General features: G+C 45.4%; 41 protein-coding genes (1 of these 41 running past the window's edge). 18 read left to right on the top strand and 23 right to left on the bottom strand.

The window, feature by feature from the left end; genetic code table 11:
- Nucleotides 1-374, top strand: the 3' portion of a protein-coding gene (locus tag HQQ92_RS07040; protein ID WP_028760950.1) for a GntR family transcriptional regulator. 298 nt of this gene lie to the left of the window's left edge; the window shows 374 of its 672 coding nt (coding positions 299-672); the start codon falls outside the window, past its left edge; its stop codon occupies nt 372-374.
- 91 nt (nt 375-465) lie between these two features.
- Nucleotides 466-1,533: a ketoacyl-ACP synthase III gene (locus HQQ92_RS07035; RefSeq protein ID WP_028760951.1), complete on the top strand. Its 1,068-nt coding sequence runs from the start codon at nt 466-468 to the stop codon at nt 1,531-1,533.
- 87 nt (nt 1,534-1,620) lie between these two features.
- On the opposite strand, the gene HQQ92_RS07030 is transcribed toward HQQ92_RS07035, so the two are convergent.
- The 12 genes from HQQ92_RS07030 to HQQ92_RS06975 all read right to left on the bottom strand — a co-directional run bounded on the left by HQQ92_RS07030 (nt 1,621) and on the right by HQQ92_RS06975 (nt 18,310).
- Nucleotides 1,621-2,214 (bottom strand): lecithin retinol acyltransferase family protein, encoded by a 594-nt coding sequence (locus tag HQQ92_RS07030; RefSeq protein ID WP_173244179.1) that lies wholly within the window; start codon nt 2,212-2,214, stop codon nt 1,621-1,623.
- 214 nt (nt 2,215-2,428) lie between these two features.
- Nucleotides 2,429-3,115 carry an exonuclease domain-containing protein gene (locus HQQ92_RS07025; protein ID WP_173244176.1) on the bottom strand — a complete coding sequence of 229 codons (687 nt, stop codon included), beginning with the start codon at nt 3,113-3,115 and terminating at the stop codon, nt 2,429-2,431.
- Nucleotide 3,116: 1 nt separating this feature from the next.
- Nucleotides 3,117-4,964, bottom strand: coding sequence for a DUF294 nucleotidyltransferase-like domain-containing protein (locus HQQ92_RS07020; RefSeq protein WP_173244173.1), 1,848 nt, complete (start codon nt 4,962-4,964; stop codon nt 3,117-3,119).
- 201 nt (nt 4,965-5,165) lie between these two features.
- The gene (locus tag HQQ92_RS07015) at nt 5,166-6,902 is read right to left on the bottom strand and encodes a sodium:solute symporter family protein (protein WP_173244170.1); all 1,737 of its coding nucleotides are present in this window, start codon (nt 6,900-6,902) and stop codon (nt 5,166-5,168) included.
- Nucleotides 6,903-6,913: 11 nt separating this feature from the next.
- A complete protein-coding gene (locus HQQ92_RS07010; protein WP_006082142.1) occupies nt 6,914-7,180 on the bottom strand; it encodes a DUF4212 domain-containing protein in 267 nt (88 codons plus the stop codon).
- 632 nt (nt 7,181-7,812) lie between these two features.
- Nucleotides 7,813-8,433, bottom strand: a complete 621-nt coding sequence (locus HQQ92_RS07005; protein WP_173244167.1) for a thiol:disulfide interchange protein DsbA/DsbL — start codon at nt 8,431-8,433, stop codon at nt 7,813-7,815.
- A gap of 121 nt (nt 8,434-8,554) precedes the next feature.
- Entirely contained in the window at nt 8,555-9,418 is an 864-nt protein-coding gene (locus HQQ92_RS07000; protein ID WP_173244164.1) for an NAD(P)-binding domain-containing protein, read from the bottom strand.
- A 56-nt stretch (nt 9,419-9,474) separates the two neighbouring features.
- On the bottom strand, nt 9,475-10,680 hold the full coding sequence (locus tag HQQ92_RS06995; RefSeq protein ID WP_173244162.1) for an HD-GYP domain-containing protein: 1,206 nt from the start codon (nt 10,678-10,680) through the stop codon (nt 9,475-9,477).
- A 222-nt stretch (nt 10,681-10,902) separates the two neighbouring features.
- On the bottom strand, nt 10,903-11,388 hold the full coding sequence (locus tag HQQ92_RS06990; protein WP_028760959.1) for a DUF2919 domain-containing protein: 486 nt from the start codon (nt 11,386-11,388) through the stop codon (nt 10,903-10,905).
- 247 nt (nt 11,389-11,635) lie between these two features.
- Complete coding sequence (ligA, locus tag HQQ92_RS06985) at nt 11,636-13,693, bottom strand: NAD-dependent DNA ligase LigA (RefSeq protein WP_028760960.1); 2,058 nt, start codon at nt 13,691-13,693, stop codon at nt 11,636-11,638.
- A gap of 103 nt (nt 13,694-13,796) precedes the next feature.
- Entirely contained in the window at nt 13,797-14,870 is a 1,074-nt protein-coding gene (zipA, locus tag HQQ92_RS06980) for a cell division protein ZipA (protein ID WP_028760961.1), read from the bottom strand.
- Between the two features lie 23 nt (nt 14,871-14,893).
- Nucleotides 14,894-18,310, bottom strand: a complete 3,417-nt coding sequence (locus HQQ92_RS06975) for a chromosome segregation protein SMC (protein ID WP_028760962.1) — start codon at nt 18,308-18,310, stop codon at nt 14,894-14,896.
- 197 nt (nt 18,311-18,507) lie between these two features.
- Between HQQ92_RS06975 and cysZ the strand changes: the two genes are divergently transcribed.
- Both cysZ and HQQ92_RS06965 read left to right on the top strand, forming a co-directional pair.
- Nucleotides 18,508-19,287 carry a sulfate transporter CysZ gene (gene cysZ / locus HQQ92_RS06970; protein ID WP_028760963.1) on the top strand — a complete coding sequence of 260 codons (780 nt, stop codon included), beginning with the start codon at nt 18,508-18,510 and terminating at the stop codon, nt 19,285-19,287.
- Nucleotides 19,288-19,430: 143 nt separating this feature from the next.
- A complete protein-coding gene (locus tag HQQ92_RS06965; protein WP_049821764.1) occupies nt 19,431-21,872 on the top strand; it encodes a carbohydrate binding family 9 domain-containing protein in 2,442 nt (813 codons plus the stop codon).
- A 99-nt stretch (nt 21,873-21,971) separates the two neighbouring features.
- Here the strand turns inward: HQQ92_RS06965 and HQQ92_RS06960 are convergent, their stop codons facing one another.
- Together HQQ92_RS06960 and HQQ92_RS06955 are read right to left on the bottom strand one after the other, a co-directional pair.
- Nucleotides 21,972-23,093, bottom strand: a complete 1,122-nt coding sequence (locus HQQ92_RS06960; protein WP_028760965.1) for a beta-ketoacyl-ACP synthase III — start codon at nt 23,091-23,093, stop codon at nt 21,972-21,974.
- Nucleotides 23,090-24,292 (bottom strand): RDD family protein, encoded by a 1,203-nt coding sequence (locus HQQ92_RS06955; RefSeq protein ID WP_173244158.1) that lies wholly within the window; start codon nt 24,290-24,292, stop codon nt 23,090-23,092. Before HQQ92_RS06955 ends, HQQ92_RS06960 begins: the two co-directional genes overlap by 4 nt.
- Nucleotides 24,293-24,542: 250 nt before the next feature.
- Here HQQ92_RS06955 and cysK point away from each other — a divergent pair, with 250 nt between their 5' ends.
- The 4 genes from cysK to HQQ92_RS06935 all read left to right on the top strand — a co-directional run bounded on the left by cysK (nt 24,543) and on the right by HQQ92_RS06935 (nt 31,346).
- Nucleotides 24,543-25,511 (top strand): cysteine synthase A, encoded by a 969-nt coding sequence (gene cysK, locus HQQ92_RS06950; protein WP_113940761.1) that lies wholly within the window; start codon nt 24,543-24,545, stop codon nt 25,509-25,511.
- A 202-nt stretch (nt 25,512-25,713) separates the two neighbouring features.
- A complete protein-coding gene (locus HQQ92_RS06945) occupies nt 25,714-26,787 on the top strand; it encodes a methyltransferase (protein ID WP_173244155.1) in 1,074 nt (357 codons plus the stop codon).
- A 152-nt stretch (nt 26,788-26,939) separates the two neighbouring features.
- Nucleotides 26,940-27,938 (top strand): TDT family transporter, encoded by a 999-nt coding sequence (locus HQQ92_RS06940; RefSeq protein WP_173244152.1) that lies wholly within the window; start codon nt 26,940-26,942, stop codon nt 27,936-27,938.
- A 693-nt stretch (nt 27,939-28,631) separates the two neighbouring features.
- Nucleotides 28,632-31,346: a TonB-dependent siderophore receptor gene (locus HQQ92_RS06935; RefSeq protein ID WP_173244149.1), complete on the top strand. Its 2,715-nt coding sequence runs from the start codon at nt 28,632-28,634 to the stop codon at nt 31,344-31,346.
- 154 nt (nt 31,347-31,500) lie between these two features.
- Here HQQ92_RS06935 and focA read toward each other — a convergent pair whose 3' ends face one another.
- A complete protein-coding gene (focA, locus tag HQQ92_RS06930) occupies nt 31,501-32,496 on the bottom strand; it encodes a formate transporter FocA (protein WP_173244146.1) in 996 nt (331 codons plus the stop codon).
- A 1,216-nt stretch (nt 32,497-33,712) separates the two neighbouring features.
- On the opposite strand from focA, the gene pflB reads away from it, so the two are divergent.
- Nucleotides 33,713-35,995 (top strand): formate C-acetyltransferase, encoded by a 2,283-nt coding sequence (gene pflB / locus HQQ92_RS06925; protein ID WP_173244143.1) that lies wholly within the window; start codon nt 33,713-33,715, stop codon nt 35,993-35,995.
- Nucleotides 35,996-36,058: 63 nt separating this feature from the next.
- A complete protein-coding gene (pflA, locus tag HQQ92_RS06920; RefSeq protein ID WP_105252135.1) occupies nt 36,059-36,799 on the top strand; it encodes a pyruvate formate lyase 1-activating protein in 741 nt (246 codons plus the stop codon).
- A gap of 44 nt (nt 36,800-36,843) precedes the next feature.
- On the opposite strand, the gene yfbV is transcribed toward pflA, so the two are convergent.
- Complete coding sequence (yfbV, locus tag HQQ92_RS06915) at nt 36,844-37,287, bottom strand: terminus macrodomain insulation protein YfbV (protein ID WP_081729091.1); 444 nt, start codon at nt 37,285-37,287, stop codon at nt 36,844-36,846.
- A 141-nt stretch (nt 37,288-37,428) separates the two neighbouring features.
- Here yfbV and ackA point away from each other — a divergent pair, with 141 nt between their 5' ends.
- From ackA to HQQ92_RS06900, 3 genes are all read left to right on the top strand, one after another.
- Nucleotides 37,429-38,628, top strand: coding sequence for an acetate kinase (gene ackA / locus HQQ92_RS06910; protein WP_173244140.1), 1,200 nt, complete (start codon nt 37,429-37,431; stop codon nt 38,626-38,628).
- 111 nt (nt 38,629-38,739) lie between these two features.
- Entirely contained in the window at nt 38,740-40,893 is a 2,154-nt protein-coding gene (gene pta, locus HQQ92_RS06905; RefSeq protein ID WP_028760976.1) for a phosphate acetyltransferase, read from the top strand.
- Nucleotides 40,894-41,370: 477 nt separating this feature from the next.
- The gene (locus HQQ92_RS06900; RefSeq protein WP_173244137.1) at nt 41,371-41,805 is read left to right on the top strand and encodes a hypothetical protein; all 435 of its coding nucleotides are present in this window, start codon (nt 41,371-41,373) and stop codon (nt 41,803-41,805) included.
- A gap of 800 nt (nt 41,806-42,605) precedes the next feature.
- On the opposite strand, the gene HQQ92_RS06895 is transcribed toward HQQ92_RS06900, so the two are convergent.
- Both HQQ92_RS06895 and HQQ92_RS06890 read right to left on the bottom strand, forming a co-directional pair.
- Entirely contained in the window at nt 42,606-43,523 is a 918-nt protein-coding gene (locus HQQ92_RS06895; protein ID WP_131523541.1) for a class I SAM-dependent methyltransferase, read from the bottom strand.
- A 6-nt stretch (nt 43,524-43,529) separates the two neighbouring features.
- Nucleotides 43,530-44,639 carry an AI-2E family transporter gene (locus HQQ92_RS06890; protein WP_173244134.1) on the bottom strand — a complete coding sequence of 370 codons (1,110 nt, stop codon included), beginning with the start codon at nt 44,637-44,639 and terminating at the stop codon, nt 43,530-43,532.
- Nucleotides 44,640-44,737: 98 nt separating this feature from the next.
- On the opposite strand from HQQ92_RS06890, the gene folX reads away from it, so the two are divergent.
- From folX to gltS, 3 genes are all read left to right on the top strand, one after another.
- Nucleotides 44,738-45,100: a dihydroneopterin triphosphate 2'-epimerase gene (folX, locus tag HQQ92_RS06885; protein WP_173244131.1), complete on the top strand. Its 363-nt coding sequence runs from the start codon at nt 44,738-44,740 to the stop codon at nt 45,098-45,100.
- Between the two features lie 87 nt (nt 45,101-45,187).
- Nucleotides 45,188-46,081, top strand: coding sequence for a TIGR01777 family oxidoreductase (locus tag HQQ92_RS06880; protein ID WP_028760980.1), 894 nt, complete (start codon nt 45,188-45,190; stop codon nt 46,079-46,081).
- Between the two features lie 533 nt (nt 46,082-46,614).
- Nucleotides 46,615-47,838 (top strand): sodium/glutamate symporter, encoded by a 1,224-nt coding sequence (gene gltS, locus HQQ92_RS06875; protein ID WP_113940752.1) that lies wholly within the window; start codon nt 46,615-46,617, stop codon nt 47,836-47,838.
- A 74-nt stretch (nt 47,839-47,912) separates the two neighbouring features.
- Here the strand turns inward: gltS and lepB are convergent, their stop codons facing one another.
- The 3 genes from lepB to HQQ92_RS06860 all read right to left on the bottom strand — a co-directional run bounded on the left by lepB (nt 47,913) and on the right by HQQ92_RS06860 (nt 52,083).
- Nucleotides 47,913-48,575 carry a signal peptidase I gene (gene lepB, locus HQQ92_RS06870; protein WP_173244128.1) on the bottom strand — a complete coding sequence of 221 codons (663 nt, stop codon included), beginning with the start codon at nt 48,573-48,575 and terminating at the stop codon, nt 47,913-47,915.
- A gap of 281 nt (nt 48,576-48,856) precedes the next feature.
- Nucleotides 48,857-51,352 (bottom strand): ABC transporter permease, encoded by a 2,496-nt coding sequence (locus tag HQQ92_RS06865; protein WP_173244125.1) that lies wholly within the window; start codon nt 51,350-51,352, stop codon nt 48,857-48,859.
- Between the two features lie 2 nt (nt 51,353-51,354).
- Entirely contained in the window at nt 51,355-52,083 is a 729-nt protein-coding gene (locus HQQ92_RS06860; RefSeq protein WP_028760984.1) for an ABC transporter ATP-binding protein, read from the bottom strand.
- 52 nt (nt 52,084-52,135) lie between these two features.
- Here HQQ92_RS06860 and HQQ92_RS06855 point away from each other — a divergent pair, with 52 nt between their 5' ends.
- Complete coding sequence (locus HQQ92_RS06855; protein WP_028760985.1) at nt 52,136-52,735, top strand: arylesterase; 600 nt, start codon at nt 52,136-52,138, stop codon at nt 52,733-52,735.
- Between the two features lie 145 nt (nt 52,736-52,880).
- On the top strand, nt 52,881-53,948 hold the full coding sequence (locus HQQ92_RS06850) for a DUF3083 family protein (RefSeq protein WP_028760986.1): 1,068 nt from the start codon (nt 52,881-52,883) through the stop codon (nt 53,946-53,948).
- Nucleotides 53,949-54,035: 87 nt separating this feature from the next.
- Here the strand turns inward: HQQ92_RS06850 and sohB are convergent, their stop codons facing one another.
- Nucleotides 54,036-55,052, bottom strand: coding sequence for a protease SohB (gene sohB, locus HQQ92_RS06845; RefSeq protein WP_105252126.1), 1,017 nt, complete (start codon nt 55,050-55,052; stop codon nt 54,036-54,038).
- A gap of 111 nt (nt 55,053-55,163) precedes the next feature.
- Nucleotides 55,164-57,647, bottom strand: a complete 2,484-nt coding sequence (locus HQQ92_RS06840; protein ID WP_028760988.1) for a VolA/Pla-1 family phospholipase — start codon at nt 57,645-57,647, stop codon at nt 55,164-55,166.
- Nucleotides 57,648-57,671: the final 24 nt, after the last annotated feature.

Below are 57,671 nucleotides of genomic sequence, written 5' to 3'. Positions count from 1 at the left end.
CGATCCCACGACTTCAAGAGGCTGATTTAGAAAAAGCAGAACGTGTACTCGAACAATTGGAGTCGGCCTTCAAACATGAAGATGCCGTCGCCAGTTGGAGCGAGTTGAATACGCAATTTCACACTTGCTTATATCAGGCGGCTAATCGCCCACACACCCTTGAGGTTGTTCACGGCCTCAATACTAATTGTGATAGATACATTCGTTTGCAGTTATTGCTCGCGGGGGGAATTCCTGCCGCAGAGCATGAGCACAGGGCTTTGCTCAACCACTGCAAACTGAGAGAAACAGAAAAAGCGACGGCGCTACTGCGTCATCATATTCTGCATGCCGCAATGACAATTCGAGATCTCGTCGCCAAACAGGTGGTCTAGATCACGGACGGCCATTAGAGTTGCCGATAAGCTTTGTTGTCGATTCAAGGCAGCGCTCAGGTTCTGCCTTTTTTATTTGAGAGAAACCACCATGCAGTACGCCACTATCACTGGTTGGGGCAAATGTGTTCCACCAGCCACGCTGACCAACGATGATCTTGCGACCTTTATCGAGACATCCGACGAATGGATTAAATCTCGCACAGGGATCAGCCAGCGCCATATCAGTCATGTAAATACCTCTGAACTTGCTTCAGTTGCAGCACAACGTGCGCTCGCAGCAGCAGGTATTGATGGCAGTGAAATCGACATGATCATTCTTGCCAGTGCCAGCCCAGACACTTTGATCCCAAATATTGCATCCACTGTACAAGCTAATATTGGCGCCAGTTGTGCAGCATTCGATATCAATGCTGCCTGCAGTGGCTTCTTATATGGCTTAGGTTTAGCCAGCTCACAAATCAAGAGTGGCCAGAGCAAGAAAGTATTAGTCATTGGTGCTGAACGTTTATCTTTCTATTTAGATTGGTCGCGCCGCGAAACTGCAGTGCTATTTGGTGATGGTGCGGGTGCCGTTGTGGTTGAAGCGACAGATGTTGCCGGTGGCGTGCTCGGTTATGAGCTAAATAACGATCCTGAAGGTCGTGATATTCTGAAAGCAGGCTTTGGCACGGCGATGGACAGATTCTCAGCCGACTCATTGGACTTTTTCATTGAATTCGATGGCCAAGAAATCTTCAAGCGTGCGATTAACGGAATGAATAAATTGAGCACTAAAGTGCTTGAAAAATGTGGTGTTGATAAGGATGAAGTGGATCTCGTGATCCCGCATCAAGCCAACGAACGTATTATTGATACCTTAGTTAGCCGAATGAAAATCCCGAAAGAAAAAGCCTTCGTGAACATCGCTAATTATGGCAATACCTCGGCGGCGACGATTCCAATTGCCATTTGTGATGCGTTAGAACAAGGCATTATCAAGCCGAATCAAACCATACTCTCTTGTGCCTTTGGCGCAGGCTTAACCTCTGCCGCACTCTTGCTGCAATGGGGAAATCGCGTCACACCTATCAATATCAGTGATGCCGAGTTACCGCCTTGTGATAAAACAGGCATAGAGTTAGTTAAACGCGCTGTAGATTATTTTTGTAAGCCGTAAACGGTTTCTGCAAAACGATAACATAGTGTTTCACTAAAACAAAAAGCCATCTTAATCGATGGCTTTTTTAGTATATGACTACAGAGCTTATTCATTCAGCTTGCTAATGATCATCTCATCCCAATAGATAGCTTGATTAAAATGTTCGGCGAGTTTTTGATTTAACTCGTTAAAGCCTTTAATCACGCCTTCGCTGCCACTAATACAAGACCAGACAAATCGATGGCAATTATTGTCGAATAAATCATATTCCCGATACTGATAAATCGCCTGTTCAGCACGGGGCAACACAGACTCGGCAATAAGAGGCTGATGTTGGTGATTACAGGCAAGATAGATTTGGCTACCGGTCCGTCCCGCTAAAAAACGCTTTACCGATACAGCCCGCACCAACCCTGAGCCATGTAACTCTACGAGGCAATTATCACCAAGCCAAATGCCAGTATGCTCAATCACACCAAAAACATAACAACAGACGATACTCCCAGGAATTGGCGATACTTGTTTTAATCCCTTTTGCCATTGACTCGGCGGTGCCACCATAGCGCGATTGGCAACGGGGGACTTAGGAGCCTTACCGAGTAATCTGTCACGCTCAAGCTGTTGACGCTGCTCGCGCTCATCGGCCAGCAAAACAGCACCGATTACGGCACCACCCACCCAAAGTAAAGGTAACGGCATCATATTCTCCTACACACTCAACTTAGTAGAGTGAAGTACAAGTTGGTTGGATTGCCAAGTTAACGGCAGGTTGAATTTGAACAGAGAATTAAATGTCAACTGAGTTTAGCTTGTCAGTGATTAACCTAAGATGAAATCAAAGTGAAATCAAAGTGAAACCAATCCATCTCAAATGAATTCACTCACCACAAAGAGTGATTTTAGTTAACACTGACTAAGTCGATTTTTGCAGTAAATCAGCCACGGTAAGCTTTGCCGCACCGCCCATAGCAGCCATTTGCGCGAGTAATAATTCTCCACAAGCTAAGGCATCGGTCAGCGCGCTATGGGCCGTATAAATGGGTAAACCATAACGCTCGCGACAAGCGCCAAGGCGCAAACTCCCCTCTTTAATCACTGAGTGCTCCCGTAGTAAACGGTGTTTTTCAATCATTAAAGTATCAATTGTAGGTAAAACAAGGGCTTGATGATAAATCGTCAATAAATCCTGCTGTAAAAAACGACAATCTAAAGGAGCATGATGTGCCACCAGCACACGGCCATAGGTTTGATTGATAAACCAGCCCATAGCTTCCTCAATGGTGACAGCTTGTACCAAATGATTATCAAGAATGCCGTGGATCGTCGCGCTTTGGCCTACGCTGCCGCGAATTTGCACTAACTTTTGCTCGGCGCGTACCAACGGGATCTCACCGCGCTCAATCGGCACCAATCCAATGCTGAGAATTTGATCTTGCTGCGGATTGAGCCCTGTCATCTCCAAATCCATCGCCGTTAACGGCGCTTCGGATAACGGCATTGCCAGCAGAGGCAACAGCGACTGATAATAGCCTTTAAATAAATGATGTTGGCAACGCAGCGCCCGCCAATTGAGCTGAGTTTTCAGCAACAATGTATTCATATCAAAAGCTTCGCATAAATTTCATCTTCATCCCCGCCTGCGCCTCATGTACGACTTTAAAAGCGTCACGTAACTGATGACGAACCAGCGAAGATAAATGCCCTGGCAGCAAATAATTACTCACCTCTACCCCTTGATTATGTTGATAACCTTGGTTCGATAACCGCATATGGGCGATAAACTCGTGGGCATCAGCCAAATTGAGCGCATCTTGTCGATTGAGAATATTCGCATCCATCAAGGCACGAATACGTTTTGCAGTATTCACTTCTTTAATGCCCGCAGACAAGGCATAAACACGGGCAATATCGTTGATCAATGCATTGCCCTTATGTTTCAAATCTATGCCTTTAACTTCGCTACCATCCCGCTCGAGTACAAATTTGCGGAAAAATCCAAGCGGCGGTGACTCCAGCAGCGAATTGCCAGTCATACCCGCGAGGAAAATATCGTTATCGCGGGTTTGAGCTAAGACTTTATCCTGTAAGGCATCAAAAAGGGTTTGTGGACCGTAAACCGATCGCATATCGAAGAAGATGCTGGCGTGCATTAACGCCTTAGGCTCAGGCGTTATGACCCATTTTTCAAATACCTGTTGCCACTGTTTGAGTGACATCCGCCATTGGGGATTTTGCGCCATAATATTGCCGGGACAAAATTCATAACCGCATTGGTCAAGCCCTGCGCACACGGCATGGGTTAAGGCATCAAAATAACCTTTAGCAAAATCATCCATCTCTTCTGCGACTAACAAGCCATTATCTTGATCTGAACACGCAGCCTGATCTTGTCGTCCCTGCGAGCCAAATGCCAACCAGCAAAAGGCCATGGGCGGTTCACCGAGTAATTGCTGATTGAGCACAATTAATCGCCGCGTCAGCGCATCGGTGACAGAGGTTAACACTCGGCCAATTTCTTCAGCTCTGGCATCGGCACTAATAAGATTTTGCAGCAATAGGGGAATTTGCTTACTGACGCCAATTAAACTGGCAAGATCCTGCTGCCGTTCAATCTCACCAATCAACAGTAGCGGTTGTGAGCCCTGCCCGCGCAAGATGTCAGTACTGGTCACCATACCGATAGCTTTATCTTGATCGATAATAGGTAAGTGATGAATGTTATGCTCGCTCATCAGCAGCATAGCTTCAAAAATCAATGCATTGGAGGAAATCGAGATAGGTGAAACCGTCATGGCTTGATGCACAGCAACGCCGCCATCAAGCCCTGCTGCTAACACGCGATTACGCAAATCCTTATCGGTTAAGATGCCAACCAATTTATGATTATCCGTCACCAATAAGGACGATACTCGGCGATTTCGCATCAAGAGTGCCGCCTGAGTCACGCTAGCTTTGGCATCAATAACGATGGGAGTGGAAGACATTAACGTGCTGATCCGACTTGTGGTCGTCAGATCCTTTGCCTTAAAGCGGGCCTCATGGCGTAAACGCTTTGCGAAGGCGCGGGTAAAAAACTTATCGAAGTGACGACTCTCACTCCTAAGACTATCAAATAAGGCTTGGGGCAGATGATAAACTAGACCATCTTCAAGAATAGCGACTTTATTAACGACTTTTTCCCCTGATAACAAAGTAGAAAAGCCAAAAAACTCACCCTCGCCCACTCTATCCACCAACACGCCGTCAGGATCGCGCACCTCAAAGGCGCCGCTACGCACCATATACAACTTAGGCGAATTCGCGTCGAAATTAACATAACCAGAGGCTTTGCTGTAATACCCAACAGTAACAGCCTTAGCGCAGCGCACGACTACATCCTCAGGCAGAGCATCAAAGGGCACAAGTCCCTGTAGAAATTGCACTACGGGTTGTAACTCACTGGCATTCATAGGCAACACCTTCTTTAGGCGAATTTTTACTGAGATGTCATCACTATAGCCTGCATTGTCGCTACGCTACATTCGACTAAAGTCAGCCGCAAGCATAATAAAGTGACTCCCCACAGAGTCATAAAGGCAGGCCAAAAGAGGCAATAAAAAAAGAGCGCCGAAGCGCTCTCTTGTGTTGATACTCACCATTACGCAGTAAGATTAGTGGCTGCTTGCTTCACCCGAACCTTTAGGGAAACGAATCGACTCGACCATCTCTTGTACATGATGTGGCGTTGCGGCCGTTACTCGGCTCACTATCGCTGCCACACCGAAGTTCACCAGCATGCCTACCATACCAATACCTTCTGGTGAAATACCCAGGAACCAGTTAGCAGCTATGTTAGCTGTTGGATCAACAAACTTGAAGTAGACGATGTATGCTGTAGTAAACGTTAAGCCCGTTAACATACCGGCAATCGCGCCTTCTTTATTCATCGTCTTAGAGAAAATCCCCATAGTGATAGCAGGGAACAGTGAGGAAGCCGCTAACCCGAAGGCGAATGCCACCACTGCCGCCACAAAACCAGGAGGGTTCACCCCAAAGTAACCCGCAATCACGATGCCAATACCTGCCGCCAAGCGAGCATATAGCAGCTCTTTTTTATCGGAAAGGTTAGGCATTAAATTCTTTTTCAATAGGTCGTGTGAAACCGACGTTGAAATCACCAATAGCAAGCCTGCAGATGTTGATAACGCAGCTGCTAAACCACCCGCCGCCACGAGGGCGATAACCCAAGCTGGTAAATTAGCGATTTCTGGCGTAGCGAGTACGATAATATCGTTATCAATCTTCATTTCATTTTTGCTAGCGGGATCTTCAATCTTACCTGACGAATAGTAAATTTTACCGTCGCCATTTTTGTCATCCCACTTAATCAAACCGGTTTTTTCCCAGTTCTTAATCCAATCTGGTGCAGACTCATAAGCCACACCTTTAGAATCGGGACCGTTAATAGTTTCAATCATGTTCACGCGGGAGAACGCTGCTAACGCAGGCACTGTGGTGTACATAATCGCAATAAAAACAAGCGACCATCCTGCAGTGATACGTGCATCCTTCACTTTAGGTACAGTGAAGAAACGCACGATAACATGGGGTAAACCCGCCGTACCCACCATCAAGGCACCCGTAATACAGAACACATCTATCATGCTCTTAGAACCGTCGGTGTAAGGTGCAAAGCCGAGCTCAACCGAAACGTTATTGAGTTTTTCTAACAAATACACACCGCTATTATTGCCAGCGGCATCCAGTAACTCAGCACCAAAACCAATTTGCGGAACTAAGTGGCCTGTCATCATCACTGAAAGGAAAATAGCCGGAACCATAAAGGCGAAAATCAGTACGCAGTATTGGGCAACCTGAGTGTAGGTAATCCCTTTCATACCACCGAGTACCGCGTAGAAGAACACGACCGCCATACCGATATATACGCCCGTATCCACATCCACTTCAAGGAAACGCGAGAACACAACACCCACGCCACGCATTTGCCCTGCAATATACGTAAAGCAAATAAAGATAGCGCAGATAACCGCGACTGTACGTGCAGCCTGTGAGTAATAACGCTCACCGACGAAATCTGGCACAGTAAACTTACCAAATTTACGTAAATACGGTGCCATACAAAGGGCAAGCAATACGTAGCCGCCCGTCCAGCCCATCAAGTACACGCTACCATCGTAACCGACGAAAGACACAATACCCGCTAACGAAATAAATGACGCCGCTGACATCCAATCTGCCGCAGTTGCCATACCGTTCACAACAGGGTGAACACCGCCGCCAGCAACATAGAACTCTTTGGTTGAACCCGCACGGGTCCAGATTGCAATCCCAATGTAGAGCGCAAATGAGAGCCCTACGATAATATATGTGAGTGTTTGAACATCCATCTCAAAGCTCCTTAGTCTTCTTGTACGTTATATTTTTTATCTAAGGCGTTGGCTTTTGCCGCGTAGACAAAGATAAGCGCAACGAATACATACATAGATCCCTGTTGTGCAAACCAGAAACCTAATTTGAATCCCATGAAATGGACTTCATTGAGTACATCAACCAATAAAATGCCGCATCCAAAAGAAACTGCCGCCCAAATGGCTAATAAGCTCAGTACGAGACGAATATTCTCGCGCCAATAACCCTTTGCCTTGTCGTTGTTTTCAAAACCCATAGTGACTCCCCTGTGCTGTTTTAATTTTAAGTCATGTTTAATCTAGCAACAGCTGGTGTGAGCACAATCACGACTTTCGTCTAACCCGTGATTCAAAACACTGTCCGAAAATAGCGAATAGAAACAAATTCAAGGAGTTAACAATGATATTACATTTTGATGCGGTTTTAACTTTTTTAACAGGTTAGACCAATGTCGAACAAGAATGAGTGGGATGTGAATGGAGAAAGAGGACTTGCAACCCATAAATAGAAATAACTTATTGTCTGAACTAGGGAAATTAGAAATTTAAATGACCTTTAATACGGCTCTAGACTGGCTAAAAATCAGATGATTTAAGATTTTTAGCCTAGATTATTGAGAGTTTTAATCATGAGTTTCTCAATCAATTAGAGACGTTAAATCTTTCATCAAACCTAGGTCAGCCCAATTGCTTACCGTTTCATTTCATCATGTTATTTCGTCAAAATGTTAGGGTTTGACTCACAGTCACCTTGCAGGTTTACAACAAAAAATAACCCAGCCTATGCTGGGTTACTCAATCTACCTTGAGGAAACGTGACTAAGCGTTACTCGCAACAAGCAACTTTCATCGCATGATACATCGCGCGCCGTCCGTCTATAAAATGCCGTTACTTCGCAGCTAAAAACTTCACTAACGCCGCCAATTCTTCTGCGGTATGTGCGGTTGAGGTCAGCATATAACGGCCATTAACCAGTAATGACGGTACCCCCTTGATCCCAGCAAGCTCAGCTTGAGAGTCATAATTCATTAGGGTGAATTTAGCATCGACGGAATTCATCGCGGCATCTACATCATCCACCCTAGCGCCTTGGGCAATGAAAAAGGCTTTTACTTGCTCAAGGGTGGTAAATTGCTCACCTTTCTCATGAATTTGCTTAAAAATGGCACCATGGGTTTGCTTAGTCATCTTTAATTTTTGCGCCATATAATAGGCAAACTGGCTCAATTCCCAAGCGGGACGACCTGCACCAACGGGGGTACGCTCAAAGGCCACATCTTTGCCAAGCAGCTTTACTGTCGACTCAATGAGCGGTTCTTGCTTATAACAATGTGTACAGTTATAAGAAAAAAACTCCCGCAGCACTGGCTTTTGCGTTTCGGTAATGCCCGCCACAGTGACATAATCCTTGCCTTCCTCGAAACTTGCAGCCTGCAGGGCAAAGCTGGCACTCAGCATTAATCCGCACGCAAATACTGCTATAGGTCGAACTCGATTAAACACGCTCATTATATTGTCTCTTTTTATTCGCCATTTGTTTAAATAAGGATTACACATTTGCTCAAGCAAACTTGGAACCCAAAGATAACCTAAAAGTTCGACTTTTACCTTTAACAGTAATGAACCTTTCTCAACATGCCGCTAGCATATCCAGCGGCGAAACATACTGATATCGAAAGCCTAAATCTGTGACAATCGCGTCAGCTTGGATGACTTTACTCGGCATAGATTGTTGATTAAATTCTGGCGCGACTAAACCTAGAGATTCGGCAGCAGCTTGATAAAACTCAGCTTTAGTCGGATGTGAAGGTGCGCAAAGATTATAAATCGGCGCCACTGATAATCCAGAATGAGTTGCCGCGAGAATGGCGCTAACGGCGCGCACACAGTCGCTAAGATGGACTAAATTTACCGCGACATTCGCTCCACTCACATCGGTTTTTCCAGCAAGAAAACGCCCAGGATGACGTTTAGGACCGACGAGTCCAGCAAAACGAACGATACAGGTATGGGGCAATGCTTGAAATAAAGCTTCAGCATCTAACAGCACTTGGCTATCGCTTGATTCTGTCATCGCATCGGCTTCTGTCATCAATTTATCTTGGGTCGGATATACGCCCGTAGTGCTGATAAACACAATCCGCTGATATTGCCAGCCTTGAGTTAATGCGATGAGTTGTTGTAATTCTTCAAGATAAGCGGCATTACCACGCTTTAGCCGTGGAGGAATATTGACCACCAGATAATCAGTCTGAAATAAACCGCTTAACGCCTGAGCATCGGGGGCAGATGATGCTTCGTGGCCCAATTGCAGCGGATAGGCTTCAATCCCGACTTCAGTTAATACCGATAATTCTTCGGCACTGCGCTTACAGCCAGTGACTCGATAGCCTTCATGGACAAGTTGCTTTGCCAAAGCAAAACCAAACCAACCACAACCGACCAAAGCAACACTGGATTTTACTGCGCTGTTTTCTGCTTTTACATTCGCCATATTAGCCCTAAGGGAATCACATCAGCGGATAGAATACGGAACTTAGCGCATAAGATTCAAGCTTGTAGCGAACTAAAATAAAAACTAATCCCTTTATCGACTTGTAAGGTACGAATAGCACCCTCGGACAACTCTTCCGCCTTGATGGCTTTTTGTACTGTCACGCCTTCATTACTTAAAAAACGCAGCGATGGCTCACTACCATCCTCTTTGCAGGCCCACACTTGGGGTTGACTCACATCTTTAGTCGTCATCATGACTTTTGCGATACAGCCATCGGAGAGTTTCACTATGGTTCCTGGTGGATAAATACCGAGAATTTTAACCAAAATAGCGATTAAAGATTCGGCATGTTTAGTGGCCCGATTCTTAAACAAATAACCTAAAGCGACTTGAGGGGAGGATATTTGTTGACCACTGAGCTGTTGATCGTAGTCATTTGCCAAACTCACGATCTGCGTAATTATAGGAATTTTATGATCAGTTAACCCATCAGGGAAACCTGAACCGTCAATAAACTCATGGTGGTGTAGCACAATGTGGAGTACTTCTTTAGGGAATAATCCGGAACGATTGAGCATGTCATAGGCGAAATTAGGGTGCATTTGCAGATAATTTGACTCATGAGGTGTTAAGGCTCCGCGCTTACGGCGAATAACATCAGGTACCTTAAGTTTTCCAATATCATGTAACAAACTACCAAGAGCAATATCACGCAGTTCCCTTGGGCTTAAATCCAGTGCATGACCCATCATCATTGCTAATACTGCCACAGAGACCCCGTGCTGGGTCACACTGACATCGTTATCATCCATTCCAACCAAAGTGAGGAAAGGTTTTTCAACTTCCTGTAGATGGCTGAGCAAGTCTTCTACCAGTGCCGCCGATAATCGATAGGCACCTTCGGGATCACTGGCTATCTTGCCAAATACATTTCGGCAGTTATTTACATTCTCAAGGAAACGCTTTTGGCTTAAACGTATCGCCTTACGGGTATCGGCCTTAAGATCTCGCTCAGGTGGAACTTCAATTTCATCTTCAACATCCTCATCTTCCCTAACAGTCTCCGAGCCGGGATTCAATTCAGATAACAAAAAAACATAGGGAACGCCTAAGCCACGGATCATTTCGATTTGAGCGGCACTGCTAATATCAACACGGTTAAATAAAAAAGGGTGGTTCGTCCATGACAAAGGCAACTTGACTCTCATGCCAAGTTGAATTTCTGACAGTAACAACTTTTTTTGAGGTACTTTTGCCACGCAATATGACTCCTTTCAAATGTAATGTGGATATAAACAGATGGCCTCATCTGCGTATCCAACAGGGCACATTTAAGCTAAGTACATATAACTATAGATGATTCAAAGCATTCAATGGAGAAATAAGGTAAAAATCCTTATCAAACTGAGGGATAGAACACATCGTCATGTGCCCCACCGCTCAGATCTAAATAAAGTTATTATATAACAATACGATAAAAACTAAGGCTGAAGTTCTTTAGCTTCTTCTTTTGGCCAATCACGGAGGTAATAACTGAGTCGCTTCGATTTAATAAGATAAATGCTCGACCAAAACAACATTAAAGCATCTAAAGCAAGACTCCAATGAAACAGAAATTGGCCATGGATCAACCGCTGACCCAACAAGACGCCATCAATAATCAACAGCAACCACAACCCCCATTTTAAATGCACAAAAAACGGTCTTAACCATTGAGGCGAACGGCGACGTTCAGCAATCACCACAAGATAAATCAAAACCGCGCCAAGTCCCGCCCCGAGTGCTAGCAAAAAATCTGACTTTTCAGGGTAAAAAATCCGCACTAACTCAGAACGATCACCCATCTGAGTCAGCGAGGCGATAAAAATACACCAACCACGCGCGAGATAAGCCAAAAGCGCATATAAAAAGATGGGCGGTTTAATGTGGCCTTTATCATCGAGCCAAGTGATGTGACTAAAATTCAAATAGGTTTCCAATCAGCAAAATCTAAAACAGCATATCAAGGAGATGGTGCCAATCGCGGTTAATTCAATAGCCAAAGCAGATAATCTTTCCGCACCTTGATTATTTTCAGACAAAAAAAATAGCGCCTTGGGCCAGGCACTATTTAATATCGGCTATTCGGCGGTATTCACCCCTCGATACAAGGCTGCAGCCGCTACAGCCAGCATTGAATCAACATCAAGCCAACGCTCTCTCAAATGACGCCAATCAAGCGTTCGCGGCGAGAAGGGCTAACAGCTCGTCTTCATCCATCACTTTAACACCAAGCTCCTGCGCTTTAGCCAGTTTTGAACCTGCCGCCTCACCTGCCACTAAACAATCGGTATTTTTGGAGACACTGCCTGCCACTTTCGCCCCCAGCGCCTGCAACTGCGCTTTAGCATCATTGCGATTGAGCTGATTTAAGGTGCCAGTCAATACCCAAGTTTGGCCTTTAAGCGGCTGTGCATCTGCACTAGGTGCTTCAATGGCAGGCCAATGAACACCTGCAGCAACTAAAGCATCAATAACTTCAAGGTTATGGGGCTGGGCAAAAAAATGGGCCACATGCTGGGCAACGACAGCACCAACATCTTCCACTTCGGTTAACTGCTCCACAGTTGCCACACGCAGCGTATCTAGACTGGCAAAGTGCGCCGCCAGGTTTGCTGCCGTCGCCTCGCCCACTTCGCGAATACCTAAGCCATATAAGAAACGCGCGAGAGTGGTCGTTTTGGCCGCTTCAATCGCGGCAGCTAAATTGGTTGCCGACTTCATCCCCATGCGGTCAAGCATAGTCATCATAGAAGCGGTGAGCTTAAACAGATCCGCAGGACTTTGAACTAACTCTTTATCAATCAATTGCTCAACGACTTTGTCGCCCATACCATCGATATCTAAAGCCTTGCGGGATGCAAAATGCTTAATCGCTTCTTTACGCTGCGCTTCGCAGAATAAACCACCGCTACAGCGAGCCACAGCCTCACCTTCTAGGCGCTCGACTAAACTGCCACACACAGGGCAATTATGCGGAAATACAATGTCTGTCGCCGTTTCAGGGCGTCTTTCGGGCACTATGGCAACAATTTGTGGGATCACATCGCCAGCGCGGCGGATGATCACAGTGTCACCGACCTTAATGCCTAAACGGGCAATTTCATCGGCATTGTGCAGCGTTGCATTTGATACCGTCACGCCACCAACAAACACTGGCTTTAAGCGCGCCACTGGCGTCACGGCACCTGTGCGGCCCACTTGAAAATCAACGCCTTCAAGTTGGGTCATTTCTTCCTGTGCGGGGAACTTATAGGCAATCGCCCAGCGGGGAGATTTAGCCACAAAGCCTAAACGTTGCTGCTGGGCAATGTCGTTAACTTTCATCACGACGCCATCAATTTCAAAGGCTAAATCGCCGCGACGGCTGAGAATGTCTTTGTAGTAATCATAGACTTGGCTTAGTTCAGCGCAGACTTTAATTTCACTACTTACGGGTAAACCCCACGACTTAAGCTGTTGCAACTGTTCAAAATGGGTTTTAGCTAACGGATGGGAGTCGGGCTCAACAACACCAAGCGCATAGGCATAAAAAGCCAATGAACGGGCAGCAGTAATTTTACTGTCGAGTTGTCGCAAGCTACCGGCTGCTGCGTTACGCGGATTAACAAAAAGTTTTTCATCTTTGGCGCGCGCCCTGTCATTCAAAGCTTCAAAAGCGGCTTTTGGCATAAAAGCCTCACCGCGCACTTCAACGACCTCGGGAAAATCATTACCACGTAATTTAAGCGGGATCGATTTAATAGTTTTCACATTTTCAGTGATGTCTTCACCCACTGAACCATCGCCACGCGTCGCCGCACGCTCGAGCACACCATGGCGATACAAAATACTCACGGCAAGGCCATCGAGTTTAGGCTCACAACAAAAGCTCACCTCACCCACTTTATCGGTGACACGCTTATGGAAAGCACTGAAATCCGCCTCATCGAAGGCGTTATCTAGGCTCAACATAGGCTTAAGGTGCGTGATTTGATCAAATTTGGCGAGCGCTAATCCGCCCACCCTTTGAGTCGGTGAATCAGCGACAATCAAATGGGGATACAAGGCTTCTAACTTGAGTAAACGCTGCATCAACCTGTCGTACTCAGAATCGGTAATGCTCGGTGCATCGTCTACATAGTAACGAATGTTGTGCTCGTTCAGCGATTGGCTGAGCGCCTGCATCACCTGCGATGCGTTTTCTGGGGTGACGTCTTTAGACAGAAGTGTATCGAGTTGAATGTCTTGCATATTCTTTATCCAGAATTCTTTAGATCACAAAAAGTAGATCACAAAAAATGAGGCCGCAATCGCGGCCTCATCAATCTATTAACCGCCAAGTTGCGGCGTCGGCTTAAGCGTTAGCGCGAATGCGGTGTAAATAATCTTGCTTCGTGAACTCACCCCAAGGTTGGCGTTGTCCGTCAAGCACGACCGCATCGATATCATCCGCGAGTTGACGCGCCGAGTTAAGCATAATCGAGAAATTCATTAGGGCGTCACCGTAGCAAGGCAAAGTCATGAAAAACACCACACCTTGGGTACTGAACTGCTCCATATTATCCGGATCAAACACGCCAGGCTTTAGCATATTCGCTATCGAAAACAATACTTTACCATTGCCAGCATTATCCACATGGCGATGGAAAATATTCATATCGCCATATTTAAAATTCAAGGTTAAGAAACAAGGTAGCAATTCGGCGCCGTTAAGCTGTAGACCCTCTTTAGCGACCACGTGTAATACCAGTACGTCGCGTGGTTCACCTAACTCATCTTCAGCGGCTTGTTCGACAACCTCTTCTTGATAGCTATCTTCTTTATATTCATTTTCGTCAAACAAGGCCGTTTGCTGTGGAGCTGCACTACGTAACGCATGTTCCTGCTCAGCCGCTTTTTGCGCGACGATAGCCGCATGGGATTGACCCATTGGCGGAGTTTGCGTGCTCGCTTGAGTGTTCAAAACGGGCTCTTGACGCGAGACTTTCGGGCCACGGTGTTGCTCTTTTGCCACGGGTGGCTGCAAGCTAAAATCAGGCTGAGCTGTCACAGGCTCGTGTTTAGGGCCAACTTTCAACTCTGGTTTAAATTCTGTTGATTTAAACTCTTGTGGTTTAAATTCAGGCTTAGGTTCTAGCTTTACTTCCTGCTTCAAATAAGGATTGGCCGCAGGAGTTTCGTTGTTGGGTGCAAGTTCACCGGCTTTGCGCACGCGTACGGCGCCAATACCATCGGCATCAAACCCTTCTGAATCGATCCGCTTCGGACTCGGCTCACCTTTCTCAGCCTGTTTCTTATAAAAGTTGCTCATTGGGCTATCTTTCAATGATTTAGGCTGTTGTCTTCTGATAGACCAAAATCCATGCACCAGCACAGCAACTATGGCTATGGCGCCTAAAACGAACAATACTAGTTGCAAATCTTCCATTGGTTACCCTGTCTTTCTTCTAGTTATCCAGCGTCAGCCATCGCCACCGCTTGCTCTATGTCTACCGCAACTATACGAGACACACCGGGCTCGTGCATAGTCACGCCAATAAGTTGATCCGCCATTTCCATGGTTATTTTGTTATGGCTGATATAAATAAACTGTACGCTCTGTGACATTTCTTTTAGCAATCGACAGAAGCGTTCTACGTTGGCATCGTCTAATGGCGCATCCACTTCATCTAACATACAGAAGGGAGCAGGATTCAGCCTAAAAATGGCGAATACCAATGATAAAGCGGTTAATGCTTTTTCACCACCCGAAAGAAGATGGATTGTGCTGTTCTTCTTCCCCGGTGGTTGGGCCATGATAGTCACGCCCGTTTCTAGCAAATCGTCGTCAGTTAACGCTAAATAAGCTCGGCCGCCACCGAACACTTTCGGAAATAAGCGTCCGAGATCTTCGTTGACTGAGTCAAATGTCGTCTTAAAGCGGCTTCGGGTTTCCTTATCTATTTTACGGATCGCTTCCTCTAAGGTTGCAAGCCCTTTATTTAAATCGTCATCTTGATGATCAAGATAAGATTTTCGCTCACTTTGCTGTTCAAATTCTTCGATCGCCGCAAGGTTAATAGCACCTAAACGAACAATTTTCTGCCGTATTTGATCTAAATCACTCTGCCACTTGTCTGGCATCCCCTCTGCAGGCAAGTTTCCAAGGATTTCAGACAGAATGATTTGCTGTTCCTGTAAGGCTTCAAGCTGACTATTCGCTTGGCCTTTTATTCCTTCACGACGTAACTTTAACGTGCTCAGGCTTTGAGTCAAGTCCTCAAGCTTACCAAGCTCTTGTTTTTGCTTTATTCCTATACGGTTTAATGTGTCTGTGAGCACACTTTGCTGCTGACGAACCTCTTTTAAGCCCTGTTGTTGCTCATGTTGTTGCTTTAGTAACTGCGTTAACTGTTCAGTCAGCTGCACACTATTTTGCACCCCACTCAATTGGGCAACTTTGGCAAGTTCTGTTAACACAGACTCGCGGGAGTGGATGAGTTCATTGACACGCACTTGCTGTAATTCAATTTGCTCCGTGCTCACGGCCATGCGCATCGTCACGGCTTGCAAACCCGTCGAAGTGGCTGATAATTGACGTTCTACCTCAGTAATATGCCCTTTTAATGCTTGATGGCGCACACTATCTGCCTGTGTGTCTTGGATGAGTTGCCGCTGAATATCTTCACTAGCCTGCAGCGTCTCATCGAGCTCCATTTCTTGTTCTGCTAATAATTCGCATTGCTCGCTTAAGCGTTCAATATCAATCAAACTCGTACTTAAAGCCGCGTCGAGTTTACTTTGCTGTTCGACGCGCGCCTTCACTTGCTCGATTAAACCACTAAGCTGCATCGACTTAGTCGCTTTGTCTAACTGCAATTGATGTAATTTTTGCGCGCCATCGGTCAGTTGCAGTCTTTGTTGCTGCAAAATAGCCGCAAGATCTGTCATCTTGTCTTGCCGAATCTGCAGGGATTGTTGCAAATCGAGGATATTTTGCGCTAACTGAGCTTGCTCTTTACTGAGTTGCACCAGTGACTGGGCGCCCTCTGTTTTCGTGATTAAAAAACCTTGTCCCAGTAGATAACCGTCGGCAGTGACAATCCGTTGATCGGATGTTAGCTGTGGCAGCAGTTCTTTCGCTGCATGGATATCCTTTGCCCACTTAAGCCCCGCTAACCAAGGGGCGAGATTCACCTTAGCCTGTAAAAATTCACTTTGGCTTGATTGTGACGCTAACGCTTGAAACCCCATTTCAGTTTCAGTGACGCCAACGGGCAAGGTCAACAAGCCATTTAGGGCGAGTTCCGCCGCTGTTTCCCAACCATTTTCAACGGTTAAACTCTGCCATAACTGCGGTTTATCACTCTGCTGTTCTTGCTTAGTCAACCACTGTTCAACCAGCTCATGGCGCGCTTTAGTCGCGGTTAATTGCTGCTGAATGTGCTCAGCGCTATGACGGGCTTCATCTAAAGCTTGCGTACTTGCACTTACACTTTGTTCTTGCTGATGATTAATTTCATTTTGCAGTGTGAGCGCATCATCCAAAGACTCAATATCTTGCTGCAATGGTGTAATACTCGATGCGAGATCACCGTCCATTAACGCCGAAAGTTGCGCCTGCTGCTCACGACTTTGCTGCTGTTTGTGTTGCAGTAATTGCTGCTGATGCGCTAACTGGCTGCGACGTAGTTCAAGCTGCAACTTATGCTGAGAAACATCCGCTGCCTGTTGGCGCGCCACTTCGGCCTGCTGCTGACTACGTTCTATGCTCATTTCCCATTGGGATTGCAGCTCATCCATGAGCTCTTGTTGCTCATCATGCTGTGGCCCAAGTTTGGCAAGCTCAAGCTCCAACGCGCTAAGACTCGCTTTATAGCCGTTAAGCTTGTCGGTATTTTGTTGGATCTGCTCTTTGACTTGCGCCAACTGGGTTTCGAGCTGGGCGTCGCGCTGCTTTTGATTCTGTAGCTGTTGCTCTAACTTAGCGATTTCAGTACCAGTCAGATAATAGGCTTCAACGGCTCGCTGCTCTTGCTCCGCCAGTTGCGCGAGTTGCACTTGCAGTTCAGTGGTTTGTAATTCATCGGTTTGCGCGAGTGACTGCGCCGCCGCTTGCTGCACTTCAATAGCACTTATCTGCTCAGATAGGCTCGCCATCTGAGCTTGCAACTCTTGATAGCGCATCACAAGGAGTTCAGCATGGGTCTTACGCTCGGCCTGTTTAAGCTCACGATATTGTTTAGCGGCTTTAGCCTGCTGCGCGAGTTTATCTAACTGCTTACCGAGTTCACTGCGAATATCGCCCAAACGCTCGAGGTTTTCGCGGGTATGGCGAATACGGTTTTCAGTTTCGCGCCGACGCTCTTTATAGCGGGAAATCCCAGCGGCTTCCTCAATAAAGGTGCGCAAGTCTTGGGGTTTAGATTCAATCAGGCGGGAAATAGTGCCTTGCTCGATAATGGCATAACTTCGCGGGCCAAGACCTGTGCCCATAAACAAGTCGGTAATGTCTTTACGACGACACTTTTGACCATTGAGAAAATACCAAGACTCACCGTCGCGGCTCACCTGACGCTTAACGGCGATTTCTTCATAACTGGCATACTGACCAGCGAGGCGACCCTCTTTGTTTTCAAAAATAAGTTCAACACCCGCCACAGACACAGGTTTTCGCGCGCTTGAACCGTTAAATATCACATCGGCCATAGAATCACCGCGTAGGTGCTTCGCCGAGCTTTCACCGAGCACCCAACGCACGGCATCGATCACGTTCGATTTGCCGCAGCCATTTGGGCCAATAATGGCGGTTAATGCCTGTAAAAAAGGAATTTTCGTGGGATCGACAAACGACTTAAAGCCGGCAAGTTTTATCTGTTTTAATCTCATGGTGCCAGTTAGCGCGTCTCTGAAGTCTGGCCCGAAAATGAGCCAAGCGGTGCAAATGCATTTATCGGCCAACTTTAACAAAGCAGGCAGCATTTTGTAACGCTTTTTATTGAATTCATGCGGCTTTTAGCTTGTCATCTGTCCATGAGTTGATCACAATCGCATATAGCTGTCGCTTAACTTTTTGGAAAAACGATATGACACAGAAAAAAACCTTGCCCTTCCCAGCCAAAAGTGGCGTTAATTATTTTCTCGATGGCTTTGGTTTAATCACACGTAAAGGCCTGCGCACTTTCGTATTTATTCCGTTAATGATTAACCTTCTGCTGTTTGCTGGCGTCATTTATGTAGCCATAGGCCAGTTAGATACGCTATTCACTTGGATGAATGCCCAGCTCCCTGACTACTTAAGCTGGTTAAACTTTTTGCTTTGGCCACTCGCCGTCACCACTATGCTGGTGATGCTTGCTTTTGTATTTAGCTCCGTCATGAACTGGCTCGCTGCCCCCTTTAATGGTCTGTTGGCTGAAAAAGTCGAGCAGCTATTAACTGGTAAGCAGCTGAATACCGGTTCTGGTATTGATTTAATCAAAGACTTACCGCGTATCCTTGGGCGTGAGTGGATCAAACTCAAATACTATCTGCCCCGCGCACTGGTATTTTTGTTATTGTTTTTAGTGCCTATGGTAGGCCAGACGCTGGCGCCGATTTTATGGTTTCTGTTCAGCGCTTGGATGATGGCGATTCAGTACTGCGATTATCCCTTCGATAACCACAAGGTCAGTTTTAAAGATATGCGCTTTGCCTTGAATCAAACCCGTGGCACCAGTTTTAGCTTTGGCGCCACTGTGACGCTATTTTCGATGATCCCCATAGTCAACTTTATCGTCATGCCAGTGGCGATTTGTGGCGCGACGGCCATGTGGGTAGATAAGTATCGTGAAGCGTATCGCAACCATGCCATAGCACCCGAGTAGTAACACCAGCAGTGCTGAGTCATGGCTCAGCACTGCTCCCCAATTTTTTAGACCCAATAATCCAATCATGTTTCGCCTCGTTAAAATCAACGCAAACCTTGTAACAATTACTCGCTATTGTTAACTTCACGTTTTCTGGCAAAATGCGCGCCACGAATGTGTTATTTGAGTCTTTTTTGTTGAAATCAATCTTAGCCATCATCTTATCTAGTCTTGCTTTTCTACCTGTAACTTGTATTGCTGGCTATGCCAGCCAATTTCAGTTAGCCATTCCAACACTTAACAGTGCTGCCAATATCGACGGTGAGTTGGACGATGCCATTTGGCAACAAGCCGCAGTCACAGAGCTCAAATACGAAACCCAACCAGGGGAAAACATTGCCGCATTAGTGAAAACCGAGGCGCGAGTCTATGCGACTAAAACCAGTCTTTTTGTGGCATTTACTGCCAAAGATATTAATCCCAAACTCATTCGCGCCACACTCAAGGACAGAGACAAGCTGTGGAGTGATGATTTAGTCGGAATTAAACTCGATACTTTTAATAATGCCCGTTTAGCATACCAATTTTTTATTAATCCCCTTGGCGTGCAATTAGACTCAATTGAAAACGAACTAACGGGTGAAGAAAGCGAAGCATGGGATGGTATTTGGAAATCTGCAGGCAAGATCACCGCCGATGGCTATCAGGTCGAAGTCGAATTACCACTGAGACTGTTCAACTTTGACGACAAGAAAAGCCTGCAAGAATGGGGCTTTGAGTTAATTCGTTATTATCCACGCAATGAAAAACATCGCCTATCGACCCATAAGATTGACCGCAATACGAGTTGTCAACTTTGTCAGTTAGGTGTGGCTTCTGGCTTGGCGGGGGCAGAACAAGGACAGGATGTACAAATCACCCCGACTTTTATCGCCAACCGTAACGAACATAAACAGGCGGATGGCTGGGAAGCTGATAACAATCTCGAACCAGGTGTAGACTTACGCTGGGGCATTAATTCCAGCACCTTACTCAATGCCACCATTAATCCCGATTTTTCCCAAGTGGAATCCGATGCAGGCCAGCTCGATGTGAACAGCACTTTCTCCTTGTTCTATGATGAGAAACGGCCGTTCTTTTTGGATAATAAAGACTATTTCGACACACAGGTTAATCTGCTGCACACCCGCAATATTGTTGCACCAGACTATGGTATCAAACTGACAAGTAAGAGCGATGATCACACCTTAGCTCTGCTAGCGAGTAACGATAGCCAAACCACGTTTTTGGTACCGGGAAATTTAAGCTCAGAGGTTGCCTCGCTTGATCAAGAAAGTTTGAACCTTGCGGGACGTTATCGTTTCGACATGAGCAAAACCTTCTCCATCGGCGGATTACTTACCGCGAAAACAAGCAGTGACAACACTCACAATGGTACAGCAAATAACCCGCACTATGAGATCAACAGCCAACCCGATTACCACAACTATGTCATTAGTCTGGATGCGAAATATCAACCAACACCACAGGACAGTTTCACTGCGCAAGTGGCCCAATCGGATACTCAGTACCCCACGGGAGTCTATCGTCAATTTTGTACTGATACTGAAAATGACCCTAGTAATGGGTTGCCCTGTGGCCAATCTCAGCTTGATTGCGAACTCGGTCACTGCCAACTCAACGAACAAGTATTACGTAGCCAATCTGATAGCCGCTTTGGCGGCAATTTATATCAGTTAACCTTTAAACACGAAGAGCGAAATTGGTTTGCTTACAGTGAATACAACGCAGTTGATCCCGATTTTCGTGCCGATTTAGGCTTTGTCGAAAAAATCGATTACCGCACCTTTGAGGCTGGTGCGGGTTTGATTTGGTATCCTACGGGCACCTTTAACAAGGTGGAATTAGCGGGAGATTGGGATATCACTCATAACCAAGCAGGCGAACGACTTGAAGAAGAGTATGAAGCCTACATCGAAATCCTCGGCGCATTACAAAGCGAAATCACCTTTGGTGTAGAAACCCGTGAACGTGTGGGTCCTCGCCGCGATGCTTCACAACTCACTATCGCCGGAAATAGTCAACTATATGATGAAACCCAAGTGTGGTTTTATGGCGCAGTAACCCCGTTATCGCCCCTGAGTATGGAGCTTGAAATGTACTACGGCGATGAAATTGATTTTATCAATGATAGGCTGGGCACTAAAACGCAAATGAACCCGAGTATCAATTGGAAAATTGCTAATGGACTTTCTATCGATATATCCCATCTTTATCAGCAAATGGATGTGGAACAAGGTGCGCTTTTTACCGCGAATCTGAGCGATGTACGCCTCAACTGGCAATTCAGTCTACACAGTTTTATTCGCCTTTCTAGCATTTACACCCGGATAAATCGCAATGTGGCGCAGTATTTATATTCGGCGCCTCAGAGTGAGGAAGCGCATTTAGGTAATGAACTCCTCTACGGTTATAAACTCAATCCGCAGAGTGTGTTCTACCTTGGATACTCTGATAGTTTGCAGGCTAATGATGAGTTAAGCCGCCTGACGCGGGACGAGAAAACCTACTTTATGAAGTTAAGTTACGCATGGCTGCTATAAACAATCATTGCCTTAAACAGAAAGCAACTTAGGCAAACAACTGACATAAAAAGCCCACATCTTCCTCGATGTGGGCTTTTTATTATGGCGGTGAGAATCTTAGACCTTCTGCAGAATAACACTGCCAATAGAATATCCTGCGCCAAACGAACTCAATAAACCTAAATCGCCAGTCTTAAAGTCACCGGAAAACTTGTGAAATGCAATCACAGAACCCGCGGAAGCCGTATTGGCGTATTCATCTAACACCACGGGCGCTTGTTCCGCTGACACATCATCCCCAAGCAACTTTCTCACTACAAACTGATTCATGTTGATGTTCGCTTGATGCAACCATAAACGCTTAAAAGACTGTGGCGTTAACGCTTGTTCGGCCAGATGTTCATCCAAATGCTGATAAATCATCGGCAACAGCTCTTTAAATACCTTGCGCCCTTGTTGGTGGAATAACTTATCGGCTTGATGAGCCGCACTCGGATCGCAGCGATTCAAGAAACCGAAATTACTGCGAATATTGTTCGAGTAATCGGTAAAACAGCGGCTTGAGAGGATCTTAAACACATGATCAGACTGGGCTAAGCTTTGTTCTTCCAGTACCAGAGCCGTCGCCACATCACCGAAGATAAAATGGCTGTCACGGTCGCGATAATTCACCTGTGCCGAGCAAATCTCAGGGTTGATCACTAACACTCTTGAGGCAGAACCCGTAGCAATGGCATTAGCCGCGGCGACAATTGCAAACGTCGCCGATGAACACGCTACCTGCATGTCGTAACCATAACCCCGCGTACCCAGTGCACGTTGAATTTCAATCGCCATAGCAGGATACGCACGCTGAGTATAAGCACAGGCAACAATCACTAAGTCAATTTGCTCAGCCTTGAGATTGGCATTCTTTAGTGCCATCAAGGCAGCTTCAAGGCCAATCTCGGCCTGCATAGATAATTCGTCACTACTGCGCTCAGGAATCAACGGCATCATGACTTCGGGATCCAGAATGCCCTCTTTCACCATCACATATCTGTGCTTGATACCTGAGGCTTTTTCAATAAACTCGCTCGATGAATAGGACAAAGCCGCAACATGGCCTTGCTCAATTAAGCCTGCATTTTCAAGATTGAAAATATCCACATAAGCATTGAAGCTCTCAACTAAGGCTTCATTGGAAATACTGTGGGGCGGCGTAAATAGGCCACTCCCCGAAATGACGACCTGTTTCATAAATGCTCCAAACGGGTACTGGTTGTAAGGTGAGCAGAGGATGCATCATCACTCGTAAGCACAGGTGCTAACTCATTTTGCCCCTGCGCTTGTTGCTCTAATCGTTGCTTTTTATGCATTTGCACTAAGTCTATCACGACTGTTGAAGATATTTTATCTTGGATCCCCTGCCGATTGGCATCCCAAAATATTTGCATAAAGCCAAGTAAGCCTGTGGTAAAGCCTGCGGCATAGCCACCATAACGGCCAAACGCGGCCCATAAACTGATGTTGGCACCATCGAGCTGGATCACCCGAATGCCCAGCATCTTCTTACCTAAGGTTTGACCATCAAATCGTGCAGTAAAGACGGTAAAGTAAAACGCTGCCCAACCAAAACCCAGCCCCATATCACTCAGAAAGCCTTTAACCCAAGCGACAACACTATGGCTTGTTGCTTCATCAACGGTTCTGAGGCGAGAATATTGCGAAGGGCTCACATTCACTGCATCAGCCACCGCACTTTGCGGCTGTACATCCGGCGAAATAGCTTGAATAGGCTGAAGTGGCTCAGGCGGAGAATCTGTTGTCGCCAACTCAACAGGAAGCGTAATAACAGGCCATAGGCTGCCATTAAGCACTTCCGCCTGTAACTTTTCACTGTCTATGGCAGGCAAACTACTGTTGGCTATGGTTGCTAGCACTATTTCACGTTGATCATTTTCTGTCATGCCCTTTGATCCTGAAGCGCTTTTTATCGCTTCATGTAGGGATTGAACTTGAGTTTTACCACAAACATAATTATTGCACTGGCTCAACGACATCAATGCTGGTAGTGACGTAATGATTTGTTCACCTAATGCCAATTGTTGCTCTACTCCCTCACTGCTTTTAACGTCTGAGCCATTAAAATCAAACAGATTATTGGCGGTTGTCAGCAACATAAAAACCAACATCAGGGCATAAAGTCCCCACTTTAATAAACGACCAAACTTACGACTGCGCTTTTCAATCCAGATAATACTGACCACCAGCAAGACAAACATCCAATCCATCTGCTCAGCTAACACAGTGATCAGCAAACCATCAATCAGTATGGCTAACATCCGCTTCAACGGTGTCGCCAATGGGGTGTATAACACGGCTGCTGCAATGGTAAATGCCTTTGGTGTTACCATCGTTTTTGGATCTTTACCCAGATCCATTTGTTGCTGCTTCATCTTTGCGCTTGTCCGATACGAGTGATAGGCTAGTTTTACGATTGAGACATCAAGAAGTTATCCCTGTTAATGCCACAATCTTTTTTATGTTAGCAAGAGGTTAACACAGTTAAACTGGCTGCCAATCAGGGTTTGCGAATAACAGCACACCCTTTAATAACCAAATCGAATAAAGAAGAACAAACAATCACTTCTAAAAGCGCCACAGCAGATTATGATTCAGTAGTGCCAACATAGGAGCAAGCAATCCATGAGCAAAATTTTCGAAGATAATTCATATACTATTGGTAATACACCGCTAGTACGTTTAAACCGTGTTAGCCAAGGTAAAGTGCTGGCCAAAGTCGAAGCCCGTAACCCAAGTTTCAGTGTTAAATGCCGTATCGGTGCCAATATGATTTGGGATGCCGAGAAGAAAGGTCTATTAACAAAAAATCACGAGCTGATTGAGCCAACATCAGGCAACACAGGTATTGCATTAGCGTATGTTGCCGCGGCCCGTGGCTATAAACTGACCCTGACCATGCCAAATACCATGAGTTTAGAGCGTCGTAAGCTACTCAAAGCCTTAGGCGCAACTCTCGTGCTGACTGAAGGCGCGAAAGGCATGAAAGGTGCGATTGATAAAGCGGAAGAAATTCGCCAATCGGCTCCTGAAAAATACATTTTATTGCAGCAGTTTAATAACCCTGCTAACCCAGAAATCCATGAAAAAACCACAGGTCCAGAAATCTGGAATGATACCGACGGTGAAGTGGATGTGTTTGTTGCTGGTGTAGGTACTGGCGGTACAATTACTGGTGTAAGCCGTTACTTGAAAAAAGTGGCAGGTAAAACCATCACCTCAGTGGCGGTTGAGCCAGCAGATTCTCCTGTTATAGCTCAAACCTTAGCTGGCTTACCTGTGCAACCAGGGCCGCATAAAATCCAAGGTATTGGTGCTGGCTTTATCCCAGGTAACTTAGATTTAGAATTGATTGACCGTGTTGAAGCTGTTACTAACGATGAAGCCATCGACATGGCCCGCCGCTTAATGCAAGAAGAAGGCATTTTAGTGGGTATTTCATCAGGTGCCGCCGTTGTCGCCGCCAACCGCATCGCTGAGTTGCCAGAGTTTGCAGGCAAAACCATTGTGGTGATTTTGCCATCGGCTGCCGAGCGTTACCTATCTTCAGTCTTGTTCCAAGGCCAATTCGGCGACGAAGAAAACGTTCAATAAACGACGTTTTCTCGTCCTTAAAATACCCAGCTTTGGCTGGGTATTTTTATTTATGGCATTCCATTATTTAGATCTCGATTACAGAGCATAAACAAGTTACTGCTCAAGTTTGGATACAGCTCATAGTTCTTCGTATCTCAACTGGCTTTCACGGCTAACTTGGTTATAAAGAACGGACCCGCTCGCCAATTCATTCCTTTTTATGTCTTTTTACCGAACATCAAGTAATATCAGCGCCTTCAATGCAAAGTTTGAAGCTCAAAAAATTGCCTTTGGCCCCATCAGCTTTCAAGTCGCCCACTGCCTACTCAAATTCGATGTGCTAGCGCAAATAGATAACGCGGCCGAGCATGGGATCACTGCAGCCGAGTTAAGCCAATCCACCCCACTGAGTGAATATGCCTTGGGGGTATTGCTGGATATGGGACTCAGTATGGGTTTAGTTTGGCAAAATGAAAATGGCTATGTGCTCGATAAAACGGGGCACTTTTTACTCCATGACGACATGGCCGCCATCAACCTTAACTTTGTGCAGGACGTTTGTTATCAAGGCCTTTTTAGCCTTGATACCGCACTACTCGAAGGCAAGGCCGCAGGACTCAAGGTTTTCGGTGACTGGGATACTATCTACCCTGCCTTGAAGGATTTACCACCCAAAGCGAAACAGAGCTGGTTTGCCTTCGATCATTACTATTCGGATCATGCCTTTCCACAGCTTCTGCCGTTAGTGTTCGCCCATAAGCCAATCCATTTAGTGGATATAGGCGGCAATACGGGAAAATGGGCACTGAGCTGCTGTGATTATGACACAAACGTTGAAGTCACGATTATGGATTTTCCGGGGCAACTAGAGGTAGCCACACAAAATGCACTCGCACGAGGTTTTGCAGCACGCGTGCATACCTTTGCCACCGATCTGCTGGACGACTCACTACCCTTTGTCGAAGGCGCCGATACTTACTGGATGAGTCAATTTCTGGATTGCTTCTCAAAAATCCAAATCCTGAGCATTTTACAACGCACGGCAAAGGCAATGACATCAAGCAGCCAACTCTTTATCGTCGAAACCTTTTGGGATAGACAGCCATCGGCCGCCTCCGCCTATTGCGTAAATGCCACTAGCCTCTATTTCAGCGCCATGGCCAATGGCAATAGCCGCATGTATCACTCTAAGGATTTATTGGCCCTGCTTCACCAAGCGGGACTGTATGTGGATGAAGATACAGACAATCTTGGCCTAGGGCACACGCTACTGCGTTGTAAACTCAAACCTTAAGTTTAATAGCAACATCAAAGTAAACAAAACTTATGCAATGAATAAAATTAATCAAATTTATTTATCATTGATACCCGCAGTACACTAAATACATCAAAACAGCGCCCCAAAAAAGCGATGTTAAGCATTGTCAGTATTGAGAGGTATTCAAAATGACTTCAAAACGCAAACGCTGGACATCCCACGCAGCTAAACTTCCCAGCCCTATGGCTGGGTTGGCACTGGCAATTGCCAGCTTAGGTTGGACATGGGAGAACATGACACCTTCACTTAATGGCGCAGGACAACTCACAGGTGCCATCATAGCCTCTGTGTTACTGTTATTGCTCATGGGTAAATTCATGCTTCATCCTAATATTTTAAAGGACGAGCTTAGTCACCCTGTGATTGGTAGTGTGATCCCCACCTTCGCCATGGGCTTGATGGTGGTGTCTAAATCACTCGGCGATTATTTCCCCCATGCAGGCTTAACTCTGTGGCTAGTCGCCATTGGTATCCATGTGATCTTCCTAAGCGCGTTTATCTACTTTCGCGCCATCGATTTTAAACTCGAGCACATGGTTCCAAGCTGGTTTGTACCACCGATTGGCATTATCGTCGCGGCGGTGTCTTTCCCTGTATCTGATTACCAATGGTTAGCAAACGCCATTTTGGTTTTTGGAATGTTAGCCTACTTAATCATGCTGCCTTTGATGCTCTATCGCCTCATTTTCTGTCAGACGATACCTGATGCCGCTAAACCAACCATTGCCATTCTTGCAGCTCCCGCCAGTTTATCACTCGCGGGCTATCTGACTGTTTGTGAGCAGGCATCAATTCCCTTAGTCGCCTTACTACTGAGCATCGCCATTCTGATGACCAGCATCATCTACTTGGCCTTCTTTCACCTACTAAAACTGCCCTTTAGCCCAGGCTACGCAGCCTTTACCTTCCCTATGGTGATCGGTGCAACCGCCCTCTTTAAAACCGCTGCTTGGTTAACGCAGTTCAATAACATGGGTGAGTTAGCGATATGGATAAAATACTTAGCAGAATTCGAACTGGTAATCGCCACCTTAGTGGTTGCCTATGTCGCCCTACGTTATTTAGGACACTACTTTCCACTGCAATTTAACGTGGTAGAGCACAAATCAGTTCTAAATAGCAAATAAACAGAACAGCTTTTTGTAAAAATAATTAACCATACAAATGAATTGTTCACTCAAAAAACTAAACAATAAACCGAAAGCGAAGTGAATAGATATTCACTTCGCTTTTATATTTAAACAGTCAAAATTAAATAATCAGAAATAGCATTTGATTAGTTTTCATTCTTTACAACATTTCATTCCATAATTTTACTTCTAGCTTCCTGACGCGGTGTAAAAATATCACCATACAAAATTAAACCGCATGAAAACCCTTATTGATAGCACTCCTCAATCATCCAATCTAAAATATATGGAATGACAAACCATATCGTTATTAATTTTTACTTTTTCACATAAAATAGTTTCAAACTATTATTGAAAACAACAAAATTAAAACACAATAAAACAAAACATTAGCAACAATAAAAAAACACAAAGAACCAATAATAAAAACAAAAAGCCAAATAAAAAACAAAACCATCAGATTAAAACCTTATCTGCCACCGATTACACACACACCCTACTTATATCTGCATTTTAAAAAGAGAGTAAATAACAAATTTTAAACAAAACTCCAGCATGACCAATGTTGCACTTGTTATTTTCTTGTGGTTATATCCTGAACTCAATTAAATGAGAGCTTAATTCTTTACATAAGTAACCATTTAAGAAAAATAAAAAATAAACATACAACATGTGTTAAGGGAGAATAAAATGCGTGCAAATTCTACATTAGCCAAAGCCGTTCGCTTTGCATTAATAAGCGGAGCAGCTACTGCCGCGTTAACCACTTCGATAGTATATGCAGCTGAAGATGGTGCCAAAGTTGAACGTATTGAAGTAACAGGTTCACGTATTAAGCGTACCGATATGGAAACCGCAACCCCAGTTACAGTACTAAGTGCTGATGATATGGCAAAACAAGGTTTTACTAACGTACAAGATGCATTGCAGAGCCTGACTTCAACAACAGGAGCAATGACAACTCAATCAGTACATGGTTTTACACCAGCTGCGTCATCAATCAGTTTACGTAATGCGGGTGCAAGCAGAACGCTAACATTGATTAACGGTAAACGTCTCAACCAATATCCTAAACCAGCAGGTGGTACAGACAACTTTGTTGATACCGCAAACTTACCAATGGAAGCTGTTGCTCGTATTGAGATATTACAATCTGGTGGTTCAGCAATTTATGGTGCAGATGCTGTTGGTGGCGTAGTAAACATTATTTTAAAAAGAGATTTTGATGGCGTCGCATTAAAATATCGACATGGTGATACTACTGAAGGCGGTGGTGGAAGCGATCGAATTGCGCTATCTCTGGGTTCATCTTCCGAACGTGGTAACGTCTCAACCTTCATCGAATTTACTGATACTGAGCGTTTGAATGCAACTGATAGAGCTGTTTTTGGATTAGATACAGACAAAGTACCTTATAGTAAATATTCACAATACAGCTCATATGGGGCTGGCATTACAGGTAAAAAACCTGCTGGTGGAACGACACCAAAAGGCCAACGTGTCCTAACTGCGAGTGAATGCGAAGCGGGCGGTTTTCTTTGGACAGGTAGCGCATGTGGCTTTGATCGCTCAAAGTGGCGCGATCTATCACCAGAAAGCACTCGTTTTATCAGTTCAACGAACTTTAACTATGAACTTGCAGATAATTTGAACTTTGTAGGACGTCTTGATTTTGCAGAAGCAAAATCAACAACACGTATCGAACCTATGGGTATCGATAACTACACAGTCAATGTTGCAGGAGACAAAGTAACTTTAGGCGTTGATTTAGATGATTCACTGACAAAAACATTCGACAAGAATACAGGTCTTGGTGGAGATTTTAAAAATGCCGAAAATGGTGACTACAACTATATTCGTCGTTTGCACGAATTCGGCAACCGCGCAGGAGAAACAAGTACCCGTAACTATTTCTTCACCGCGGGCTTGGAAGGCGTGATCGCTGATGATTATAGTTGGGATACATCCGTAAATTACGGCCGTACTAATGTGGATGTATTCAATAGTGGCTTTGCGACTGTGGGTGGATTATTTAATTATCTAGCTCAAGGTACTGACGGTAAATCACTGCTTGCGCCTATCAGCACAAATGATGTCAGCGGTATAGCGTACACTCCGTTTGAAAAAGCTCAATCAACTCAAAAAAATATTCAAGCAAATATCACAGGTCCAGCATTTGAACTGCCAGCAGGTTCAGCAGACTTTGCTTTTGGGGCGGAATATACCACTCAAGACTACTCATCAGAATCTGACTCAGAATCTGTTAAAGGCAATATTCTAAGCCGTGGTGGTTCATCAGGTGCTGGTGAGCGTTCATACTGGGCAACCTATATGGAATTAAAGCTTCCAGTTCTTGAGGACTTAACACTTGATGCGGCCTTACGTTATGACCGATATGATGATTTCGGTGGAAATTTGTCGCCTCAATTAACCGTAGAGTATCGCCCACTTGATGAATTATTAGTTCGTGGCTCTATCAGTAAAGTGTTCCGCGCACCAGATATGCATCGCGTATATGGAGATGCAACTCAAGCATATAGCAATATCATTGATTTTAAACAGTGCCAAGCTCTAGGTGGAACTCCATCTCAGAAAAATCCAGATCCAACACTGAACAAAATCTGTAATGAACTCAATATTGATATCACTACTGGTGCTAACAAAGATCTTAGCGCTGAAACAGGCTATACAGCCAACATAGGTGCTGTTTATGGTGGCGATAGCTTAAATGCTTCACTCGATATTTGGGAGTGGAAACTGGATGACATGGTAAGTGACATCTCTGCAAGCAAAGCTGCTCGTGAATATGAAACTTATGCAAACATGATCACCCGTGACGCATTAGGTACCATTACTCACATTAATACCGTCGCACAAAACCTTGCTTATCAGAAAGTTCGTGGTATTGACTTAACCACTGGTTATGGATGGGATGTCGCTGACTTTGGTGAGTTAAAACTAAACTTTAATGGTACTTATATTCTTCTTTCTGAAGTACAAACAGATCCTACAGCAGCAATTGATGATGACATTGATGATGGTGGTTTACCGCAATATAAAGCCAATATCATTTTAGGTTGGTATATAAACGATTTTGAAACAACTTTAGGTGCTTACCACACAGCAAGAATGCATGGTGTTGGATATAAATCGTTTAAAAAAGCTGCATTAGATAAAGGTTTGGCATTCAATGAAAGTGCAAACGAAATTGCATCACAAACGAAGTGGAACTTAACATCAGCTTATAACATCACAGACGCAATTAAAGTGACTGGCGGTGTAATGAACTTATTTAATGCTGGACCAAACTTTGATCCAACAGATACAGCCTGGCCACACTATAACCGCTCATCATATGATGCGCGTGGTCGTGAATGGTTTATCGAAGGCGAAGTTAAATTCTAATCTCGCATTTATTAGTTAGAACCTAATCAAAAAACGGCATCTTCGGATGCCGTTTTTATTTACTTCATCATTTACACATCATAGAAAACCGACATAAAAAAGTGCCCAGCTACCTGCTGGGCACTTTCACTTCAGACTAATAATTAAAGGCGTTCTAGGAATGTTTAGTCAGCTTAATCTCACTCTGATGCTGAGGTTTTTCAGTATGTGAATGTGGTGCAGAAAAGTGTTCATGATGAGCTTTGTGTGGTTCAGCCAAGGTTACTTTACCCTGCTCTATCCACCAATAACCTAAACCAACAATCACACCGCCACCGACAATATTGCCTAGGGTGACTGGGATTAAATTATTGAATATAAAGTTTGCCACGGTTAAATCGGCAAATTGTGCTTGAGTAACCCCTAAAGACACGAAGAACTCTGGGCTGGCGATAGATTGGATCATCATGCCCATAGGCACCATAAATAAGTTAGCGATACTGTGTTCAAAGCCACTACTGACGAACATAGCCACAGGTAAAATTAACAGTAACGATTTCGTCAGTACATCACGACTAGCAAAGGTCATCCACACACCTAAACACACCAACATGTTACATAAAATGCCTAAACTAAAAGCTTGGACCCAAGTGTGGTGAAGTTTGTGCTGCGCCACTTTAAGGGCATTTAATCCCCAATTACCACCATCTAGCTCATACATACCTGCGGCAGTGATCAAGCAAACCATCAACATGGCGCCGACAAAATTGCCGGCATACACGCGGCACCAACATTTGAGTAATTCAGCGCCAGTGACCTGTTTTTGTGCCCAGGCGACGGTACTGAGCACAGAACTGGTGAACAGTTCTCCACCGCAAACAACCACTAAGATTAAACCTAAACTAAAGGCTATTCCGCCAACGAAACGAACTAAACCCCAAGACGCATCGCCTGCGCCAGTAGTTACGGTTAAATAAAAAACAAAGGCTAAAGCGATAAATGCGCCAGCAAACACGGCTAAGCCAAAGGACTGCCAAGGTGCTTTAACCACTTTGCTTGTCCCGTAAATTTCAGCCTGATTGTAACAACTAAAATGAGCTGAAACCTGTGGCGCTTCATGTGCGCTGTTTGTCACAGTTGGAACTGATGACGATGGATTTGGGCTTTTCATTGCATAACTCCAACTTCAGATAAACAAACTTGAACGCGTAGCATAGGTATCTCCAGCAGCGCCATTGCGCAGATAACACGAATCAAAACCGAGATAATGATTTGCTTAAATGATGATTCACTAAAGTCTCGCTTTGTATCATACAACGCGCTTATGCTGTGAAGCAGATATTGCTAAAGCGTGATGCTATTCACACCCAAAATGTGAAAACTTTGAAGCCAAAAACACAAAAGGTTAATTGGTCTTACCATGACAGCCCGGTTTTCATCGCGAGAATGTGGCTTAATTAAGATGGTATACAATGCATATCCTGCACGTTTCCATCTCATATTTAGCGAACTAACGCTTAAATTAATGCGCTATAGATTCAAGTTAACCTCAGCAATGACACATTAAATGACCAATAGCTTGACGCGTGTATCTCGGTATTCATTAAATTGAACCCACTATAACCCATAATTTAGCATTGACAGTTCAGTCCAACAGCAAGTAACAAGTTGCCTGCATCATTGCAAACTACCATATTTAGCCACTCTCTAACCCTTCCTGAATGATTTAAGTATTGCATGCTTTATTTGATGGCGTTATGACATGCCGTATCCTAAATCGACACTAAGTTAGCAAAGAAAAATAAATTAATACAAATAGCTAACATCAAACTTATTTTTAATATCATAACCACTGCGCCTACTGTGACAGCTCCCATTATCGAGCCGTGACTCCCACCAATCAAAATCAGCCTATACGAGGATAGATTTATCCTCGCTAAAGGTGGACAGTAAATGGTAACAATATAGGCAGGCTGATTTAAGAGATAATGGGGTTCAGATGTCACACCAAGTTAAAAAGCGTGCCGTATTCCCTATTGTGGTAAAAAAATGCTACCTAGCTAGCAAATTTGGGATTAACAGAGCATAAACCAAGCCGTTTAAGATGCGATAGCGACAGACCTATGTTAATATGCTTATGGACAATTGGTCTTACCAATTATAAAGATTTATCAGTAGCCGATAATCAAAGTAAGCGAATATTTGTCATCTTATCGGGTATCAATAGACAGACTTTTGGAGTGACGAGCGCTTCAAAATCCAGTTCCCATCATAGGGCGTCATCATGAAGGGAGCTTTATTTCAGGAATTAGCTATTGGCTTATACTCAGCATTGCTTAACGCTGATCGCCAATAACCTTTTATCTCAACCAGAAGGTATTAGTACGATGACCGACAAAACTGAACTGTTTGCCAACGCATGGGAAGGCTTTACTCCTGGCGATTGGAAATCTGAAGTCAATGTACGTGACTTTATCCAACAAAACTACGCGCCTTTTGAAGGCGACGAGTCCTTCCTCGCCGGTGCCACCGAAGCGACCACAAAATTGTGGGATAAAGTCATGGAAGGCATCAAACAGGAAAACCGTACCCACGCGCCTGTTGATTTCGACACTAAGATGGTTTCAACCATTACTTCCCACGACGCTGGCTACATCAACAAAGAATTAGAAACTATCGTTGGCTTACAAACAGACGCGCCGCTAAAACGCGCTATGTTGCCTAACGGTGGTATTCGTATGGTGGAAAGCTCATGCGCCGCCTACGATCGTGTACTGGATGAAGATGTTAAATACGTTTATTCAGAACTGCGCAAAACCCATAACCAAGGTGTGTTCGATGTTTACACCCCCGAAATTATGGCCTGTCGTAAATCAGGTATTTTAACGGGCTTACCCGATGCTTATGGCCGTGGCCGTATCATTGGTGACTATCGCCGTGTGGCACTTTACGGTATCGATTACCTGATGAAAGATAAGTTTGCCCAATTTAGCTCACTGCAAGCGCAGTTCGAAGCGGGTGAAGAGTTATCTAACGTTATCCAATTACGTGAAGAAATTGCCGAGCAACACCGTGCATTAGGCCAAATGAAGAAAATGGCTGCCAAGTATGGCTTCGATATTTCTCGTCCAGCGACCAATGCACAAGAAGCGATCCAATGGACTTACTTCGGCTATTTAGCTGCAGTGAAGAGCCAAAACGGCGCTGCCATGTCATTAGGTCGTACCTCTTCATTCCTCGACATCTATATTGAACGTGATCTGAAAAATGGCACCTTAACTGAGCAACAAGCTCAAGAAATGGTTGACCATTTTGTGATGAAATTGCGTATGGTGCGTTTCCTACGTACCCCTGAATACGACGAATTGTTCTCAGGCGACCCAATTTGGGCAACGGAGTCAATCGGCGGTATGGGCTTAGATGGCCGTACGTTAGTGACGAAATCAAGCTTCCGTTTCTTGAACACCCTTTACACTATGGGTCCAAGTCCAGAGCCAAACATCACGGTATTATGGTCAGATAAACTGCCAATCGGTTTCAAAAAATATTGCGCCAAAGTGTCTATCGACACTAGCTCAATCCAATACGAAAACGATGACTTAATGCGTCCAGATTTCCAATCAGACGACTATGCAATCGCCTGTTGTGTGAGCCCTATGGTTGTGGGTAAACACATGCAGTTCTTCGGTGCTCGCGCTAACTTAGCGAAAACCATGCTGTATGCGATTAACGGCGGCGTAGACGAAAAACTGAAAATCCAAATTGCCCCTAAAGCAGACATGATCACAGACGAAGTGCTCAACTTTGATGATGTGATGAATCGCTTAGACGGTTTAATGGATTGGTTAGCGACTCAATATGTCACTGCACTGAACTCAATCCACTACATGCACGATAAGTACTCTTACGAAGCCGCGCTTATGGCGCTGCACGACAGAGACGTACGTCGCACTATGGCTTGTGGTATTGCGGGTTTATCTATCGCAGCCGACTCACTGTCTGCCATCAAATTCGCCACCGTAAAACCGGTTCGTGATGAAAACGGCATAGCCGTTGATTTCGAAATCAGCGGTGACTATCCAAAATTTGGTAACAACGACCCACGTGTTGATGATATCGCCTGTGACTTAGTTGAACGTTTTATGGCGAAAATTCGTGACCGTAAAATGTATCGCAATGCGATCCCAACGCAGTCAATTCTGACCATCACCTCAAACGTGGTTTATGGTAAGAAAACCGGTAACACACCAGATGGTCGTCGTTCAGGTGCGCCATTTGCACCGGGTGCAAACCCTATGCATGGCCGTGATGAAAAAGGCGCAATCGCTTCTTTAACCTCAGTGGCAAAACTCCCATTTGCCCACGCTCAAGATGGTATCTCTTATACCTTCTCAATCGTGCCAAATGCGCTGGGTAAAGATGATGATGCTCGCCGTACCAACTTAGCGGCATTGATGGACGGATACTTCGACCACAATGACAAAAAAGAAGGTGGCCAACACTTGAACGTCAACGTGATGAACCGCGAGATGCTCGAAGATGCCGTTAAGCATCCAGACAAGTATCCACAGCTGACCATCCGTGTTTCTGGCTATGCAGTGCGCTTCAACTCACTGACGCCAGAGCAGCAACAAGATGTGATCACGCGTACATTCACAAAAGGTCTGTAAGCTAAATTAGTCAAGGCTGTAGTACACTGTGCTACAGCCTCACTTATTTTAACAGGAGTCACAATGGCAGTTATCGGTCGGATCCACTCGGTGGAATCCTTTGGCACAGTAGATGGTCCCGGCATACGGTTTATCACCTTTATGCAGGGCTGTTTAATGCGCTGCCAATATTGCCACAACCGTGACACTTGGGATCTTGATGGTGGAAAAGAAGTTCTGGTCGATGAGTTAATGAGTCAAATCATCAGCTATCGGCCTTTTCTCGATGCCAGCAATGGTGGTGTTACGGCCAGTGGTGGTGAAGCCATTTTACAGGCCGAATTTGTCGCCGAATTATTCACAGCCTGTCAGCAAGAAGGTATTCATACCTGTTTAGATACCAATGGTTTTGTACGTAAGTACACGCCAGTGATTGATGAGTTACTCGACCATACTGACTTGGTCCTGCTCGACATCAAGCACATGGACGATGAAAAACATATTGAGTTAACCAAAGTCAGCAACCATAGAACATTACAGTTTGCGCAGTATTTGGCAGAGCGTAATCAAGCGACGTGGATACGTTATGTAGTAGTGGGCGGATTTACCGACGATGAAGCATCGGCATTACAACTGGCCGAGTTTATCAAACCCATGAAAAACATTGAAAAGGTAGAGTTACTACCCTATCACGAATTAGGTAAACATAAGTGGGAAGCCATGGGCGAAAGCTATCAACTCGATGGGATATCCCCCCCGAGTCGAGAAACCATGGAAAAGATCAAAGCGGTATTTGTCCAACAAGGGATTAACGCGATTTATTAATCCACAGTAATAGAAAAGCCAAAACGGATAACCGCGGCAACGGCCTAAAGTTCTTCCCAATAACTGGCATCTAAACGCTCAAAGGCTATTTTTAAAATCAGTGCCATATCGAGGTAACAGGCCTTAGCGCCTAAAGTGTGGCAATTGATACCCATGGATGACAACTTCGCACTCAACTGGTTAATCCAGTCGAACAGCGTTAACGGTAATGGATGGCGAGCTCGCCAGCCTAACCACAGCAGCCCCTGTAACGGTAAGCTGATGAAAAATAAACCGAGAGTGACAGCTTGGGGCAGAAATGCCCAACCGTGAATATACAGCTGGCTCATGCTCACAAAAATCGCCAGCACTGGCATCACCAGTATGGCGAGCTGAGTTGCTCGGACGACCCGATACTCAGGGAAATAAAAACCCAGTTGTCTAACCATAGGCCAAGTCTTCATATATTGATGACCATCACCTAAGGTTTTGAGGATCTTAATGCTCAATTTTAGACACCAACTACAATGGAATACTGCTCTTACCATAGCACAATCTGGCGAATCGCCCCAAGACTGATATGGTAAAAACACCGCAGTTCCTCATTATTTTGAATCGTTATATTAAACACAATGGCAAAGGGTTTACACATGTCAAATAAACTGGTTTTAGTTCTCAATTGCGGTAGCTCTTCTCTCAAATTTGCCGTCATTGACGCGCAAACAGGTGACGACCAAATTTCTGGCTTAGCCGAATGTTTTGGTTTAGAAGACTCTCGCATTAAATGGAAAATCAACGGCGAAAAACATGAAGCAGCCTTAGGTGCATTTACGGCTCACCGTGAAGCAGTTGAATACATTGTTAATAAAATTCTTGCGGAACAACCTGAATTAGCAGCAAAAATTCAAGCCGTTGGCCATCGTATCGTTCACGGTGGTGAGAAATTCACTCGCTCAGTGATCATCGATGAGAGCGTGATCAAAGGCATCGAAGACTGTGCTTCATTAGCCCCACTGCACAATCCTGCTCACCTTATCGGCATCCGCGCGGCAATGGCCTCTTTCCCTAAATTGCCACAGGTTGCTGTATTTGATACCGCTTTCCACCAAAGCATGCCAGACAGAGCTTATGTCTACGCCCTGCCTTACAAGTTATACCGTGAACACGGTATTCGTCGTTATGGCATGCATGGCACGAGTCATTTATTCGTTAGCCGTGAAGCGGCAAAAATGCTCAACAAGCCCATCGAAGATACCAACGTGATCTGTGCTCACTTGGGCAACGGCGCGTCAGTGACTGCCATCAAAGGCGGCAAAAGTGTCGACACTTCTATGGGGTTAACCCCATTAGAAGGTTTGGTCATGGGCACACGTTGTGGCGATATTGACCCTTCAATCATCTACCACTTAGTTCATCAACTGGGTTACACCTTAGAAGAAGTGAATAACCTGATGAACAAGCAAAGTGGTCTGCTGGGTATTTCCGAGCTGACCAACGATTGCCGTGGCATCGAAGAAGGTTACGCCGAGGGCCATAAAGGCGCGACCTTAGCCTTAGAAATCTTCTGCTACCGCTTAGCCAAGTACATCGCCTCTTACACTGTGCCATTGGGCCGTTTAGATGCAGTCGTCTTCACCGGCGGCATTGGCGAAAACTCAGATTTAATCCGTGAAAAAGTGCTCAACATGCTGGAAATCTTCAATTTCCATGTCGATAGTGAGCGCAACAAAGCGGCGCGTTTCGGTAAGAAAGGTATCATCACCCAAGATAAAAGCACGATTGCCATGGTGATCCCAACGAACGAAGAATGGGTTATCGCCGAAGATTCCATTAAACTTATCAACAAATAAAAAGGCCGAAGCCGTTTGCTCACCCAAACGGCTTTATACCTTACGTAGCCGTACTCACAAGCAAATTTGCAGAAACTATTCTGCCAAAAACCATCGAAACTAGAGGTTTTTATGTCTCGTAATATTATGTTAATTCCCATAGGTACCGGAGTCGGCCTGACCTCCTTAAGCCTTGGGATGGTGCGCGCACTGGAGCGCCACGGGGTTAAGGTTCAGTTCTTTAAGCCTATTTCTCAGCTTCGTCCAAACGATAATGGCCCAGAACGCTCGACCACTATTCTGAGCAAATCGCCAACAGTAAATCCCTTAGAGCCCTTCGACATGGCCCATGCCGAAGCCTTAATTCGCGCCGACCAAATCGACGTCTTAATGGAGCAAATCATCGCCCGTGCGGCCGATTGCGCTAGCAACACAGAGACCTTAATTGTCGAAGGTTTAGTGCCAACACGTAATCATCCCTTCGCCGATGATGTGAACTATGCCATCGCTAAAGCCATGGATGCCGACGTAATTTTTATTGCCACACCAGGCAGTGATACGGCTACAGGGCTAATGAATCGCCTCGAAATCGCCTATAACTCTTGGGGCGGAAAAAAGAACAAACGCCTGATTGGTGCTGTAATCAACAAGATTGGTGCCCCCGTTGACGACGAAGGTCGCGCGCGCCCTGATCTATCTGAAGTCTTTGATCACCAAGGTGTTCAACGCTCAGATGCGGCCAGCATGTTCCAACTGCCGGGTAAGAGCCCACTACGTATCTTAGGCAGCGTGCCCTACAATCTTGATCTTGTCGCTCCTCGTGCTTCGGATTTAGCAAAACATTTAAGTGCACGCATTCTGAATGCTGGTGAAATGCATACCCGCCGCCTGCGTAAAGTAACGTTTTGTGCCCGCAGTATCCCGAACATGGTCACTCATATTAAGACTGACTCCTTGCTTGTAACCTCAGGCGATCGCTCAGATGTGATCGTATCAGCCTGTCTTGCGGCCATGAACGGCGTGAAAATTGGTGCCCTGTTATTAACAGGTAGCTACGAGCCAGAGCCAGAAATCCTTAAGCTGTGTGAGCAGGCCTTTGAAACTGGTTTACCTGTGTTCTTAATAGACAGTAACACTTGGCAAACCTCGCTCAACATTCAACGTTTCGACCATGAAGTACCCGTCGATGACGCGGTTCGTATCGATCTGGTGCAGGATTATGTGGCCAGCCACATTGACCAAACGTGGATTGAAAGCGTGACTAAAAACTCGCCCCGTGAGCATCGCCTGTCACCACCAGCTTTCCGTTACAAACTCACGGAATTAGCGCGCGCCGCCCACAAGACTGTGGTGCTTCCAGAAGGTGATGAGCCGCGTACCATTAAAGCGGCGGCCATTTGTGCAGAACGCGGTATTGCTCGCTGTGTACTTTTAGGCAAAAAAGATGAAATCCTGCGTATCGCCGCACAGCAAGATGTGGTGCTTGGCGAAGGCGTGATCATTATCGATCCAGAAGAGGTGCGTGACCGTTACGTAGAACCTATGTTGGAACTGCGTCGCAGCAAAGGCTTAACTGAAGTCGTTGCCCGTGAACAGTTAGAAGACAACATGGTGCTCGGCACTATGATGCTGGCGCAAAACGAAGTCGACGGTATCGTTTCTGGTGCGGTTAACACCACAGCCAATACCATTCGCCCACCACTGCAATTGATCAAAACGGCACCTGGCTCAAGCTTAGTTTCATCCATCTTCTTTATGCTGATGCCAGATCAAGTGCTTGTTTACGGTGACTGTGCGATTAACCCAGATCCCAATGCTGAGCAGTTAGCAGATATCGCCATCCAATCGGCGGAATCAGCAAAAGCCTTCGGTATCGAGCCAAGAGTGGCAATGATCAGCTACTCAACTGGCAACTCAGGTACAGGTTCTGATGTGGATAAAGTGCGTGAAGCAACCCGTATTGCCAAAGAAAAACGCCCAGATCTGATTATTGATGGTCCATTGCAATACGATGCGGCGGTTATGCCAAACGTTGCCCGCTCTAAGGCACCTAATAGCCCTGTCGCTGGTCAAGCTACCGTTTTCGTGTTCCCAGACCTTAATACAGGCAACACGACTTACAAGGCCGTACAGCGAAGCGCCGATCTGATCAGTATCGGTCCTATGCTGCAAGGTATGCGCAAACCTGTGAACGACTTGTCTCGCGGCGCGTTAGTCGATGACATCGTCTACACTATCGCACTAACGGCAATTCAAGCCGCACAAAACGACGCAGCTAAAGGCTAACAGCATTAAATCTGCATAGCGTTACGCACAAAAAAGCACTGGTTATTACCGGTGCTTTTTTATGCTCAAATTTAGCGTAAACCATACCGTTGATCGCAAGAATCGCTTAATGGATAAGTCGAAATTACAAAAGATGAAGAAAAAACGAGAAATATCGAATTATGCAGTGTGAATAAGCTCGGCAAATTGCGAAAAATATCCACAAGTAGAAGTGGAACATAATGGAAAGCAGAAAAGCGTCACTTTTTAACCAGCAAATAAAGCAAGACAATATCAGTGACTTACAAAGTATCACTGAAGTCTTCAACATAGTTTTCCACAGTTTCTGTGGATAACCTTTTTATATGACTCCTAACTATATGCCACACACATGAGGTTTGAGTCAATGCTTTTCACAATAGACAGCGAATCACGACAAGACTTGTACATTACAGCTAAAATCGCGATACTCGGAACAAATTCCAATAACTAAAACTTATGCGAACTCTATTTTTTTTCTCCCTCCTGTTCCTCTTCGGTTGTGGCGATCCCTCAACGCAAGAGCAACGCCAGTTATCACCTGAAGAAGTGAGCTTAGGCTTTTTTAAAGCGATTTATGTTGATCGTAATGTTGAACAAGCCAAGCAATACGTCGACGATCCCATTAAACAAGTGCTCACCCATTACCACATTGCCGCAGCCATACAGCGTAATATGCTCGGCCTATCTATGACCAATGTTGAAATGGAAATTGATGATATCGATATCGACTTCTTCCGCAAATTTACCAAAGACGTCATTGTTGTGGTCAAAATGAAAGGTCTTAAAGGTGGTCAACCATGGATTGATGACAGGACCATACGCCTACACAAAATTGGGAACCAATGGATTATCGTCGAACTTCTGCCTGAAAAGCGCAAAGTTAACGGTTAACCCCCCTTTCTTGCCTGCTTTCACCGCGCATACCTTGTCATACAATCATCCTGCTTACTTTCAGCCAAAAAAATAGCAACCCTAAGGTTGCTATTTTTTTGTGCTTGTTCTGTTATTTCCGACTCATAAGTACCGTCAGTTTAATCGTTATCGATTAAGCTTGGATCACTTCTTCTTCGCTTTCAGCAGGTAAAGACGTTAGTACATCGTCTTTCACTTGATAATAAGCATTTTCGTATTCATGAACTTCCATAACAACTCCTGCTTGATTGGGTAAGGTCGCAGAGGCTTGCCATTCTATGCTGACATTTTGCCTATGAGGAAAGGGATACATTCCGTGGGCTGGAGTATAACAAAGCAAAAGCCACAATTACAGAAAACTTTCAGTTTTGTATCGCCAAACATGGCATTTAAGGCTAGTTATCATTTAAATAGCTCACAATCAGTGATTCAACATGAAAGACTTTCACTTTCTACGAGGGTATTGAGGCCATGCTGACGCCATTTCATCATTCGCTTTATACACAAAAGCGATTAACAGAAATCGCTTACATAAAATGAATCTAGGGAATGCCATTAGATATTCAGGGCAGGCTTTATGGTGAAATTTCGCCCTCAAACACTTAGACCAACATCAAGTCAGTAAAGTGATTGAAACCTATGGGCGATCGCAGCTATCTGAGCGATTAAGCTACTGAATAATAAGTGCTGAGTAATAAGCGACAGTGTAGAAAGCTAAACACTCAACCTAAGCCGACAAAAAAGGCCAGTTAATACTGGCCAGTTAAGCTAAATCAGGCCTAGGCTTGAGTCGATAAGCGGTAGCGAAGCACCTTAAGTGACTTCTCTTCCGACACATCCATAAAGGCTAGCGGATTGGCTAAGCGCTCTATGTATTCGAGTGCAGGTGCAGCTTCCGCTACCTGTTGACGCAGGAAAGCGGTATCGAGTTCAGGTGCATTTAGACACAGTAATACTTCGCCATTCTCGGCAAGCAACTCAGGTAAACGCCTAATTAAACGCACATAATCCTTAGTCGCAACAAAACTGCCCTTCTGATTGCTCGGTGGATCGGCAACAACAATGTCGTAGGGACCGAGCTTTTTCAGTTTGCCCCAAGATTTAAAAATATCATGGCCTAAAAAACGGGCTCCCGCGCTAAAGCCATTCAGCAAATGGTTCTGCTTACCTATGCCTAATGCGCCTTTACTCATATCCATATTCACAACTTCATCGGCGCCCCCTTGTAATGCGGCGACCGAGAAACCACAGGTATAAGCGAACAAATTAAGCACCTTTTTATAACGGGCGTTTGCTCTAACCCACTCGCGGCCATTGGCCATATCGAGGAAGAGTCCGTGGTTTTGTCCGCGCATTAGGTGCACCTGAAACCGTGCGCCATTTTCGCTAACGATATGCGGCTCAGGCACTTCACCTTGCAATAATTGGGTAAACGTCTCCCCCGCACTACGGTATTGGTAGACTAAATTCAATTGGCTATCTGGCCGAATAGCTTGCCAGCGCGCTGCAATCGCCTGTTGGCAGAGTGTTAAATCCGTATCCTCCAAGGGAGTAAAGCTAGTCAGCAATAGTACGGGTGCAAACCAATCTAAACATAGGTGCTCACAACCCACGTAATGCCCACCGCGGCCGTGGAATAACCGCACCGCATCATCACCTAACTCAATTGTCGCTAGCGCTTGTATAAAACTTTGCATCTTCTATTACTTACTCTCAGTTGCACTTGTATTGGCTTCATCGCCATTGGGAATTAAATTTTCCGTGTTACTGGCCAAGAACTTATCTTCAATATCGTCCGATAATAAAATGGCTAACCAATTACCACTCTTACTCGATTCGAGGGCAATTTTAACCACCATAGTCAATGGCACTGACAGCAACATGCCCACAGAACCTAATAACCAGCCCCAGAAAATTAATGATAAAAATACCACTAAGGTCGATAACCCCAGGCCGCGCCCCATAAATTTAGGCTCAATGATATTGCCCATCACCATGTTGGCACCCACGTACAAAAGTGCAGTCCCCCCCGCAGCCGCAGGGCCAAGCTGAATAAAGGCCAACAACACCGCTGGAATGGCGGCAATGATAGAACCAATATTGGGAATGTAATTAAACAGGAAAGCAATCACCGCCCATAACATGGCGTAATCCACGCCAATGAAGGTCAACCCCACACCGACGATGATCCCAGTAGCCAAACTCACTAAGGTCTTGATCACCATGTACTGATTCACAGATTGTAAAAAGCGGTCAATCTGCTTTAAGCGCATATCGGGATCGTCCAATGCCAGATGCAATTTCTTTGGCAGCGACTGAGCTTCAAACAGCATAAAGACGATAGTGAGGATGATCAGAAATAAATTCGCCATCACATTGCCGACACCCGATAGCATATTCGTGGTCATAGACAAGGCCATACCTGGGTCAAAATAGGCTAATACCTGATCCTTCGAAATCTGAATATTTAATGCCTGTAATTTATGGATAATCCACGAAAACTGCTCCACCAGCTGATCGCGATATTGGGGCAATTGTTTAGAAAACTCATTGACAGAACTGCCGACGACTGAGGCTAACCATAGGCCCATCAACACAATAAAACCCATCAAGAGGATCACTGCCAGCCATTTAGGCACACGGAACTTTGTCATCAAACCGATTGCAGGATTACAAATCACCGCAAGAAAACTGGACAGCACAAACGGCACAACAATCGGGCTCGCCGCCTTAATCCCTGCCAAAATAATCACTACAAAGGCCATAACCGCAAAGCCACGATAAGCAGCTGAGGGCGCATTAGGTCGAGTCATTTATTAAAAATCCTTCTTGATCTTAGATAAAATTGTTAGGCTAACCCTTGAAACCACTTAACCTCAGAAACTTTAGCTTAAGATAGCCATTTGTCATTATGAAACCAGAAACCGCGATTATACGCATTAAAAACTTAAGACTTCGTACTTTTATTGGCATTAAAGACGATGAAATCCAAAATCGCCAAGACGTGATCATTAATGTCGTGATCCATTATTGTGCCGAACGTGCCCGCAACAGTGACAATGTCGAGGATGCGCTCAATTACCGCACAATCACCAAAAAGATCATTGAACTGATTGAGAATAACCGTTTCTCATTACTCGAAAATCTCACCAGCCAAACGCTGGCCATCGCCAGTGAGCATCCTTGGATTGAATTTGCCAGTGTCGAAATAGACAAACCCCATGCACTACGCTTTGCCGATTCAGTCTCGATGGAGTTATGTTATCAAAAATAATCTGGCTAAAAATACTCCGACTAAGTGATCGTTGCACACCGCATTTTGGTATATATCCGCAGAGCTTAACCAATTAAGAGAGGTTCCATGAATATACTGATCACCGGCGCAAGCGGCTTTATTGGCCGCCAATTAGTCGAACGACTGGCGCCATATCATCAACTGACGTTATTAACTCGCTCGGTGCAACAAACACAAAAAGTGCTCGGCAATCAGCACCACTACCTCGAAAGTCTCGATGCGCTAAGCGACTTAAATCACATTGATGCCATTGTAAATCTTGCGGGTGAACCCATAGTCGCTAAACGTTGGAGTAAAAACCAGAAGCAACGTATTTGTGATAGTCGCTGGGATATTACGGCAAGATTAACTCAGCTAATACAACAGAGTAGCACTCCTCCTCAGATCATGGTGAGTGGTTCGGCAGTCGGTTATTACGGGCGGCACGATGATAAATTACTCGATGAGTCTAGTGGTGCCCATGTTGAGTTTAGCCATGACATCTGTCGAAAATGGGAGCAAGAAGCGCTAAATGCAACCTCAGAGCACACACGAGTCTGCATTATCCGTATTGGTATCGTGCTAGGTAAAGGTGGTGCCTTAGAGAAAATGTTACCGCCATTTAAACTCGGACTAGGTGGCCCAATTGGCCATGGACGCCAAGGTATGAGCTGGATCCATGTGCAGGATCTCATTTCCCTTATTGATTTTTTACTCACTCAACAACACTGTAAAGGCATATTTAATGCCACAGCACCCAATCCAGTGAGTAACGCTGTGTTTACCAAAGCGCTCGGAAAAGCACTTAATCGCCCAGCGTTAATCACGACCCCACCGCTTGCATTACGCTTAGCGATGGGCGAAATGTCGGAGCTGCTGACGGAAGGGCAATTTGTTTACCCCAAACGTGCCCTCGAAGCGGGTTTTCAGTTTCAATTCAGTGATCTCGATAACGCCTTAACAAACGTGTTAGCCAAATAGGCTAGCACGCTAGCGCCTAAACTCAGCTTTAATATGCTGATAAAATCAGTGGCTAATGCAGGTGGCATCTTAGTACTCAAATCCGCTCAACAACCAGGTATATTGTAACGTCAATCTTGCCATTATTTTAGCAACACTAGAAAAACAAGAATGTAACATCATGATTTATATTATGATTTAGCGACAATCCGTCCATTTTCTGCTAAACTCGCTTCCATTCGGTCATAGGAGGCACGCATTAACCGCCTCAGCCTTGACCACAGATAGACTCAGCAACACCTCATAAATAGACAGTTATTTATGCTCAGGAACAGGCTATTTAATCTACTGTTCTTGGTCTGTAGACCATAAAACGATACACGCTCGCGCCTACTCGTCCTTTAAATTTTTTATCGGATTGACACTGATCTGTCCTCGACATCAAGCGCTTAACATCCAGCATTAGCAGGTACTTAATAACAAGATGGGTTACTTCTCATTGGACATTGTGCCCAATGAAACGCCCGCACTAAGACAGTTTGTAAGGAATTTTCATGCACACGACCTATATGATTGGCGAGCTAGAATCATTTTTAATTGCCATTTTCGTGCTGTTTATCGGCCACTCTATCAATCGCCATGTACGTGTCTTCAGGCAATATAATATCCCCGAACCCATAGTGGGTGGCCTTGTTGTCGCCGCGGGAGTCACATTTCTTCACTTTCAAAATATCAGTCTCGACTTCAGCCTATCACTGCAAAATACCTTAATGCTGATGTTTTTTAGCACCATTGGCCTCTCGGCAAACTACAAGCTATTGCTCAGCGGTGGTAAAAAAGTCTTCATCTTTTTAGGTGTGGCCTCAGTGTATATTGTGATTCAAAATGCCGTCGGCGTCAGTTTAGCCAGCCTATTGGGGCTCGATCCCATCATGGGACTTATCGCAGGATCAATTACCCTGTCGGGCGGCCATGGTACCGGCGTCGCTTGGTCACAAACCTTTGCAGAGCGCTACGGTATCAACACCTTAGAGTTTGCTATGGCCGCGGCAACCTTTGGTTTGATCATGGGTGGGATCATCGGTGGCCCTGTCGCGCAGCGATTAATCGGTAAACATAATCTTGTTTCTCGCTATGGGGTTGGCCGCAAGCATCACAGTGAACATCCACATTTAGTGACATACGATCACTTAGAAGAAGATCAAGTCACCGCCAAAACCATATTAGAAACTCTGTTTGTACTGTTGTTGTGTGTTGCAGGATCAAAATGGCTCACGCTGTGGATCAGCCAATCGGGTATTGCATGGCTAAAGATGCCCGACTTTGTATATGCTCTTTTTCTTGGCGTGCTCATCGCTAATCTCACAGAACTCACCCGCGGTTACAAACCCCATACCGAAAGCATTGATGTGATAGGGACTGTCGCGCTGTCACTCTTCCTCTCAATGGCCTTAATGACTTTAAAGTTATGGGAAATTTTTGATTTAGCGATCCCGCTACTGGTGATTTTACTGGTACAAACCGCAGTGTTGGCCATTTTTGCCTATTTCGTGACGTTCAAAGTCATGGGCAGTAATTACGATGCTGCGGTGATCACCGGTGGACACTGCGGCTTTGGTATGGGTGCAACCCCAACAGCAGTAATGAATATGGGCGCGCTCGTCTCGCGCACAGGGCCATCACCCCAAGCCTTTATGGTAGTACCTATCGTCGGAGCCTTCTTTATCGACATAGTTAACTTAATTGTCTTACAGGGCTATCTGAGCTTTATGAAATAGTTGCTTATAACTCAATTACTTAAAAATAAGGCGCCGACTTTGGCGCCCTATTTCATGGTTCAAAATAGTTAAGACTAGAATTCACGCATTAAGCGTTCAGGCCGAGGCAGGTAATAATCATCATAATCAAGGGAGAAAACGACTGAACTTGAACGGCCAACAATCTCATCACGGGGCACGAAGCCAATAACCCGAGAGTCTGCGCTGTTATCACGGTTATCACCCAGTGCTAAATAATGCGCATCCGGCACTGTGACAGGTCCAAAATTGGCAAGCCTTGAGGGTACAGGGTTAAGGCGAATACTGTGGACCATACCGAGTAAATTTTCCTGCATTTCTGTCACATCAGCCGGAGCATAAGCACTCAATGCTTGGGATGTGTAGCTAAGCAGTTCGCCTTTTAAATACAAGCGATTATCCTGCATCATCACAGTATCGCCTGGCACAGCTATTACCCGCTTAATCAGCTTTTTATCGGCCTTTTTCGAGTCAAATACCACAATATCGCCACGAGCAGGATCTGCCAGTTTAACTAATGCGATATGCGTAAATGGCACCCTAAGATCATAAGCCATCTTATTAACAAGAATGCGATCCCCCTCGACGATAGTCGGCAGCATAGAACCCGATGGCACAGTATTCCAATCTGCCACAGCGCTCCTGAACACTAGCATTAAACTGATAAACAGAAAAAAGGAGCGATTATCCTTAAGCAGTTTTGTTATTCCTTTGAACATAATATTCCCTCTATGGCATATATAAGCTAGTCGCTGTTCTCAGTTAGATAGACCCATTGCGTTGCACTAAGTTCTGTTGCTACCTGCTTAAGCACAGATCAATTTGTAAGCCAATGTAAAAACGCATGTTCATGCTCAAATTCATGTTCGAGTCATGCTCAAACTCAGCAGAATCAGCCAGACAATAAAAAAGCACTGAGCTTAGGCAGCATCAGTGCTTTTAATTGTTAACTCAGCCTATTTACGTCATAAACTCAAGTGTTAACCCATGCAAGCAACCACTAGCTGCCCGCCTTTAATAGCTCAGAGCAAGATTGGCTGAGCAATTGTCGGCAACGCCACACCCCAAGTAAGGCGACAATTAAGGCTCCAGAAACTGGGGCAATACCCCACCAAGGCCAGTGCATGTATACATTAAGTTCAAATACTTGCGTCTTAAGTAGATATAACGCAAATTCGGCCACAATTACGGCTAACACACCCGCAATACCGCCAAGTAAGGCGAACTCTAAACCCGTTGCACTGCGCAATAACCATCCTGAAGCACCAAAGGTACGTAACACCGCCAGTTCACGTTGCCGAGTTGCCATGCCAGCCTCAGTCTGTGCAATCAAGACTAAGGCACTGGCTAATAACACTAAGGCCAGCACTAAAGACAACGACAGCGACACTTGCTCAATTATCTGCCGCAACTGCCCCACCATAGCGCCAACATCTATGATAGATATCGTCGGAAATTGCTGAATAAGCGCAAGGATCACTGCATCCTTAGGCGTACCATCAGCATTCATAGTCTTATCGTTAGTCGCCTGATCATTCAGATAGAAACTCGCCATCGAAGTATAAGCAAAAGGCGCGAGCGCTTCTTGGGTGAAAATCATAAAGAAGTTCGGTTGCAGCGTTTCCCAGTGTACGGCACGAATACTGGCAACTTTAACTGTGAGCTCTTGATTATCAATCACGTAAGTCAGCTTATCGCCAAGACCAATACCTAAACGCTCCGCCACGCCGGACTCCACCGACACTTCATCGGCGGCTTGATTAAAATGCCCCTCTAACAGTTCGTTGTTAGCAGGCAGTGTATTGCGCCACGTTAGGTTTAACTCGCGCGAAATGCCCACTCTCCCCTTTTCACCCGCTTCGGACTGTTCATTCGAAATCAGTGCTTCACCATTAATTTGGGTTAACCGGCCACGGATCACCGGATAAATGTCCGTCGCCACTATCCCCTTAGTAGTCATGAAATCATTCAAGGGCTTTGCATCATCAGGCGCAATATTGACAAGGAAATAATTAGGCGCATTTTCGGGCAACTGTTTTTGCCATTCGTTAAGTAAATCTTGTCTTAGCGCCAAAATCGTCAATAACAGTACCAGTGCAGCGCTAAAACCAACCAATTGCACCGCATTTTGCCGCGCACGACGCCTTAGCCCCGCCAGCGCTAATTGCAAAGGATTAGTAGTCTTCATACCAACACTGTGTCCCGCGCGGATCATCACAAATCCAAGCAGACTTAATAGCACAGCCAGCAATAGCACAGCCGCGACCACAGTCAGAGTCAAAGTCCAACTTTGGGAATACAAATAGCCCAGTAGCGCCATAGCCCCTAGACTCAGTAGCAAATGCAGCCACATACCAAGCTGTAAGCCTTCTAACTGACGCTGCAACACCCGAAGTGGCGGAATAGCCAGTAAACGCATCAATGGATAAGCCGAAAACATAAAGGCGCTGATGAGCCCAGTGCTGATACCGAGTAATAATGGCCGTGTGAGTGGCGGTGAATAGGCCGCAATTTCGGGTGGCAATAGATAACTGATCCCAAAATCGAGTAACCCTCCCCCAATTAGACCTAGACCAATTCCCAGTAGCGTTACCAACAATAAATGAGTACCAAACAACAGGCGAATTTGCTTTGCCGAGGCGCCAAAGGTTTTCAGCATGGCCACCACATCGTAATGGCGCTGACAATAACGCTGGGCGGCAATACCTATCGCCGCGCAGGCCAATGCAATGCCCATCAAACTTGCCAACAGTAAGAAGCGCTCCGCTCGCTTAACGGCTCCCGCAATAGGTGAGTCACCGGATTGCACATCGACCCAGCGCTGGGTGCTATTCAAAAGTGGTTTAACACTTTGTTCAAAGGCCGTAAGCGAGGCTTCATCGCCAGCAAATTGATACAGATAAGTCACGCGGCTGCCTGGTTGAATAACACCTGTTTTGGCGACATCTTCCATGCGCATCAATACCACAGGCGATGAAGCAAAAGGATTAAAACCTGCGTCGGGTAAGCGGCTGATCTCATTGCTGAGCACAAATTCGCTGTTACCTAGTTCGATGGATTTGGGATAACCCAAAAGTCCGCCTAAGCGAGTCTCAAACCAAATTTGATCCGCTTGAGGTAACGCCTTGGTTTTACCGCTGGTGAGTTCAATATCGCCCTTAAGCGGGTAACCCGACTCTACGGCGCGTACTGTGACTAACTGAAACTTATCTCCCGAATAGACCATGGAATTAAATTGCATGTTAGTCACATGCTTAAGCCCAAGCGCTTCGGCTTTGGATAAAATCGCCGCATCAATTTTAACCGGCGAATCGATAATACGGTCAGCAGCAATAAACTGTGACGCTTGACCACTAATTGCCACTTGCAGACGTTCACTCACCCGCGCTAAGCCACTCACAGACAAAACCGCGAGCGTAATAGCGAGGATAATCAATAACAATTGTCCTTGCTGTAACTCGCGTTTAAACAGGCGCCATGCCAGACTTAACTCCATTATTAAGCCTCCTTAACATCAGCTAGCAGTTCTGTTTGAGTGATATCTTCCTGTAAATGGCCGTTATCCATCACCAGTTGACGCTCACACCGCTTGGCCAGCAGCAGATCATGGGTAACAAGGACTAAGGTTGTATGGCTTTCTTGATTAAGCTCAAACAACATATCGGCAATCTTATGGCCGTTGACGCTGTCTAAATTGCCAGTTGGTTCATCGGCAAACAAAACTGTAGGCTCACAGATAAAAGCGCGGGCAATCGCCACCCTTTGCTGTTCACCACCCGAAAGCTGTTTGGGTAAATGGGTCAAGCGATGGGATAAACCAACCCGCACCAACATGGCCTGCGCTTTTTCCTTGGCATTGCTCACGCCCGCAAGCTCGGCGGGTAACATGACGTTCTCGAGTGCAGTTAAGGTATCCACTAACATAAAGGATTGAAAAATAAAGCTGACCTTCTGTTTACGCAGTGCCGCTTTTTGCTCCTCATTCAATGGTGATAATGCCACACCATCGAGCCAAATCTCCCCCGACGTAGGCGTATCAAGCGCCGCAAGCAATCCCAATAAGGTGGATTTGCCTGAACCTGATGGGCCGAGAATAGCCACACTCTCACCTTGCTTGACATCTAAGTTAATGCCCTTGAGGATAGTGAGCGTTCCTTCCTGAGTAATCACTGATTTTTCGAGGTTAACAACATTAATGGCACTGTTTTTTAAGATGACGTTAGACATAGGATCCTTCTTATATAAATCGTTCTGGTATCAATCGCTAAGATTAAAATCAATGGCGAAGACCCTAGGGGCATTCATCCTACTGAGTGTACTCATGGTCACGCCCGCTCACGCGGCAAAGATACTGATCCTCGGCGATAGCTTAGGCGCTAGCTACGGCATGGCAGAACAGTCAGGCTGGGTAGCACTACTGCAAAAAAATCTGCCCGAACATCAGTTTACCAATGGCTCAGTGAGCGGCGAAACCACAGCGGGCGGCCTACGCCGATTACCCGCCTTGCTCGATTCTGTTGCTCCCGACCTTGTGGTCGTTGAACTGGGAGGTAATGATGGTTTACGTGGATTCCCCCCAACGCAACTCGAAAATAATCTAATCCAAATCATTACCCTAGCCAAAGATAGCGGCGCAAAAGTGCTGCTGACCGAGATCATGGTACCGCCTAACTATGGCCCTCGCTATACCCAAAAGTTCACCCAAGTGTATCAAGACATATCTAAAACCCAGGATATAGTGTTGATCCCCTTCTTTATGCAGGATATCGCGCCCCATCCAGAATTAATGCAAAGGGATGGCATTCATCCCAACGAAAAGGCGCAAGCTCAGATTGCGGCTTGGATGCAACCATGGATAGAAAATGCGTTAACCCAATAAAATAGCTGCTATTTTAAGCTAACGAACCGCTTACTTAGCTAAACTCATGTTCAACGGATAAAAACGTGTTCTAACGCAAGATTAACCCTATAGATAAACAGTAAAATTCGTGTTAGCAAATGGTTAACTCAAACAAGGAGTCAATATGTCCCTTAGCCATCAGCAAAAAGTGTACATACCCAAGGAAGCCCGTACCAATCAATACATCACAGCCGAAATCAAGGTGACGGATGAGCTACTCAATCAATATCCCGATTATCAAAGCTGTTATCAAACGTTAAGCCGTTTGATATTTAATTTGGCAGAACAACACGATCTCCGTAATGTTCACGTGATCACTAACGATAAACTGCCAGTAGTGCGTTACCATACCGAAGCATATTGCTTCCAAACCACTGAACAAATTCTATTTTTTTATAACCCAGCCTACCACGAAGCCCAAAACTTATTCTCGCAAGAAAACTATCGCGCCCGCAAACTGCGCATTGTGTTTCTTGCCACAGGTGACGATATTCGCAGTAATTCCGCCAGTTTCCATATCAAGGTGCGTGAGTTGCTCACTGAATTAATGCCCTTAATGCCAATAAGCGATCTTAAGGTTAAGGTCCGCGACCATCAGCATTTATCCTATGATCTGTTCGCAAAAGCTAAGGGCTATAAAGAAACCTATGGTTATAAACTGCGCGCCATCGGCCCAAGATATAAAGCCAGAAAATGTGAGTTACCAGAAAACGTTAGCTCTCTTACCTATGTGACTGTGAGCTTGCCGCTGAGTCGCAAACTCAAACAGGGTTTATTACCTGACTCAGCCACTGACTTTACGCCTTTATATCAGCATCTTGAAGACTGCTTCCTCAAAGCGGCAGCGAATAGACAGCTGACACGCCTTGCTATGATAGCGAACGGCTTAACACCGCTTGTGCGTAACAGTAAGTTTGAAAAGCTCGACAGCAAAGCCGAAGTACAAATGATAGGGTTCGATCCTAATGCGACTGAGCAACAAGTGATCCGCCGCTGGGATGCCGATAACTTAGTCGAAGCTGCGCACTTTACCATAGTGGCAGGTACTAAGGATTGTGACGATTCGGGTTTCGGTCGCTTTATGAACAATGTTGAAACAGCCCTGAAGGCCTTTGCTGCGGACATAGGTGTCGATCCGGAGCGTGAAGATCTCATCGTACGCTTCCATCAACATATCAGCTATCAAATCTAACCCACTTCGGTATTAGCCGCGAAAGCTAAGCAAATGAAAACGCCTGCAAATGCAGGCGTTTTTACTTTTATTCACCAATAGACAGAATTACATAGGACGATTTTTTTCTATGAGGCGATTGAAAATAGCGTTCACAGACAAAGAAGCACCGTGGGCAATTTTATCGGCAAGTTTCTTTCTCACCTGATAACGTATCTTGTACACAGTACGCTCTGTGGCGAGTGACATTATCACATCATCGCTGGTCGAAATCGCATCAACTAAACCTAATTCAATAGCTTGCTGACCGTACCAATGCTCGCCAGTAGCGACTTTCACTAAATCCAACTCAGGGCGATACTTACCAACAAACGCTTTAAATAAGACGTGGGTTTCTTCGAGTTCTTCTTGAAACTTCTGTCTTCCCTCATCGGAGTTTTCACCAAATACCGTCAAGGTGCGCTTAAAATTACCAGCCGTATGTTGCTCATAATCAATTTCATGCTTTTTCAGCAGGCGATTAAAGTTAGGCAGTTGAGCAACAACACCAATAGAACCGACAATGGCAAAAGGTGCAGCATAAATTTTATTCGCTACACAAGCCATCATATAGCCACCACTGGCGGCGACTTTATCAACACAGACAGTCAATGGAATATCTGCTTGACGTAAGCGATCTAACTGGCTGGAGGCTAAACCATAACCATGCACCATACCACCGCCACTCTCTACATTGACAACCACTTCATCGCCTTTTTCTGCGATAGCGATAATTGCACTGATTTCTTCACGCAGTGATGCGACCTCAGCGGCATCGATACTGCCCTTAAAATCAATCACGAACACTTTGCCCGTGCAGGCTTCATCTGCGGCCTTGTCTTTTGCCTTTTCGTCAGCTTTTAATTGCTTTTCATAGGCTTTGAATTGTTTCTTTGACAGAAGTTCTTCTTTTAAGCCATGCTTAAGTTCTTCTAACTCTTCAGACAAGTTAGTGATCCTCAGCTCGCCCTTATCTGACTTGTGTTTTACAGTGGAAGCCAACACCACAATAATAACGGCAACGATTGCGACCACTATTGTGACGGCTTTCGCCAAAAACATTCCATACTCGTATAAAAATTCCAAAGTGTTCTCCGTTAGGGCGTTACATCATTCAGTCAATTGCGCGCTATTCTAACAGCCTAAAGGCCCATAAAAAAACCCAGCAAAGGCTGGGTTTTTCCGATTAAGGCAAGATTAGTTAGGACAAGTCGCAATGACCTCACTGTTTGTCACTAAAATCGTCGCATCGCCCTTACCTGCAGTAGCTGCATAGGTTGCCACTTGAGTCTGCATTTCAACCGTGGCAGCCGCGGCCATACCATCTGTTGATTCCTTTTCTTTAGGATCAACAATCGAACTGTGGTGACCTTTAGCGAAGCGTACAACGCCATGACCTTTGCTCGTGCTATCGGCACAAGGTAGCCCGATGGCAGCGATCAGCGGCTCAGTGCCCGATAATGGGAAGTTATCGACGCGATTAGGCAGCACTTGATCTGCTAAGTTACCGTTACCATCACCCGCCACTTCAATTAAGTGCACAGGTAAGCCTGTCGCTTTTAACATAGCAGCATGGTTAACAGGATCTGCAGAATCTACCGCTGTTTGAACCGCAAAGGCAAACGTCGGAATAAATTGGGAATATACCCCCTGCACCAGTGCCGCATATTCAGGGCTACCAGGCTCATAACCTGCTGTATTAGCCGCATCGACCTGTGCTTGGAAAGTTGCAGATGCCGTAATATTACTAAACAGTACTGGGCCAAAGGTTGCAGAACCTGCGAATGATCCTGCTAATCCACCTGCTGGCGCAACTAAGGATACAGCATTGATAGCATAAGCATTTGGCAAGGCATCGCCGGTTGCTGGATTCTTCATGCCTGTGCTGGCATAGGTCGCAAAATCGGTGCCCACAATGGCGCCTAAACTCAGACCTTGAGCACTGATTTTAGTCACATCAAATACTTGCGGCTGACCTGCTTGTGCTAAGCCCTGTGCTAAGCCCGTAAGGGCAAGACGCACCCCTAAATGGTCCATCGTCGCTTGGCGGAAGTTATCTCGCACCGACAAGGTGCTAGAAATATTTACAAACACCAACGGGTTACCATTTTTAAAGGCGTCCGGTTTACCGACAACTGCACCGAAGGCAGGATCTGTCGCAGAGACTTCATAAATCCCATCACCGTTAGCATCAAATGAACGCGCACCGTGAAGTGGCATATCAATAGCAACAGTTGCAACCCCCATTGCCGCATACGTGCCGGCATAGGCCAATGACATTTCTTTACCGCCACCTAAACCATGAAGGGCAATTGTTGTTGGCCAACCAGATGTAGGAGGAATAAACTCACGACCTTGCTGTTGATAAAAAGCAGCCAATTTCGTTGCATTGGGCATAGAAATCAGTACAGATACTGTTTCATAACCTTTGATTGCTGGAATAGGATTGAATTTAGTCAGATGTTTGGTTTTATCAACTGCCGTACCATCGTCTAAAACCCATGTTTTACCCGCCATTAACGAGGGATTGGCTAAAGCATCAGCAGGGTTGGCAATACCATTAGCCACCGCTTGCATACCAAAATTATTCTGGCTGAGTGTGCCCGCTTGCAGTGCTAGTAGCACAGAGACAGGGCTATCACCTTGTGCTTTCCAATGACCATTAATTAATGGTTTACCTTCAGCGGATAAACAACCAACTGAAGAACAATCACCGTAAATAGGCAGTTTAATTTTTGCCGTATACACATCAGCCAAGTTTGCGGCAACATAGGCAGCTCCAGCAGCTGGTGTTAAGCCCGCCACTTGAGCCACAGTCAATCCAGTCGGTGTTGGCATCTGGGCAAAGCTTGGTGCATAGGGAGCACCCTTCGCCATCAGCAATTTGGTGGTTTCATAGACGTTAGCAACAGACTGAGTGGTAAATAAGCCAGAGTAACTGATGGTTAAAGGATCGACCTTATGGGCCGCAGCAATCCCTTTCTCATAACTGTTCACTAAGGTTTGCAGCATCAATTGATCTGGCGTTTCTAAAGGTAACGTATTGATATCCAGCTTCAACAAACCATAGGTCGTTGAAGGAGCGATACCACGACCTTCAGAATCTTGAATAAGATTCGTTGTCGCATAAATATAAGATTGCCCGGCTTTGAGTGGCTTAAGCGGAATTATCACCACTTTTTTGCCCGAAGCGGTTGATATAAAGTCAACGCCAAACTGCAACTCAGCGCCCACTTTACAGGCTGAAACTGACGGTTTAGCCTTACATTCGGGATCAGATGATAATGCGCCGCCTACTGTGGCTTCAAACATTCTGACAGCACCCGGTTGCGCAACCGATGCCGCCATTAAGGTTAGCGGTGTACCGTCATGTTTTTTCGCCAAATCGATATCAATAGAAATCGGTGATGTTGTCGACCACCCATCTAACGCCCCAAGCGCTATTTGTGGATCAACATAATTGCCCGAGCTTTCACCCGGAATTGATAATGTGCCATCTTTGGTGCCACTGAACAGCAAATCATTCGGTAATGGAACTTTTGAATTAGCAGGGTCGAACACCATGTGCGATTCAGGGATGAGCACTTCTGTCTTATCCTTGAGTTCATTAAAACTGTCCTCACCACATCCTGTGAGGCCCAGTGCAGATGCAATCGCAACACCCAAAATGAGTCTTTTCATCTTTTTTCCCCAAATCTTGTTGTA

The sequence above is a fragment of the Shewanella sp. DC2-4 genome (assembly GCF_013248875.1).
GTDB classification, from domain to species: Bacteria; Pseudomonadota; Gammaproteobacteria; order Enterobacterales; family Shewanellaceae; genus Shewanella; species Shewanella oncorhynchi.
This window is presented reverse-complemented; position numbering and strand designations above follow the sequence as displayed.

Coding starts and splice junctions, on each gene's coding strand:
- HQQ92_RS07035 (WP_028760951.1), top strand. CDS start 466: ATGCAGTACGCCACTATCACTGGTTGGGGCAAATGTGTTCCACCAGCC.
- HQQ92_RS07030 (WP_173244179.1), bottom strand. CDS start 2,214: ATGCCGTTACCTTTACTTTGGGTGGGTGGTGCCGTAATCGGTGCTGTT.
- HQQ92_RS07025 (WP_173244176.1), bottom strand. CDS start 3,115: ATGAATACATTGTTGCTGAAAACTCAGCTCAATTGGCGGGCGCTGCGT.
- HQQ92_RS07020 (WP_173244173.1), bottom strand. CDS start 4,964: ATGAATGCCAGTGAGTTACAACCCGTAGTGCAATTTCTACAGGGACTT.
- HQQ92_RS07015 (WP_173244170.1), bottom strand. CDS start 6,902: ATGGATGTTCAAACACTCACATATATTATCGTAGGGCTCTCATTTGCG.
- HQQ92_RS07010 (WP_006082142.1), bottom strand. CDS start 7,180: ATGGGTTTTGAAAACAACGACAAGGCAAAGGGTTATTGGCGCGAGAAT.
- HQQ92_RS07005 (WP_173244167.1), bottom strand. CDS start 8,433: ATGAGCGTGTTTAATCGAGTTCGACCTATAGCAGTATTTGCGTGCGGA.
- HQQ92_RS07000 (WP_173244164.1), bottom strand. CDS start 9,418: ATGGCGAATGTAAAAGCAGAAAACAGCGCAGTAAAATCCAGTGTTGCT.
- ligA (WP_028760960.1), bottom strand. CDS start 13,693: ATGCAAGACATTCAACTCGATACACTTCTGTCTAAAGACGTCACCCCA.
- zipA (WP_028760961.1), bottom strand. CDS start 14,870: ATGGAAGATTTGCAACTAGTATTGTTCGTTTTAGGCGCCATAGCCATA.
- HQQ92_RS06975 (WP_028760962.1), bottom strand. CDS start 18,310: ATGAGATTAAAACAGATAAAACTTGCCGGCTTTAAGTCGTTTGTCGAT.
- cysZ (WP_028760963.1), top strand. CDS start 18,508: ATGACACAGAAAAAAACCTTGCCCTTCCCAGCCAAAAGTGGCGTTAAT.
- HQQ92_RS06965 (WP_049821764.1), top strand. CDS start 19,431: ATGCGCGCCACGAATGTGTTATTTGAGTCTTTTTTGTTGAAATCAATC.
- HQQ92_RS06960 (WP_028760965.1), bottom strand. CDS start 23,093: ATGAAACAGGTCGTCATTTCGGGGAGTGGCCTATTTACGCCGCCCCAC.
- HQQ92_RS06955 (WP_173244158.1), bottom strand. CDS start 24,292: ATGAAGCAGCAACAAATGGATCTGGGTAAAGATCCAAAAACGATGGTA.
- cysK (WP_113940761.1), top strand. CDS start 24,543: ATGAGCAAAATTTTCGAAGATAATTCATATACTATTGGTAATACACCG.
- HQQ92_RS06945 (WP_173244155.1), top strand. CDS start 25,714: ATGTCTTTTTACCGAACATCAAGTAATATCAGCGCCTTCAATGCAAAG.
- HQQ92_RS06940 (WP_173244152.1), top strand. CDS start 26,940: ATGACTTCAAAACGCAAACGCTGGACATCCCACGCAGCTAAACTTCCC.
- HQQ92_RS06935 (WP_173244149.1), top strand. CDS start 28,632: ATGCGTGCAAATTCTACATTAGCCAAAGCCGTTCGCTTTGCATTAATA.
- focA (WP_173244146.1), bottom strand. CDS start 32,496: ATGAAAAGCCCAAATCCATCGTCATCAGTTCCAACTGTGACAAACAGC.
- pflB (WP_173244143.1), top strand. CDS start 33,713: ATGACCGACAAAACTGAACTGTTTGCCAACGCATGGGAAGGCTTTACT.
- pflA (WP_105252135.1), top strand. CDS start 36,059: ATGGCAGTTATCGGTCGGATCCACTCGGTGGAATCCTTTGGCACAGTA.
- ackA (WP_173244140.1), top strand. CDS start 37,429: ATGTCAAATAAACTGGTTTTAGTTCTCAATTGCGGTAGCTCTTCTCTC.
- pta (WP_028760976.1), top strand. CDS start 38,740: ATGTCTCGTAATATTATGTTAATTCCCATAGGTACCGGAGTCGGCCTG.
- HQQ92_RS06900 (WP_173244137.1), top strand. CDS start 41,371: ATGCGAACTCTATTTTTTTTCTCCCTCCTGTTCCTCTTCGGTTGTGGC.
- HQQ92_RS06895 (WP_131523541.1), bottom strand. CDS start 43,523: ATGCAAAGTTTTATACAAGCGCTAGCGACAATTGAGTTAGGTGATGAT.
- HQQ92_RS06890 (WP_173244134.1), bottom strand. CDS start 44,639: ATGACTCGACCTAATGCGCCCTCAGCTGCTTATCGTGGCTTTGCGGTT.
- folX (WP_173244131.1), top strand. CDS start 44,738: ATGAAACCAGAAACCGCGATTATACGCATTAAAAACTTAAGACTTCGT.
- HQQ92_RS06880 (WP_028760980.1), top strand. CDS start 45,188: ATGAATATACTGATCACCGGCGCAAGCGGCTTTATTGGCCGCCAATTA.
- gltS (WP_113940752.1), top strand. CDS start 46,615: ATGCACACGACCTATATGATTGGCGAGCTAGAATCATTTTTAATTGCC.
- lepB (WP_173244128.1), bottom strand. CDS start 48,575: ATGTTCAAAGGAATAACAAAACTGCTTAAGGATAATCGCTCCTTTTTT.
- HQQ92_RS06865 (WP_173244125.1), bottom strand. CDS start 51,352: ATGGAGTTAAGTCTGGCATGGCGCCTGTTTAAACGCGAGTTACAGCAA.
- HQQ92_RS06860 (WP_028760984.1), bottom strand. CDS start 52,083: ATGTCTAACGTCATCTTAAAAAACAGTGCCATTAATGTTGTTAACCTC.
- HQQ92_RS06855 (WP_028760985.1), top strand. CDS start 52,136: ATGGCGAAGACCCTAGGGGCATTCATCCTACTGAGTGTACTCATGGTC.
- HQQ92_RS06850 (WP_028760986.1), top strand. CDS start 52,881: ATGTCCCTTAGCCATCAGCAAAAAGTGTACATACCCAAGGAAGCCCGT.
- HQQ92_RS06840 (WP_028760988.1), bottom strand. CDS start 57,647: ATGAAAAGACTCATTTTGGGTGTTGCGATTGCATCTGCACTGGGCCTC.